Annotated in this window: 57 protein-coding genes (2 of these 57 cut by a window edge); 27 read left to right on the top strand and 30 right to left on the bottom strand. The window is 61.8% G+C overall.

All coding sequences use genetic code 11. The features are described from left to right. Positions 1–2150, bottom strand: the 5' portion of a protein-coding gene (gene recC / locus RA302_RS04125) for an exodeoxyribonuclease V subunit gamma (protein WP_166501834.1). The gene continues 1132 nt to the left of window position 1, outside the view; only the first 2150 of its 3282 coding nucleotides appear in the window; its start codon is at positions 2148–2150; the stop codon falls past the left edge of the window. A gap of 97 nt (positions 2151–2247) precedes the next feature. On the opposite strand from recC, the gene RA302_RS04120 reads away from it, so the two are divergent. From RA302_RS04120 to RA302_RS04105, 4 genes are all read left to right on the top strand, one after another. After that, entirely contained in the window at positions 2248–3081 is an 834-nt protein-coding gene (locus RA302_RS04120) for an ABC transporter ATP-binding protein (RefSeq protein ID WP_020906250.1), read from the top strand. Next, positions 3078–3908: an ABC transporter permease subunit gene (locus RA302_RS04115; RefSeq protein ID WP_003945560.1), complete on the top strand. Its 831-nt coding sequence runs from the start codon at positions 3078–3080 to the stop codon at positions 3906–3908. Before RA302_RS04120 ends, RA302_RS04115 begins: the two co-directional genes overlap by 4 nt. Next, on the top strand, positions 3905–4702 hold the full coding sequence (locus tag RA302_RS04110) for an ABC transporter permease subunit (RefSeq protein ID WP_166501833.1): 798 nt from the start codon (positions 3905–3907) through the stop codon (positions 4700–4702). Before RA302_RS04115 ends, RA302_RS04110 begins: the two co-directional genes overlap by 4 nt. Before the next feature lie 78 nt (positions 4703–4780). Continuing rightward, on the top strand, positions 4781–5863 hold the full coding sequence (locus RA302_RS04105; RefSeq protein ID WP_020968444.1) for an ABC transporter substrate-binding protein: 1083 nt from the start codon (positions 4781–4783) through the stop codon (positions 5861–5863). 12 nt (positions 5864–5875) lie between these two features. On the opposite strand, the gene RA302_RS04100 is transcribed toward RA302_RS04105, so the two are convergent. Next, entirely contained in the window at positions 5876–6475 is a 600-nt protein-coding gene (locus tag RA302_RS04100; protein WP_029254470.1) for a TetR/AcrR family transcriptional regulator, read from the bottom strand. Positions 6476–6593: 118 nt separating this feature from the next. Here RA302_RS04100 and RA302_RS04095 point away from each other — a divergent pair, with 118 nt between their 5' ends. Continuing rightward, positions 6594–7538: an alpha/beta fold hydrolase gene (locus tag RA302_RS04095; protein ID WP_047890337.1), complete on the top strand. Its 945-nt coding sequence runs from the start codon at positions 6594–6596 to the stop codon at positions 7536–7538. Between the two features lie 194 nt (positions 7539–7732). Here RA302_RS04095 and RA302_RS04090 read toward each other — a convergent pair whose 3' ends face one another. After that, on the bottom strand, positions 7733–7912 hold the full coding sequence (locus RA302_RS04090; RefSeq protein WP_225320272.1) for a hypothetical protein: 180 nt from the start codon (positions 7910–7912) through the stop codon (positions 7733–7735). Between the two features lie 125 nt (positions 7913–8037). Between RA302_RS04090 and RA302_RS04085 the strand changes: the two genes are divergently transcribed. Beyond that, entirely contained in the window at positions 8038–8472 is a 435-nt protein-coding gene (locus RA302_RS04085) for a cupin (RefSeq protein WP_003945598.1), read from the top strand. On the opposite strand, the gene RA302_RS04080 is transcribed toward RA302_RS04085, so the two are convergent. Further along, a complete protein-coding gene (locus tag RA302_RS04080; RefSeq protein WP_166501832.1) occupies positions 8461–9666 on the bottom strand; it encodes a cytochrome P450 in 1206 nt (401 codons plus the stop codon). The two genes, RA302_RS04085 and RA302_RS04080, sit on opposite strands and share 12 nt — an antisense overlap. Positions 9667–9805: 139 nt before the next feature. Between RA302_RS04080 and RA302_RS04075 the strand changes: the two genes are divergently transcribed. The 3 genes from RA302_RS04075 to RA302_RS04065 all read left to right on the top strand — a co-directional run bounded on the left by RA302_RS04075 (position 9806) and on the right by RA302_RS04065 (position 13541). Then, positions 9806–10666: an SDR family oxidoreductase gene (locus RA302_RS04075; RefSeq protein WP_030534755.1), complete on the top strand. Its 861-nt coding sequence runs from the start codon at positions 9806–9808 to the stop codon at positions 10664–10666. After that, on the top strand, positions 10663–11391 hold the full coding sequence (locus tag RA302_RS04070) for an acetoacetate decarboxylase family protein (RefSeq protein ID WP_007734116.1): 729 nt from the start codon (positions 10663–10665) through the stop codon (positions 11389–11391). The genes RA302_RS04075 and RA302_RS04070 overlap by 4 nt, the downstream gene beginning before the upstream one ends. A gap of 95 nt (positions 11392–11486) precedes the next feature. Continuing rightward, positions 11487–13541, top strand: a complete 2055-nt coding sequence (locus RA302_RS04065) for a neutral/alkaline ceramidase (protein WP_166501831.1) — start codon at positions 11487–11489, stop codon at positions 13539–13541. Positions 13542–13622: 81 nt separating this feature from the next. Here the strand turns inward: RA302_RS04065 and RA302_RS04060 are convergent, their stop codons facing one another. Then, positions 13623–14819, bottom strand: a complete 1197-nt coding sequence (locus tag RA302_RS04060; protein ID WP_166501830.1) for an MFS transporter — start codon at positions 14817–14819, stop codon at positions 13623–13625. Positions 14820–14962: 143 nt separating this feature from the next. On the opposite strand from RA302_RS04060, the gene RA302_RS04055 reads away from it, so the two are divergent. Then, positions 14963–15409, top strand: coding sequence for a MarR family transcriptional regulator (locus tag RA302_RS04055; protein ID WP_003945852.1), 447 nt, complete (start codon positions 14963–14965; stop codon positions 15407–15409). Here RA302_RS04055 and thrS read toward each other — a convergent pair. Then, the gene (gene thrS, locus RA302_RS04050) at positions 15406–16626 is read right to left on the bottom strand and encodes a threonine--tRNA ligase (RefSeq protein ID WP_166501829.1); all 1221 of its coding nucleotides are present in this window, start codon (positions 16624–16626) and stop codon (positions 15406–15408) included. The genes RA302_RS04055 and thrS overlap by 4 nt on opposite strands. 330 nt (positions 16627–16956) lie before the next feature. On the opposite strand from thrS, the gene RA302_RS04045 reads away from it, so the two are divergent. Both RA302_RS04045 and RA302_RS04040 read left to right on the top strand, forming a co-directional pair. After that, complete coding sequence (locus tag RA302_RS04045; protein WP_019746908.1) at positions 16957–18231, top strand: hypothetical protein; 1275 nt, start codon at positions 16957–16959, stop codon at positions 18229–18231. Between the two features lie 14 nt (positions 18232–18245). Beyond that, positions 18246–19070, top strand: coding sequence for an Abi-alpha family protein (locus RA302_RS04040; RefSeq protein WP_019746907.1), 825 nt, complete (start codon positions 18246–18248; stop codon positions 19068–19070). 63 nt (positions 19071–19133) lie between these two features. Here RA302_RS04040 and hsaB read toward each other — a convergent pair whose 3' ends face one another. The 4 genes from hsaB to hsaA are packed head-to-tail and all read right to left on the bottom strand — an operon-like array spanning position 19134 to position 22681. Next, positions 19134–19718, bottom strand: coding sequence for a 3-hydroxy-9,10-secoandrosta-1,3,5(10)-triene-9,17-dione monooxygenase reductase subunit (gene hsaB / locus RA302_RS04035; RefSeq protein WP_003945677.1), 585 nt, complete (start codon positions 19716–19718; stop codon positions 19134–19136). After that, positions 19715–20617, bottom strand: a complete 903-nt coding sequence (gene hsaC, locus RA302_RS04030; RefSeq protein WP_003945585.1) for an iron-dependent extradiol dioxygenase HsaC — start codon at positions 20615–20617, stop codon at positions 19715–19717. Before hsaC ends, hsaB begins: the two co-directional genes overlap by 4 nt. Then, positions 20617–21495, bottom strand: coding sequence for a 4,5:9,10-diseco-3-hydroxy-5,9,17-trioxoandrosta-1(10),2-diene-4-oate hydrolase (gene hsaD / locus RA302_RS04025; protein ID WP_338479481.1), 879 nt, complete (start codon positions 21493–21495; stop codon positions 20617–20619). The genes hsaC and hsaD overlap by 1 nt, the downstream gene beginning before the upstream one ends. Before the next feature lie 10 nt (positions 21496–21505). Beyond that, positions 21506–22681 (bottom strand): 3-hydroxy-9,10-secoandrosta-1,3,5(10)-triene-9,17-dione monooxygenase oxygenase subunit, encoded by a 1176-nt coding sequence (gene hsaA / locus RA302_RS04020; protein WP_031332838.1) that lies wholly within the window; start codon positions 22679–22681, stop codon positions 21506–21508. A gap of 195 nt (positions 22682–22876) precedes the next feature. Here hsaA and RA302_RS04015 point away from each other — a divergent pair, with 195 nt between their 5' ends. Together RA302_RS04015 and RA302_RS04010 are read left to right on the top strand one after the other, a co-directional pair. After that, positions 22877–24037 (top strand): Rieske 2Fe-2S domain-containing protein, encoded by a 1161-nt coding sequence (locus RA302_RS04015; protein ID WP_003945847.1) that lies wholly within the window; start codon positions 22877–22879, stop codon positions 24035–24037. 2 nt (positions 24038–24039) lie between these two features. Then, positions 24040–24411, top strand: coding sequence for a hypothetical protein (locus RA302_RS04010; protein WP_007734099.1), 372 nt, complete (start codon positions 24040–24042; stop codon positions 24409–24411). A 73-nt stretch (positions 24412–24484) separates the two neighbouring features. On the opposite strand, the gene RA302_RS04005 is transcribed toward RA302_RS04010, so the two are convergent. The 6 genes from RA302_RS04005 to RA302_RS03980 form a co-directional block, all read right to left on the bottom strand. Continuing rightward, on the bottom strand, positions 24485–25318 hold the full coding sequence (locus RA302_RS04005) for a hypothetical protein (protein ID WP_031332836.1): 834 nt from the start codon (positions 25316–25318) through the stop codon (positions 24485–24487). 194 nt (positions 25319–25512) lie between these two features. Beyond that, the gene (locus RA302_RS04000) at positions 25513–26139 is read right to left on the bottom strand and encodes a TetR/AcrR family transcriptional regulator (RefSeq protein ID WP_007734097.1); all 627 of its coding nucleotides are present in this window, start codon (positions 26137–26139) and stop codon (positions 25513–25515) included. Positions 26140–26209: 70 nt separating this feature from the next. Further along, entirely contained in the window at positions 26210–27466 is a 1257-nt protein-coding gene (locus RA302_RS03995; protein ID WP_141487778.1) for an FAD-dependent oxidoreductase, read from the bottom strand. Next, entirely contained in the window at positions 27466–27657 is a 192-nt protein-coding gene (locus RA302_RS03990; RefSeq protein ID WP_060938438.1) for a rubredoxin, read from the bottom strand. The genes RA302_RS03995 and RA302_RS03990 overlap by 1 nt, the downstream gene beginning before the upstream one ends. Positions 27658–27687: 30 nt before the next feature. Beyond that, on the bottom strand, positions 27688–27858 hold the full coding sequence (locus RA302_RS03985) for a rubredoxin (RefSeq protein WP_081098331.1): 171 nt from the start codon (positions 27856–27858) through the stop codon (positions 27688–27690). Then, positions 27855–29030 (bottom strand): alkane 1-monooxygenase, encoded by a 1176-nt coding sequence (locus RA302_RS03980; protein ID WP_019746899.1) that lies wholly within the window; start codon positions 29028–29030, stop codon positions 27855–27857. Before RA302_RS03980 ends, RA302_RS03985 begins: the two co-directional genes overlap by 4 nt. 814 nt (positions 29031–29844) lie before the next feature. Between RA302_RS03980 and RA302_RS03975 the strand changes: the two genes are divergently transcribed. After that, a complete protein-coding gene (locus RA302_RS03975; RefSeq protein ID WP_238054128.1) occupies positions 29845–31452 on the top strand; it encodes an FAD-dependent monooxygenase in 1608 nt (535 codons plus the stop codon). Here RA302_RS03975 and RA302_RS03970 read toward each other — a convergent pair. The 6 genes from RA302_RS03970 to RA302_RS03945 are packed head-to-tail and all read right to left on the bottom strand — an operon-like array spanning position 31439 to position 37018. Further along, positions 31439–31927 (bottom strand): VOC family protein, encoded by a 489-nt coding sequence (locus RA302_RS03970; protein WP_020906146.1) that lies wholly within the window; start codon positions 31925–31927, stop codon positions 31439–31441. The genes RA302_RS03975 and RA302_RS03970 overlap by 14 nt on opposite strands. Then, on the bottom strand, positions 31924–32676 hold the full coding sequence (locus RA302_RS03965) for an SDR family oxidoreductase (RefSeq protein ID WP_166501826.1): 753 nt from the start codon (positions 32674–32676) through the stop codon (positions 31924–31926). Before RA302_RS03965 ends, RA302_RS03970 begins: the two co-directional genes overlap by 4 nt. 3 nt (positions 32677–32679) lie before the next feature. Further along, the gene (gene dmpG / locus RA302_RS03960) at positions 32680–33723 is read right to left on the bottom strand and encodes a 4-hydroxy-2-oxovalerate aldolase (protein WP_020906144.1); all 1044 of its coding nucleotides are present in this window, start codon (positions 33721–33723) and stop codon (positions 32680–32682) included. After that, on the bottom strand, positions 33720–34622 hold the full coding sequence (locus RA302_RS03955; RefSeq protein ID WP_060938441.1) for an acetaldehyde dehydrogenase (acetylating): 903 nt from the start codon (positions 34620–34622) through the stop codon (positions 33720–33722). The genes dmpG and RA302_RS03955 overlap by 4 nt, the downstream gene beginning before the upstream one ends. Before the next feature lie 8 nt (positions 34623–34630). Further along, the gene (locus tag RA302_RS03950; protein WP_003945480.1) at positions 34631–35416 is read right to left on the bottom strand and encodes a 2-keto-4-pentenoate hydratase; all 786 of its coding nucleotides are present in this window, start codon (positions 35414–35416) and stop codon (positions 34631–34633) included. Positions 35417–35419: 3 nt separating this feature from the next. After that, positions 35420–37018: an FAD-binding protein gene (locus RA302_RS03945; RefSeq protein WP_166501825.1), complete on the bottom strand. Its 1599-nt coding sequence runs from the start codon at positions 37016–37018 to the stop codon at positions 35420–35422. A 115-nt stretch (positions 37019–37133) separates the two neighbouring features. Here RA302_RS03945 and kstD point away from each other — a divergent pair, with 115 nt between their 5' ends. From kstD to RA302_RS03930, 3 genes are all read left to right on the top strand, one after another. Then, the gene (gene kstD / locus RA302_RS03940; RefSeq protein ID WP_153213500.1) at positions 37134–38858 is read left to right on the top strand and encodes a 3-oxosteroid 1-dehydrogenase; all 1725 of its coding nucleotides are present in this window, start codon (positions 37134–37136) and stop codon (positions 38856–38858) included. Then, positions 38848–39705, top strand: a complete 858-nt coding sequence (locus tag RA302_RS03935; protein ID WP_338479464.1) for a MaoC/PaaZ C-terminal domain-containing protein — start codon at positions 38848–38850, stop codon at positions 39703–39705. The genes kstD and RA302_RS03935 overlap by 11 nt, the downstream gene beginning before the upstream one ends. Positions 39706–39774: 69 nt before the next feature. Then, positions 39775–41538, top strand: coding sequence for a cholesterol oxidase substrate-binding domain-containing protein (locus tag RA302_RS03930; RefSeq protein WP_020906140.1), 1764 nt, complete (start codon positions 39775–39777; stop codon positions 41536–41538). 135 nt (positions 41539–41673) lie between these two features. On the opposite strand, the gene RA302_RS03925 is transcribed toward RA302_RS03930, so the two are convergent. Continuing rightward, positions 41674–41910: a hypothetical protein gene (locus RA302_RS03925; RefSeq protein ID WP_125461407.1), complete on the bottom strand. Its 237-nt coding sequence runs from the start codon at positions 41908–41910 to the stop codon at positions 41674–41676. Positions 41911–42395: 485 nt separating this feature from the next. Here RA302_RS03925 and RA302_RS03920 point away from each other — a divergent pair, with 485 nt between their 5' ends. The 5 genes from RA302_RS03920 (at position 42396) to RA302_RS03900 (ending at position 47039) form a co-directional block, all read left to right on the top strand. Then, positions 42396–42683, top strand: coding sequence for a MerR family transcriptional regulator (locus tag RA302_RS03920; RefSeq protein ID WP_020906139.1), 288 nt, complete (start codon positions 42396–42398; stop codon positions 42681–42683). 144 nt (positions 42684–42827) lie between these two features. Further along, on the top strand, positions 42828–44015 hold the full coding sequence (locus RA302_RS03915; RefSeq protein ID WP_069146967.1) for a serine hydrolase domain-containing protein: 1188 nt from the start codon (positions 42828–42830) through the stop codon (positions 44013–44015). A 188-nt stretch (positions 44016–44203) separates the two neighbouring features. Next, on the top strand, positions 44204–45013 hold the full coding sequence (locus tag RA302_RS03910) for a PE-PPE domain-containing protein (protein ID WP_020968420.1): 810 nt from the start codon (positions 44204–44206) through the stop codon (positions 45011–45013). Between the two features lie 32 nt (positions 45014–45045). Beyond that, positions 45046–46131, top strand: a complete 1086-nt coding sequence (locus RA302_RS03905; protein ID WP_166501822.1) for a hypothetical protein — start codon at positions 45046–45048, stop codon at positions 46129–46131. Positions 46132–46190: 59 nt separating this feature from the next. After that, on the top strand, positions 46191–47039 hold the full coding sequence (locus RA302_RS03900; RefSeq protein ID WP_019746874.1) for a sterol desaturase family protein: 849 nt from the start codon (positions 46191–46193) through the stop codon (positions 47037–47039). A gap of 18 nt (positions 47040–47057) precedes the next feature. Here RA302_RS03900 and RA302_RS03895 read toward each other — a convergent pair whose 3' ends face one another. Both RA302_RS03895 and RA302_RS03890 read right to left on the bottom strand, forming a co-directional pair. Continuing rightward, a complete protein-coding gene (locus RA302_RS03895) occupies positions 47058–48365 on the bottom strand; it encodes an FtsX-like permease family protein (protein ID WP_070796381.1) in 1308 nt (435 codons plus the stop codon). Continuing rightward, positions 48362–49207: an ABC transporter ATP-binding protein gene (locus RA302_RS03890; protein ID WP_029254452.1), complete on the bottom strand. Its 846-nt coding sequence runs from the start codon at positions 49205–49207 to the stop codon at positions 48362–48364. The genes RA302_RS03895 and RA302_RS03890 overlap by 4 nt, the downstream gene beginning before the upstream one ends. Between RA302_RS03890 and RA302_RS03885 the strand changes: the two genes are divergently transcribed. Then, the gene (locus RA302_RS03885; RefSeq protein ID WP_166501821.1) at positions 49182–49931 is read left to right on the top strand and encodes an AraC family transcriptional regulator; all 750 of its coding nucleotides are present in this window, start codon (positions 49182–49184) and stop codon (positions 49929–49931) included. The genes RA302_RS03890 and RA302_RS03885 overlap by 26 nt on opposite strands. Here RA302_RS03885 and zapE read toward each other — a convergent pair. Next, a complete protein-coding gene (gene zapE / locus RA302_RS03880) occupies positions 49918–50907 on the bottom strand; it encodes a cell division protein ZapE (protein ID WP_166501820.1) in 990 nt (329 codons plus the stop codon). The two genes, RA302_RS03885 and zapE, sit on opposite strands and share 14 nt — an antisense overlap. A 111-nt stretch (positions 50908–51018) precedes the next feature. On the opposite strand from zapE, the gene RA302_RS03875 reads away from it, so the two are divergent. Next, a complete protein-coding gene (locus tag RA302_RS03875) occupies positions 51019–51585 on the top strand; it encodes a TetR family transcriptional regulator (RefSeq protein ID WP_238054127.1) in 567 nt (188 codons plus the stop codon). A 10-nt stretch (positions 51586–51595) separates the two neighbouring features. Here RA302_RS03875 and RA302_RS03870 read toward each other — a convergent pair whose 3' ends face one another. After that, complete coding sequence (locus RA302_RS03870; protein WP_166501819.1) at positions 51596–52756, bottom strand: lipase family protein; 1161 nt, start codon at positions 52754–52756, stop codon at positions 51596–51598. Between the two features lie 207 nt (positions 52757–52963). Here RA302_RS03870 and RA302_RS03865 point away from each other — a divergent pair, with 207 nt between their 5' ends. Next, on the top strand, positions 52964–53758 hold the full coding sequence (locus RA302_RS03865; RefSeq protein WP_166501818.1) for a putative protein N(5)-glutamine methyltransferase: 795 nt from the start codon (positions 52964–52966) through the stop codon (positions 53756–53758). On the opposite strand, the gene RA302_RS03860 is transcribed toward RA302_RS03865, so the two are convergent. The 3 genes from RA302_RS03860 to RA302_RS03850 are packed head-to-tail and all read right to left on the bottom strand — an operon-like array spanning position 53749 to position 56162. Beyond that, positions 53749–54378, bottom strand: a complete 630-nt coding sequence (locus tag RA302_RS03860) for a TetR/AcrR family transcriptional regulator (protein ID WP_166501817.1) — start codon at positions 54376–54378, stop codon at positions 53749–53751. The genes RA302_RS03865 and RA302_RS03860 overlap by 10 nt on opposite strands. Before the next feature lie 30 nt (positions 54379–54408). Further along, the gene (locus RA302_RS03855; protein WP_003945537.1) at positions 54409–55209 is read right to left on the bottom strand and encodes an ABC transporter permease; all 801 of its coding nucleotides are present in this window, start codon (positions 55207–55209) and stop codon (positions 54409–54411) included. Further along, complete coding sequence (locus RA302_RS03850; RefSeq protein ID WP_003945489.1) at positions 55206–56162, bottom strand: daunorubicin resistance protein DrrA family ABC transporter ATP-binding protein; 957 nt, start codon at positions 56160–56162, stop codon at positions 55206–55208. Before RA302_RS03850 ends, RA302_RS03855 begins: the two co-directional genes overlap by 4 nt. 440 nt (positions 56163–56602) lie before the next feature. On the opposite strand from RA302_RS03850, the gene RA302_RS03845 reads away from it, so the two are divergent. Further along, positions 56603–57671, top strand: partial view of a glycoside hydrolase family 71 protein gene (locus tag RA302_RS03845; RefSeq protein WP_084326828.1) — the 5' portion only. Its footprint extends 494 nt past the window's final position; 1069 of the gene's 1563 nt are visible here — the first part of the coding sequence; the start codon lies at positions 56603–56605; its stop codon lies beyond the right edge, outside the window.

Raw genomic sequence — 57671 nt, 5'->3', positions numbered from 1 at the left:
CCACTGAGGGGGATCGCCGGTGGTCTGACGACACCGGTGACCGGATCGGCACCGGTATACAACAGAATCAGATGCTCGCCCGCAGACATCACGGCATCGAGAAGCAGTTGCCGGTCTTCACTGCGCAGATCGCGCTCCCCCACAACGGGATCACGGGACAAGATGTCGTCGCCGTCGACTCCACCGGTTCGAGGGAACACCTCGTCGTCGAGTCCGATCAGAACGACCACGCGATGCGGTACCGAACGCATCGGAACCATCGTGCACACCGTCAGTTCGCCGGTTCGGAAGTTGGCACGCGTAGGTCTGCCCGCGAGGCTGCGCGAGAGCATCGCGCGAACATCGGCCAGACGTAACACCGTCTCTCCGCCGAATTCGACAGCAGCTACAAGTTCGCGGTGGGCCCCCGCGCTCTGCCAGGAATCGGCGGGCGCAGTGTCGGTCAGCAGATCCAGGGCCCGCATCAGCACACGAAGCCATTCGGCCGGCGAATGTGGGCCGGCAAGATCGCGAAGCGAGACTGCCAGGCGATCGACGAACTCTGCGAAACGTCCAGTCAGGTCGATGTCTGTGCCGTCCACGTCATCGAGTGGTAGCGCGAGATCCAGCCAGGCATTTTCCGATTCGTCCGCGCTGACCCCCAACAAGATTCGGTCCATGGCGGTGTTGAAGGTGTTCTGCGGAAATGCATCGAGACCGAACGTGGCACGCTGCCGACTACCGATTCCCCAGCGAGCACCCGCTTCCGTCGTCCATTCCCGCAGTCTTTCCAACTCGTCGTCGCCCCACGAAAAACGTGTGCGGACAGGCTCGGTCGCTGCCAGGTCGAGAACCTCACTGGCTGTAGCCCGGCCGTCGGCCAATTCGAGGAGAGAGCCGAGAACGGCCAGGACAGGATTGGTCTGACGTAATCCGCGGTCTGCCAGCCTTACTCGAAGGAGATGCCCCGGGTGGCCATGGACGCCTTGCCCGAATGCAGCACGAACCAAAGGTGCGTACGTTTCGACGTCCGGGCACATCACGAGTACGTCGCGCGGCTGCAATGTCGGGTCGTCCTCGAACAATCGGAGCAGGCATTCGCGGAGCACCTCGACCTGCCGTGCCGGCCCGTGGCAAGCGTGGACCTGAACTGTCCCATCCGGTTCCGCTGCAACGCTGGGAGCACGATCTGCGATGACATCGGCCTTGACCGTCGCCAGGAGGGATTTCGGGCCGGCTGGTTCGGGAAGATGCACCGACTCGAACTCGGCGGCACCGAGGCTGATCTGAAGTTCACGAACGTCGCGAGCAAGACTCGACAGCAACGGATTGGCGGATATCAGCGCTGACCCGTCTTCCGAACGTCGGATCGTGCTCTCACTTCGAGGCGGTATGCGCGAGCTCATCTTGGTCCACAGCGCGGGGCTGGGATGCGGGAGCCAGATGTGGACGTCCCGATTCGCACTGAGTGCGCTCAAGATCATTCGCTGATCGACCGGCAGCCGAGTCGGCCCGAAGACCGACAGGCGTTCCGGTAGGTCGACCAAGGCCGGGTCCTCGACCAGCGCGCGGCTCACTTGCCCCAGTCGCTCTGCGGGCCCCGGAACGTCGATCTTGTCCGCGACGATGCACCACAGACGTGCCTGCCATTCGAAATCCTCCGACAGCGCCAATCCGTGTCCGTCGGTCAACCGCCCGGCGGCCCAGTCGATCAGCATCTGAGGGCGTTGCGCGGCATAACTGCGGAAGAGTTCGGTGACATGTGTGGCGGAGGCAAACCGTCGACCTTCACGATGGCCTTCGAGATGTTTCGCCAGGACTCCGCACCAGGGCTCGCCGAGGGACTCGTCGATCACGTCGAGAACCGTCCACACCAATCGCGTCGGCGACCATGGGTCGTCGTCAGCCGTGATTCCACTGACCGCGGCCACGGACTCCGCGACCAGGCGCGCGGGTGAAGGAAACGCGATGTTCGCAGAAATTCCGTCCACTGCTGACGGTCCGGACGTGCCTAGCTGGGAGGACAGCCGCTGATTGAGCCAACGCTCGACGCCCTTGGCCGGCACCGCAACAGTTTCCCGGGCGAATGGATCCGACAGCGGTGTACGGAGGAGCGTGGCCAACGCCGAGACCAAGGTGTCCGAACGCTCGGCCCGGTACAACTTCAGCAATCTTCGCTCCCCTCACTCCGTCCAGACGTCCATCTCACCACGGCGCTGTGACAGGAGACGCCGAACCAGCCTCACGCAGCGGTGACGCGCAGGCAACATGACCGCAACCGGACGTTCGTACTGTGCGGGAATGACCAGTCCCGTCACCACACCTCGCCCCGCTGGAACCGGTCTCGACATCTCCGGCCTCGGCAAGACCTTCGAGATGGGTCGTCGGTCGGTGACCGCGCTGACCGACGTGTCCCTTCAAACCAGCGAAGGCTCCTTTCTGTCTCTGCTCGGGCCGTCCGGATGCGGGAAGTCCACCGTTCTCCGCATCCTTGCGGGCCTCGACACTCCGACGTCGGGAACAGCACTTGTCAACGGACAGTCGCCCGCCGAGTTACGCAAGCGCCGCGAACTCGGAATCGCCTTCCAGGATTCGGCTTTGCTGCCGTGGCGGACGGTGACCTCCAACATCAAACTGCCGCTTCAGGTTGCCGGCATCGATCCCGACCCCGACCAGATCGCCGACCTGATCGCTCTCGTCGGCCTCGAAGGATTCGAGAAGGCCAAGCCCGCTCAATTGTCCGGCGGTATGCGTCAGCGTGTGTCGATCGCACGATCGCTCGTGGTCAAGCCGAGTGTCCTGCTACTCGACGAACCCTTCGGCGCACTGGACGACATGACCCGCCAACGGCTCAACATCGAATTGCTCAGGATCTGGACCGAGAAACCGGCGACCACGTTGATGGTGACTCACGGAATCGCCGAAGCCGTGTTCCTCTCCGACGTCGTTGCCGTCATGACGCCGAGGCCCGGACGCGTCCTCGAAGTCGTGCCGATCGACCTGCCGCGCCCGCGTACTCCCGAGATGATGCGTACACCCGAGTTCCACGAGATCCACGACTACCTCTCCGGACTGCTCTTCGGAAAAGCAGGCGTCGCATGACAATTACCGATATCGAGAACGTCGCGACCGCGGCGGCGCAGCCATCTGTACCGCGCCGGATCCGATTGAAGCGTCCAACGTGGTTCGGCGGTGCAGTCGGCATCTGCGGACTGATCGCTCTCTGGTGGATTCTGGCGGCGGCCGGTGTTGCGGGAGGTACGATTCCGACGCCGTGGGTGGTTGTTTCGACGATGTTCGACGACGGTTGGTCGCTGTACGGACCCAATTTCACCGTCACGGCTTCCGGTGCGCTGCAGGGCTTTCTCTGGGGAAATCTGCTGGCGATCACGCTTGCCGTGCTTGTCGTCCTCATTCCGCCCATCGAGGGATTGGCCACACAATTGGCGATCCTGAGCTACTGCACACCGCTGTTGGCGCTTGGCCCAATCATCCTGGTCGTCTTCGGCGGCCGGACCCCCACGATCTTTCTCGCCGCGATGTACTGCTTCTTCACCACGATGGTCGGCACACTCGCTGGCCTGAGATCGGCCGACAAGACGAGTCTCGATCTCGTTGCCGCCTACGGCGGTGGGCGTTGGCAGAAGTTCACCAAAGTTCAACTGGTGAGCGCACTTCCGAGTACCTTTGCCGCCCTCAAGATTGCTGCACCCTCGGCTGTACTCGGTGCCATCCTCGGAGAGTATCTCGGCGGGGTGGACAGCGGGATCGGCGTCGCACTCACGGCCGCTCAGACGTCGTACAACGTCCCGCGAACGTGGGGAATGGCCATCGCCGCCGCCTTGCTCGCCGGCCTGGGATACGCCGTCGTCGCAGCGATCGCCAGGCTCGTCACCCCGTGGACGAGCGCTCCGGGAGCACAGAAATGACTGCAGTACGAGGAACATTGAGATTCCTCGCTCCGATTGCCATCGCCTCGGCACTGCTGCTTGTCATCTGGGTGGTCTTCCTCAACACCTTCCCCCAGGTCGGCCCGCGTGTGGGAAAGACGCCGGCCGACGTCTGGGAGTACCTGTTCTCCGGTCCTAAGTCCGCCGACGCTCGTTCGGGCATCATCGACAACCTGTTCATCACTCTGCGCGACGCCGGTGTCGGCTTTGCCGTCGGAATGACTGCCGCGCTCGTGGTGGCATCGATCTTCGTCGTTTCCCGCACTGTCGAACAGACTTTCATGCCCGTTGCAATGCTTCTACGATCTGTTCCTCTCGTTGCGATGACCCCGATCATCGTCCTGATATTCGGCCGCGGAATCGTGGGTGTGACGGTCATGGTTGCGATAGTGGTGTTCTTCCCGGCCCTGGTCATGATCATGGTCGGTCTGCGCGCCGCTCCAACTCAGGCACAAGACCTCATCGCTGCGTACGGCGGGAGTCGTTGGACCGCATTGCGAATGGTGTCCGTACCGTCCGCACTTCCGGCGGTGTTCGCCGCCGCTAGGGTGTCAGTGCCCGGCGCTTTGATCGGAGCACTGATCGGCGAATGGCTCGGTAGCGGTCAAGGTTTGGGTTCGAGCATGATCAAAGCCATTCCGCGCTACCAGTACAACGAATTGTGGGCATCTATCGTGGTGATCACCGTGGTGTCGATCGTCCTCTACGCCGTCGTCGGGATCTTCGAAAGCATCGCTCTGTCTCGTTTCGGTCCTTCGGCGGGCAAGTCGTGACATCTGTTAACACGACCTCAACAAACTCTCTCTCCCAAGCAAACTGAACGAAACCGACTGGCCCTAGTGTTCCGATTCATGACGCCATTCAAGCCCGTCCGCCAGCTGGACCGCAGGGCCTTCTTCCGCTACTCCGCGCTGACCGGCATTGCAGTCGCCGGTAGTGCGTCATTGCTCGCGTGTAGCAGTGACTCCAGCAGTTCGAGTGGCGGAACCACGGACGACGGTTCCGAATTCGGAACAGTTGCAGTGCAGCTGTCCTGGATCAAGAACATCGAGTTCGCCGGCGAGTACTTCGCTCTCGACAAGGGCTACTACAAGGATGCCGGGTTCGGGAATGTCGACCTGGTGGCAGGCGGCGCAGCCGGCACCGGCGTCGAAGCCGGCTTGGACACCGGCAAGGTGTGGATCGGAATGTCCGCACCGCAGCTCACAGCCCCCGCTGTGCTCGACGGACTGGAGGCAAAGATCGTCGGGGCGACGTTCCAGAAGAATCCGTTTGCGATTGTCAGTTCCGCTGCGGCACCGATCAACTCACCGCAGGACATGATCGGCAAGAAGATCGGCGTCCAGGATTCCAATCAGCTCGTCTTCGGAGCTCTCCTGGCAGCCAACGGCCTGACCGAAAGCCAGATGACGATCGTGCCCGCGCAGTTCGATCCGAGCCCCTTGGCGAACGGCGAGGTGGACGGCTGGGTCTCCTACGTGACCAATGAGCCGATCACACTGGCCGCCAAAGGTTTCCCCAACGCCCACTTCCTCTTCGCGGACTACAACCTGCCGTTGGTCGCCGAATCGTTCACGGTTCTCCAGTCCACCATCGACAACGAGAGGGACAAGCTCAAGGCATTCCTGAAGGCCGAGATCCAGGGTTGGAAGGATGCGGTCGCTGATCCGGCAGAGTCGGCACGGCTTGCCGTCGAGGTCTACGGCAAGGACCAGAACCTGGAACTCGAAGAGCAGATCAAGGAAGCCACCGCACAGAACGATCTTGTGGTGTCGGCAGATACCAAAGCAAACGGGTTGTTCACGATGACACCCCAACTGATCGAACAGAACATCGCGGCACTGTCGAAAGCGGGGCTGGAGATTACGGCGGACCAACTGTTCGACATGTCGATCCTCGAAGAGGTGTACGCCGAGAATCCGGAGTTGATCTGACTGAGCCGAGCGTCAACGAACCTCTCGCGCGAGTACGCCCGAGATGAATAGTTGTACAAGGACCTCGGCCTTGTACCGGGCATCGGACCCAGCACCGATACAAAGGTTCCCGATGCCTTTGAGCACGTTGTACGCATCGACCCGCGAAGCAGTGCCAACAGACTCGAGCGCTGCCTCCAGGAGGGAGCCACATACCGGGACGAGGCGGTCGACGAAGTAGGCGTGCAGAGCGTCGGACCCGGCGCTGTCTCCTTGCAGTGCGCCGGCGAGCCCGTGCTTGGTGACCAGGAACTCCACGAACAAAGCCACCCATGCCCGCAAAGCCGCCTCCGGCGTTGCACTCTCCGCGAGCATCTGTGGGCCCGCGTCCGCACACGCCTCGACTTGGTGTCGGTATACGGCGACCACCAACTCGGGGCGCGTCGGGAAGTGGCGGTAGATCGTCCCCATGCCGACGCCGGCCTTCGCCGCAATCTCCCGCACCGGAGCGTCGACTCCGGACTCTACGAACACTGCTGCCGCCGCGTCGAGCAGCGCCTGCTCGCTTCGACGTGGGCGACCGACTTGCTTGGGAGAGGCGACGCGCGACTGCTCGTCCTGGGCATCAGCCATGTGCACTCCTCGCTGACTCACAACATATGTTTGCATTACGGAACACCGCTCCGTAATGTTGCGGAACGACGCTCCGATAAACAGTATCGCAGGGTGCAGCCTCAGCAAGGAACTTGCCATGACCTCATCAATGATCGACACTCTGAACGGCATCATCGGCGCCGGCACCCCGGTCGTCTCCGTTGCCCCCGTCGAGTTGTTCGCCCCCGATCGACCTGTCCCGCTGGAAGTACGTGTGTCTGCTCCGGCAGCAGGCACGAACCTCCCCGTTGTGGTGTTCTCCCACGGCAACGGCTGGAACCTCGATGGATACTCGCCACTCACGGCATTCTGGGCATCCCACGGATTCGTGGTGATCCAGCCGACACATCTGGACTCGCGCCGGAACGGTTTCGGGTTCGACCACCCGGTTTTCCCGACGATCTGGACCGAGAGGATCGCGGATCTCACACGCATCCTTGATCAGCTCGACACCATCGAAATTGCCGTACCCGGGCTTGCCGGCCGCATCGACCGCAGTCGAGTTGCCGCCACTGGTCACTCCTGGGGCGGGCAAACCGCTCAGTCGCTCCTCGGAGCAAGGGTCTTCGACGAGGCCGGCCAGGTCGGCCAGGACATGTCCGACAGCCGCGTCACCGCGGGAATCCTGTTCGCAGCAACCGGTCTCGGCGGCGAGAACCTGCATCCGTTCGCGCAGGCGAACTTCCCGTTCATGCGCCCCTCGTTCCAGGAACTGACGACGCCGACACTCGTCGTCGCGGGCGACCACGACCAGTCCAAGATGTCCAGCCGCGGACCTGACTGGTTCACCGACGCCTACACGCACAGCCCCGGAGCCACCGACCTCCTGACCTTCTACGGTGCCGAGCACGCACTCGGCGGAATCGTCGGATACGAAGTCGCCGAGACCACTGACGAGAACCCAGAGCGGGTCGCCGCCATCCAACGGATGAGTACTGCCTACCTTCGGACCGCGTTGCGCATCGATGAGACCAGCTGGCCAGCGGCCCGGGCCGCGTTCAGCGACAACGCCGACCCGATCGGCCGAGTCGACACCAAGTAATGCGGCAGTGATCCAACTTACTGGCCGAAGTTGAACCTGAGATTCGCATTTATCAAGGTGTTGAGCCGCTTTCGCATCCGCACGACCTCCGCCTCCGACGGTATCGGATCTTCGAGGAAGAGCGTCCAACGCAGCATCGTGCCGTTTCCGACCGCCTCGATGTCGAATCGGATGACGGCGTCGGGGCGGTCCGGTCAGATCGACGACCAGATCACCAACTCCGGTTCTTCAGCCCTGACGATCTCCGGTGCGATCTCGCTCTCGAGAAGTTCCAGCCAGTGCCGGGCGGGCTGGCGGTACGGATCGATCAACGCCTCGAACATGAAGCGCGCAGGCGGCGGCTGGCTCCGGCGCCTCGTCGCGACTTGCCGCATGGCACGAGCGTAACCGCCTCTCAAGGGCATACCTCTGCCTTCGCAGTGCTGGATCCACGAAAACTGGGATAAACCGGGCATCGACGGAGGACACTCAGGAGCACATCCGTCTGGGAGGGCCGCTCATGCGTAAACGCCATCAGGTTCTGCTTGCAGTGTCCGCAGCGATCGGGCTGTCTCTGACGCCGATCAATGCGTCGGCAACACCGAGCACGGGAGTACACGGTGAAATTCTCGGGCAGGTAACTTTCGACGGCAAGGACTACATCCTGCGTCAGATCACCATCGACCCCGGCGGTTCCACCGGTTGGCACTTCCACGACGGGACGCTCTACGCACTGATCGCGCAGGGCACGTTGAGCCACTACCGATCCGATTGCTCCGTCGACGGGATCTACAGCGCCGGAAATACTTTGATCGAACCGAGCGGTTCAGATCATGTGCACATCGGAAACAACTCGCAGACAACACCATTGGTACTCGAGGTCGTCTACGTCAATCCGGCGGGCAGCCCCCTCTCCGAAGATGCTGCGCCTCCCAACTGCCAACTACCCGGCTGACGGCGCCGAAGCGGTAAACCGCACCGGCATCGATTCGAGACCGGACACGAAGTTGGCGGCACGCCGCTGCAACGGCGCGTCGGTGGCAAGTGCCATTCCCGGCAGCCTGGCGAAGAGTTGCTCGAACATGATCCGTCCCTCGAGCCTGGCCAGCTGATTACCCAGACAGAAATGCGTTCCGAAGCCGAAGGCCACGTGTGGATTCGGTGTGCGGCCGATATCGAACCGTTCGGCGTTCAGGAACACGGACTCGTCGAAATTCGCCGATTCGAAGAGCAGCAGCATCTTCTCACCTGCCTTCAACTGCGCACCGAAGAAATCGGTGTCACGGGTCAGGGTTCGAGCCATGTTCTTGATCGGCGAGGACCACCGCAACATCTCCTCCATTGCCAAGGGAATGGCATCGGGATCGTCGGCCAGCGCTCGATGCTGGTCCGGATGGCGCAGCAGCTGCTCCATGCCGCCGCTCAGGACGTGCCGTGTGGTCTCGTCACCGCCGATGAGTATCAGTAGGGACTCGTTGACGATTTCCTGATCGGAGAGGGCCTCGCCGTCGACCGCACTGTGAATCAATGTGCTCACCAAATCGTCGGCCGGCTCGCTCCTCCGCTCGGCAATGGTTCGCATCATGTACGTGGTGAAGTCGACATACGCAGCCATCATGGCCTGCAGTTGCTCCTGGGAAGCGTTGCTTCCCAATGCCTTCACCAGATCATCCGACCACCGCAGAAACAACGCGCGTTCCTCGGGACGGACACCCAACATGTCGCCGATGACGGCCATGGGAAGTGGTGCGGCCAGGTCTGCGACGAAGTCGGCTTCTCCTTTCTCACAGACGGCGTCGATCAGTTGATCGCAGATCTCCCGGATACGGCCGGCCTTGGCTTCGACCTTCTTACGTGTGAAACCCGCGTTGACCAAGCGTCGACGCGTGAGGTGCTGCGGGTCGTCCATGTCGATCATCTGCGGCAACGGACCCGTTTCGGGGCGGATGCCGCCGGCGTTGGAGAACAGTTCGGGATCCCGCTCGGCTGCGACGACGGCGTCGTAGCTCGCGGCCGCGGTGATTCCGTTGGCGTCGTCTCGGTACACGGGCTCGTGATCACGCATCCAGGCGTATGCGTCGCGCACATTCCCGAGGTCTCCGCTGTAGAAGCGTCCGTCGATCAAATCGAAGGTCGGTCTGGTAGCCATCACTCCACCTCTCGCACAACCCTTGCCACAATAAGTAGAACCTGTTCCTATATAGCGTGGGGCGTTTTCACCGAAGCCGAACCGGAAAACCTCCAGAATCAGCACGCGAGCCCGCCGGAGCAACGACCAGGAGACACGCATGGACGACGACACCGCCTCACCGGGCATACCCACTTTCACCGGCACATCGATACTGGTGACCGGCGGCGGTAGTGGCATCGGTCTGGGCATCGCTCGTTCGCTGGTTGCGTCTGGCGCTCACGTCACGATCTGCGGACGCAACAAGGAGAAACTCGAAGCTGCCGCCGAATCGATCCGGCAGTCGAGTCCGGAAGGATCGGTCAGCGTCTCCCCTACCGACGTCACGATCGAGGCAGACGTCGTCGCCGCTGTTGCCGCGGCGGTCTCCGTCACCGGAAAGCTCGACGGAGTCGTGGCCTGCGCCGGCGGGAACGAAACCATCGCACCGGTCACGCAACTCGACGTCGACGCGTGGCGCCGCACCGTCGACCTCAACGTCACGGGGACCATGCTGACGATCAAGCACGGCGCTCGGGCGCTGGTGGCAGGCGGCGGTGGATCCATCGTCGCGATCTCGTCGATCGCCAGCAGCAACACACATCGCTGGTTCGGCGCGTACGGTGTCTCGAAGTCCGGCGTCGACCACCTGGTGCAGTTGGCAGCAGACGAACTGGGCGCCAGCAACATTCGTGTCAACGCGATCCGCCCGGGGCTGACCCGAACGGATCTGGTCGCGCTCATCACCGACGGTGGCCCCATCCTGGACGACTACCTGGCCAACACGCCGCTCGAACGCGTCGGCGAGGTCGAGGACGTCGCCGGACTCGCTTCCTTCCTCCTCGGACCGCAGTCCACCTGGATCACCGGGCAGATCATCAACGTCGACGGAGGCCAAATGCTGCGCCGCGGACCGGATTTCCGCTCGATGCTCGAACCCGTCTACGGATCCGACGGACTCCGCGGGGTGGTCGCGCCATGAGCTACACGATTCTGGGCAAGAAGGTCGAGATGCCCGTCGAAGTTCGCACCGCGTCAGCCTTCATGGCGTTGTACTCGGTACCCAGCGCAACGGCGCAGTCGATCATCGACTACACCGGCTTGACCGTGCTCCAATACCGTCCCGGCCGGGCGCTGTGCGGCCTGGTTTTTGTCGACTACATCGATGGGGATCTAGGGCCGTACAACGAATTCGGGGTGACGTACATGGTGCGCAGCCACACTGCGCCTCCCGAAACCTCGGTGCTGGGAGATCTACGTTCGCTCGCTGCCGGAACTGCAGGGGCACTCATTCACGAGTTGCCGGTGGACGGAGAGTTCACCAAGGCCGCCGGCCGGGAAATCTGGGGATTCCCGAAGGTGCTCGCCGAGTTCGACACCGAGCACGTCGGCTCGGTCAAGCGCGGATCCGTCTCGCGCGACGGCAAACTCATCACACAGTTGAGTGTGAAGTCCGGCGTCAGCGTGCCTGGCGGCGGAGCCAACATGTCGTTGGCCGCGTACTCGCATCTCGACGGCGCAACCAGGTGCACGTCGTGGGACATGGCGCCGACCGGCGTCAAATCGCGCCCTGGTGGAGCAGAGGTTCAGCTGGGTAGTCACCCGATGGCGGCGGAGCTTCGGAAACTGGGACTCCCCCGCCGGGCCCTGATGACCACGACCATCAAAAACCTGGCGATGACGTTCGGGGAGGCGACAACGATCTGAGTGTCAGCCGACGGCACCCCTTTCGGTCACGTGTGACTCGGGCTACACTCCTGGACGGTTGACCAACTCGCGTCAGACCGCCCGAAAGGACACTCGTGCAGATCACCCGACGCACCGTACTGGCAGGCGCTGCCGCCGCACCTGCGCTCGCCGCTCTGTCGACGAACCAGGCCGTCGCAGCTTCGCCGGCACGCACCGTTTCACCCGCACGTACCGACAAGTCGTCGTCGTTGCAGGTGGGCGTCGGGATCTCCGATGTGACCGGACCGGTCGCCGAGGTCGGCATGATGGGCTACTCGAGCTTCGACCAACGCGCCGAAGGACTGCACCAGCGAATGCGCGCACGCGCCTTCATCTTCGAGTCCGGCGGGTCACGGGTCGCCTACGTGTGCGTCGACAACTGCATGATCTTCCAGTCCGTTCACGACGAGGTCCTACGCCGGCTGGCTGGGAAATTCGGCGACATCTACACCGAACGCAACGTCATGTTGACGGCCATCCATTCACACGCGGCATGTGGTGGGGCCTCGCACAACTACGCGTACAACCTCGCAGTTCTCGGCTTCGAACTGCAGGTGTTCGAAGCCGAGGTCAACGGCATGGTCGAGGCGATCAGCGCTGCCCACGAGAACCTGGCGCCGGGCTCCGTCCGTTTCGGGCGGTCCGATCTCACCGATGCCAGCGTCAACCGATCGCGAGTGGCGTTCGACCTCAATCCCGAAGAGGACAAGGCCTATTACCCCGGTGGCAACGATCACCACATGCGTGTCATGCGGATCAGTCGGGGCAGCAAGGACATCGGGGCGATCAACTGGTTCGCTACCCACTGCGCCTCGCTCACGAACGAGAACCATCTCATCTCCGGGGACAACAAGGGCGCCGCGGCGTACTTCTGGGAGCACGACGACCGGGGTGTGCGTTACCTCGACGGCGACACCAGCTTCATTGCCGCTTTTCCGCAGACCAACAGCGGCGACATGTCACCCAACCTCTTCCTCGAGCCCGGACGCGGACCGACCGAGGACGAATTCGAGAATGCACGCATCATCGGGCTGCGCCAGGTTGCGGCGGCTCGAACTGCCTTCGGCTCGGCCTCCGAAACCGTCACTGGTGGTGTCGACAGTCGGATCATGTACCTGGACATGGCAAATCAGGTGGTGAGCGGAAGATTCACCCCGGACGGGCGCGAGCACCGCACTGCACCGGCAGCGATCGGTGCGGCAATGAGCGCCGGAAGCGTCGAGGACGGGCCTGCAATTCCGATCTTCCCCGAGGGCACCCGAAACCCCATGATCGACGCCTTGGGCGGCATGGATGCTCCTGTGCCTCAATGGCTTCAGGATGCACAGGCCCCCAAGCTCGTAGTCGTTCCGGTCGGCCTGTTGCCACCGGGCGGATGGGTGCCGAACGTACTGAAGATCCAGATCCTGCGGATCGGCCAGTTCTACATCGTCGGTGGCCCTGCGGAATTCACCATCGTCTCCGGATTACGAGTGCGTCGAACCGTCGCCGAGGAGCTTGGAGTTTCGCTCGAGAACGTCATCTTCCAGGGCTACGCGAACTCGTACTCGAGCTACTGCACCACGCCACAGGAATACGATTCGCAGCAGTACGAGGGCGGCTCGACGATGTTCGGCCGTTACACACTGCCGGCCTATCAACAGGGGTACGCCGCTCTCGCAGCCGCGATGCGCGACGGCACCGAACCGCCTCGCGGCCCCGCGCCGGCCGACCTGTCCGGGTTCCAACCCAGCTTCGGACCTGGCGTCGACTTCGACGAGCCCTTGCCGGGAACACAATTCGGCGATGCGACCGTCCAGCCCGGCGACGGCTCACCGGGTGCGCAGGTTGCCGTCGAGTTCGTCACCGGCCACCCCAAGAACGACACTCACCGAAACGGGACCTTCTACGAGATCCAGCGCAATACCGGCGGATCCTGGACACGGGTCGCCGACGACAACGACTGGTCCACCAAACTGCACTGGCGCCGGGTCGGGAGCAACGGTTCCGTCGTTCGCATCACGTGGGATGTTCCGGCCGATACTCCGGCGGGTACGTATCGAGTCCAACACTTCGGTGCGTCGAAGGCTCGGGGTAGCGGCGCGATTTCGCCCTTCTCCGGGGTGACGTCCGAATTCCGCCTCACCTGACCCGCGTGAACGTATCGCTCCCCTTGTTGGACAAGGGGAGCGATACGTTCACGCGATGGGATCAGAGCGCAGTGGTCAGGTTCAGGCGGCGGTCGGGTGCAGCGAGGTGCTCGACGTCGACTGCTCTGACGCTGCCGGGCGGTCGATCTTCGCCGCGACGATCAGGACCAGCAGACCTGCGACGGTGACCGCCGCCCCCATCCAGATCGGGGAGGTGAAGCCGAGTCCCGCGGCGATGGTGATTCCGCCCAGCCATGCCCCGAGTGCGTTGCCGACGTTGAAGGCGGCGATGTTGGCACCCGACGCCATGGTCGGTGCGGCCGACGCGTAGTTCATGATCCGCATCTGCAACCCGGGTACCGTCGCAAAACCGAAGGCGCCCATGAAGAACAGTGAGATCACGGTCATGACCTTGCTCTCGGCGGTGGCGGCGAACACGATCAGAACGACGGTCAGGATCGCGAGAATCCAGACCAGCGACTTCGTCAGCGAGCGGTCGGCCGCCCTGGCGCCGAGGAAGTTACCGACGAACAGGCCCGAGCCGAAGAGGATGAGCAGCCACGGAACGCTGGACGTCGCGAAGCCGGTGACCTCGGTGAGGGTGAAGGCGATGTAGGTGAAGGCTCCGAACATTCCGCCGTAGCCGAGGATGGTGATGACGATCGAGAGCCATACCTGCTTGTTGCGGAATGCCCCCAACTCTCCGCGCAATCCGCCACCGGTCGTGCTGGCGGGCGTCGTCGGGACGAGTGCTGCAATTCCGATGAGCGCGATGACGCCGATGACGGTGATGGCCCAGAACGTCGAGCGCCATCCGAGTTGCTGGCCCAGCAGAGTGCCGAACGGAACGCCGAGAACGTTGGCGATGGTCAGGCCCGCGAACATCATCGCGATGGCGCCGGCACGCTTGTTGGGCGCGACCATGTCGGCGGCAACCACCGAACCGATCCCGAAGAACGCACCGTGGCACAGTGCCGCGACGATGCGTCCGCCCATCATGACCTCGTAGGAGGGCGCGAGCGTGGACATCAGGTTGCCGATGATGAACAGCACCATGAGCGAGAGAAGGACCTTCTTGCGCTCGAAGCGGGTGACGGCAGCGGTCAGGAGGATCGCGCCGATCGCCACCGACAGTGCGTAGCCCGAGATCAGGTAGCCCGCGACGGACTCGGTGACCTCGAAATCAGCCGAGACCTCGGGCAGGAGGCCCATGATGACAAATTCGGTGAGGCCGATCCCGAACCCGCCCATAGCGAGGGCAATGAGACCCAATGGCATCTCGATGTTCCTTTCACAGATTTACGCGTAAGCCGTTAGCGGGCGTGTGCAGTAGTTGCAGGCGCGCTATAAATAGTTGCACGCGCGCGCTACATGCGCAAGCTGGTAACCTGGAGTCGCAGGAAACGGACAAGGAGAATCACATGGGGATCGCCGACGACGCCGTCGAAATCCGTTCGCAAGGGTGGCGCACGCTCGCAGCACTGCACGGCGCCCTCGACACCGAACTGGAACGCGCGCTCCAGCGTGAGCACAAACTGTCCGTCGTCGAATACACCGTGCTCGACGCACTGAGCCGCCAGGACGGCTGGCACATGCGTATGGCCCAGCTGGCTCGCGCTGCCGCACTGAGCAGTAGCGCCACGACGCGCTTGGTCAATCGACTCGAAGATCGAGGACTACTGACGCGCATCCTGTGCGCCGACGACCGTCGAGGCATCTACACCGAACTGACGCCGGCCGGCCGCGAGCTTCTCGAAAGCGCACGGCCGACGCACGACGCCACCCTCGAGGCCGCACTCGACGAGGCGTGCAAAACACCCGAACTCGCGCCACTGGTGCGCGCGCTCCACGAACTACCCGTCGGCTAGAAGTCTGCCGGAAGCAGGGCACGCTCCTCGATTCCCGAGACCACCTGAGCGACAAACACACTCGCATCGACGACCAGCCGCCCACCACGCGCGGGGACCAGAACGTCGACGGTGCCGCCGTGCACCTCGTTGTCCCCGATCACCGCGATGTACGGGTCACGGTGAGTGCGTGCCTCGCGGATGCGACGTCCCAACGATCCGTCAGGCGCGATCGCCACTCGAACATCGCGAGCCTCGAGATCGGCCCGCAAACGCTCGGCCTCAACCTGGTGCCGGTCGCCGACGGGCAGAATCGAGACTTGGTTGGGTGCCAGCCACGGCGGCATCCGCCCTTCGAACCTTTCGATCAAAAGCGCAGTCATGCGTTCCATCGACCCGAGCAAGCCCCGATGGATCATGACGGGGCGAGCCTTGGATCCGTCCTCAGCGGTGTACTCGAGGTCGAACCGCTCCGGTTGATTGAAGTCGAGTTGCACGGTCGAGAGTGTTTCCTCGCGGCCGTGCGCGTCTCGCACCTGGACGTCGATCTTGGGACCGTAGAACGCTGCCTCCCCCTTCGCTTGCACGTACTCGATCGAGCGTGCACTCAGCGCCCCGCGAAGGTGATCCTCGGCGTCCGCCCACTGCTCGTCGGTGCCGAGGTACTGCCCCTCTCCCCCTCTGATCGAGAGTCGGTACCCCCGTTCGGCAATCCCCAGAGTCGAGTAGCAGCGCTCGATCGCATCGAGCGCGACGATCACTTCCGCTTGCACTTGTTCACGACTACAGAAGACATGTGCGTCGTCGAGATTGATCTGTCGGACTCGACTCAATCCGCTGAGAACTCCGGAGAGTTCGCTACGGAACATCGAGCCGAGTTCACGAACGCAGAAAGGTAGCTCGCGATAACTACGACCGCGAGCGGCGAATACCTGAGCGTGATGAGGACAGTTAGCCGGACGAAGGAGAAATGACTCTCCGCCTATCTTCATTTCGGGGAACATGTCTTCCGAGAACTTGGACCAATGACCAGATCTCTCGTACAACTCTTTCTTCGCCATAACGGGGGTATAGACACCCCGACAACCGGAGCGCGCTGCTTGTTCGGCGGCGAACTTTTCGAGTTCGTTCCTGATGACGGCGCCGTCCGGCAACCAGAGTGGAAGGCCGGCTCCGACTATGGGGGTGGTAGCGAAAAACTCCAGTTCGCGCCCGAGTTCGCGGTGGTCAACGCTCATGAGAGCTCTCCAAATCGTTCAAGGGGAGACGCACACGGAGCGACGAAACAGGAAAGCCCCGGGGCGATAACTCCCGGGGCTGAAAGGGTTCGGTCAGCAGTTGCTAAACGATGCGCCGGAAGAGAACCGGCGTCGTCGTGTTGTGCGCAATACTGACCATGTACGTGAGGTTACATCAACTTCCTACCCACCTACAGCCCGAATTGTCGGGCCTCTATGCTGACGCAACTGGGAAGGCGCAGCAGTAGCCAACGAAACACCCACGAAGAGCGAAGTTTCGGCAATCATGTCCGAACGTGAGGTTCTCGGATATGAGGAGGATGTGCGACGGTGCCGGACCACTTGCTCGAACAGTTGATCACCATTCCTTTGTTCACCGGAATCATCGGGTACATCACCAATTGGTCGGGCGTCCTGATGCTGTTTGCGCCGATCAACTTCCACGGGATCAAAGTGCCCGGCCTCAAACTGCTCTTCCCGTTCCTCCCCCGACGCGTCCAGGTGATCCCCGCGATCACCAGCGACGGCAGATTCGGTTGGCAAGGCATCGTCCCCTCGCGGGCGGAGAAGATGGCGTCGATCGCCGTCGACAAATCCCTCGCGAAAGTCGGCAGCATCGCCGATTTCTATCGCGTCCTGGACCCGGACAGCATCGCCGAGCACTTGGTGAACATCTCCCGCAGTGAAGTGCGCGGCGTGGTCACCAGAATCATGACGGCCGAGAATCCTCAGCTGTGGCACAACCTTCCGACGTCGGTGAAGGAAGCCGTCTTCCGCAAGGTGGAGGACGATCTGCCGGCCAGCGTGCGCATGATCACCGACCGCATCGAAGAGGACATCGACGAGTTCATCGACGCGAAGCTGATGGTGATCCGCTACCTCTCCTCGCATCCCAAACTGCTCAACGACATCTTCCGCACGATGGGCAACAAAGAGCTCAGGTTCATGCAGAACTTCGGCTTCTACTTCGGGTTCCCGATGGGCTTCGTGCTCGTCGGAATCCTCCATCTGGTTCCGCAGTGGTGGGTGCTTCCCATCGGTGGTGTGATCATCGGATACATCGTGAACTACCTCGGCATCACGATGATCTTCGAGCCGATCACCCCCAGCCGTTGGGTGCCGTGGCGGCAGGGACTTTTCCTGAAACGCCGCACCGAGATCATCGCCGGGTACGCAAAAACCCTGGCCGATCACGTCGTGACGCTCGAGAACATCGGCACCGAACTCCTCGAAGGTCCGCGCTCGGACCGAACGAGGCGGATGCTCGATCAGGTACTGCGCGAATCCGTCGACGACGCCGCCGGCTGGGCAAAGTCGGTGGTCAAGATGACCGTCGGTTCGCAGAGCTACAAGCGTCTGCCCGGGCTGGCCACCACCGAAGTGCTCGATCTGTACCCAAGGGTCTTCGAGGACGCGGAGTTCGCCGAGAGCCAGTCGGAGAAGATTCGTGTCTTCGTCACCGAACGCATGAGCATCCTTTCACCGGAAGATTTCAGTGAACTACTACGCTCAGCCGTCAAACAGGACGAGTGGCTGTTGTTCGTACACGGGGCCGTGCTGGGCTCGTTTGCCGGTTTCCTGCACCTCGCAATATTCGGAGTATGAGTCGGAGTATGAGTATGAGTGAGCACGACCATCGCCTGATCGTCGAAGCGGAATCGTACGACTGGGCTGCGGACATCGCGCCGGTCGAATCCGTCGAAAAGCGTCTGATCCGCAGCCTTGTCGGGCTGACTGCCACGACGACGCTCACGTCGATCAAGCTGACGGGTTGGGCTTTCGGAACGGCGAAGGAGGCGACGCGGCAGATCGTTCAGGCTGCCGCCGAAGCCGCGGCAGAGGCCGCTGAATCGGCCAATGTTCAATCCGAACGTCGGGCCGAGAACTCCAACGGAGACGGCTCGCGGACCGAGAACCTACGGGCAGCAATGGCAACTCGAACCAATCGCAAACAGAGCGTCGAGGCCACTCTCGCGGCGCTGCGGGCACGCGGCGACAGGTTGCTGGACCGTTCCGCGGACGTGACCGATCGCGACGATCTGCACCCGGCCTACGACCGGATCCTCGACGAAATCGCGCCGGACGAAGCTCGAATTCTTCGGTTACTGGCCACTTCAGGTGCGCAACCGAGCGTGGACGTACGTACGGCGCGGCCGTTCGGCGTCGGCTCGGAGATGATCGACGAGGGTCTGTCGATGATCGGAGAACTGGCGGGATGTCGCCATCTGGACCGCATCAGCGCGTACCTGAACAACCTGCATCGGCTCGGTTTGGTGGCGTTCTCACGCGAGCCCGTCGAGGCCGACCGGTACCAGGTGGTCGAGGTACAGCCGTCGGTGATCGAGGCGGTCAAGCGAGCCGGACGATCCAACAAGATAGTGCGTCGTAGCATCCTGCTGACGCCGTTCGGTGACGACTTCTGTCATACCTGTTTTTCTCTGTAGGGCCTCCGGCCCTGTGCGTGGTTAAGGAGCCCCTGGACTCCTTAACCACGCACGGGGTTGCCACTACAGCCAGGTATCTTCTGTCGTGGTCGTCAGGAACGCTTCCAGATCGTCACGCCAGGTAGCCGGAACAGTCTTGTCCGGCTCGATGCCCGTGTACTGCCCGCGATAGAAGAGCAGCGGGCGTTCGGTCTTGATCTCACTCATCGACGACACACGTCCGAAGACGACGTAGTGATCACCGCCGTCGTGGACGGTTTCCACCGTGCAGTCGATGTGCGCGAGCGACTTGTCGATGATCGGTGACCCCAACGGTGATGGCGTCCAATCGATGCCCGCGAACTTGTCCGGCTCACGCGACCCGAAACGAGCACACACCGCCTGCTGTTCCTCCGCCAACACGTTGACGGCGAACTTCCCGGTCCGCTCGATTGCCGCCCACGACCGAGAACCCTTGGTGGGGCAGAACAACACCAAAGGTGGGTCGAGTGACAGGGCAGCGAAAGACTGACACGCGAACCCGACCGGCTCACCGTCGTCGACTGTCGTGATGATGGTGATACCCGTGCAGAATTGCCCGAGAACCGTGCGGAACTGGCGTGGATCGATAGCCTGCTCCGCACTCACCGACGCGTCGGGCGAACTCACGGCTTCATTCCCACCGTGAAGTCGTGACCCCACAGGCTCACGGCCGTGCTTTCCCTCGCGATCCAGTTTTCGTCCTCGACCTCTAGCCCCTCACAACCGAATTCGATGTCGAACCCGCCTGGAGTCTTCATGTAGAACGAGAGCATCTCGTCGTTGACGTGGCGACCGAGAGTCGCCGACATCTTGACCTTCTTGCGCAGTGCCCGGTCGAGGCACAGTCCGACGTCGTCGGAGTTCTCCACCTCGAGCATCAAATGCACGATGCCCGTCGGGTTGGGCAACGGCAGGAACGCCAAGCTGTGGTGACGCGGGTTGCAGCCGAGGAACCTCAGCCACGCCGGGTCGCCGTCCGCGGGCCGGCCGACCATCTGCGGAGGCAGACGCATCGAGTCGCGAAGCTTGAATCCGAGTACGTCGCGGTAGAACCGCAGCGAAGCATCGTCGTCATCGGTGGTGAGCACGACGTGGCCGAGGCCCTGCTCGCCCGTCACGAACCTGTGCCCGTACGGGCTCACGATCCGGCGGTGTTCGAGAGCAGCTCCGTGGAACACCTCGAGGGAGTTGCCCGAGGTGTCCTCGAACGCGATCATCTCGACGACGCGACGGTCCTTGAGCTGCTCCGCCGTGCCTTCCTTGAACGGAACACCGGCTGCCGACAACCTGTCACGGATATCCTGCAGCTCAGCCGCATTCGCGGTTTCCCAGCCCGAGACGAGCAGACGGTCCGTGTCGTTCGGAACGATGACAAGACGCGCCGGGAAGTCGTCCATACGCAGATACAGCGATTCCGCGTCGACGCCCTTGCCCTCGATCATTCCGAGGATCTTGAGTCCGTATTCGCGCCACGCGGCCATGTCGGTGGCCCCGATGCGCATGTACGCCAGAGATCGAATACCCATCATTTACCTCCGTCGAGCAGGAAGTCGGTTGCGAGCCGGTTGAATTCGTCGAACTTCTCGAGCTGCGCCCAGTGACCGCAACCGCCGAAGACGTGGAGTTGCGCGCGCGGGATCATCTTGAGCGCAACCAGTGCGCCGTCGAGGGGGTTGACCCGATCCTCATGGCCCCAGATCAGCAACACACGCTGTCGAAGCTTGTACGCCTCGCGCCAGAGCATGCCGAGCTCGAAGTCACCGCTGGAGAAGGACTTACCCATCGCCTTGGCCGCAGCCAGCGACTCGGGAGTGCTGGCGGCAGCAAAGCGTTCGTCGACGAGTTCCGGCGTGATCAGCTTCTGATCGAAGACCATGATCCGCAAGAATGCTTCGAGGTTCTCCCGTGTGGGCTGGTAGCTGAACTTTCCGAGGTTCTTGACGCCCTCGGTGGGGTCCGGCGCAAACAGGTTGACACTGAGACCGCCGGGGCCCATCAGAACGAGGCGACCCGCACGGTCCGGGTAGTCGAGCGCAAAGCGAACAGCAGCGCCACCACCGAGCGAATTACCCAGCAGATCAACGCGACCGGTGATCTCGAGCGTATCCAGAAGATCATTGAGCGCCGACGCACTGTGCACGAAGTACTGCGGATGCTCCGTCGGCTTGTCGGACTGCCCGTAACCGGGCTGATCGACGGCGATGACGTGAAAGTTCTTCGCCAACACCGGAATGTTGCGGGCGAAGTTCGACCACGACGACGCGCCTGGGCCACCGCCGTGCAGCAGCACGATGGTCTTGTCGTTTCCGACGCCTGCCTCGTGGAAGTGCAGTTTCAGATCGGGGCGCACTTGCGCGAACCGCGAAGTGGACTCGTAGGTGAGAGCTTCTTCGGTAGTTGTCACTGAGCCTCCTCTAGACCATCGTGTCGGTGATCGGCAGACCGAATTCGCCGGTTCCGAACATGACGTATGCGCGTTCGGGATCGTTCGCGGCGTGGACGCGACCAGCGTGAGCGTCGCGCCAGAAACGCTGAATCGGAGTGCCGTTCTGCAGTGCGGTGGCACCGGAGTTCTCGAAAAGCTTGTCGATCGAGGCGATCGCACGGCCAGTGGCGCGCACCTGGTCACGTCGAGCGCGCAGACGCAATTCCATCGGAACCTCTTCGCCTGCAAGGATCAACGCGTACTCGTCGGCGACGTTGCCGGAGAGCTGACGCCACGCGGCGTCGATGTCACTGGACGCCTCGGCGATACGCACCTTGGCGAACGGATCGTCCTTCGACTTCTCGCCGGCGAACGCAGCACGAACACGCTTGCCTTGATGCTCGACGTGCGCTTCGTAAGCGCCGTAAGCCATTCCGACGATCGGCGCCGAGATCGTGGTGGGGTGAATGGTTCCCCACGGCATCTTGTAGACCGGCGCGGTGTTCTTCTCGAGGCCCGGGGCGGTCAATTCGCTCATCGCCCGGAAGCTCAGCACGCGATGCTTGGGAACAAAAACATCCTTGACCACAACGGTATTGGAGCCGGTTCCACGCAGGCCGACCACATTCCACACGTCGTCGATCTGGTAGTCCTCGCGAGGAATCAGGTAGCTCACGAAATCGACTGCGCGGCCGTCCTTGAACACCGGACCACCGAGAACGGCCCAGCTGGCATGGTCACAACCCGAGGACCACGCCCACGCACCGTTGACCTTGTATCCGCCCTCGACTACTTCACCCATACCCATCGGAGCGTAAGAGGACGAGATGCGCACGTCAGTGTCGTTGCCCCACACGTCTTCCTGCGCCTGCTGAGAGAAGAGGGCGAGGTGCCAGTTGTGTACGCCGATGATCGAGGAGACCCACCCTGTGGAACCGCACGCGCTGGCGATCTTCTTGACCGCGGAGTAGAACAGCACCGGATCGGCTTCGTACCCGCCCCACTGCTTCGGCTGCAGCAAGCGGAAGAAGCCCGTTTCCTGGAGCCCCTTGATGGACTCGTCGGGGATACGACGCAGATCCTCGGTCTCCTGTGCGCGCTCGCGCAGTGCCGGCAGTAGTGCGTCGAGCCTCTGCATCACCTCGTGGCTGTCATGGTTACCCACTTCGACGCTCCCGTCTTCCTCGATCGGTTGGTTCACTTACACTTGAGACTAGAACACGTTCTCTTTTCTGTCGAGACGCTGACAAAGGTCCCGTTTGTGGCCGCAATGCTGTAACAAGTGCCCCCAAAATCTGGCGGAACCGGATCGAGTTCTATAACGTGTTCTACTAACAGCTAGAAGGGATGTGAGGTCACAATGGCGCAGATTCGCGAGATCGACGTCGGAACGGTGCAAACTCGTTTCGCCCGCGGTTGGCACTGCCTGGGTCTACTGAAGACCTTCAAGGACGGCAAACCGCACGCGATCGAGGCTTTCGGTACGAAGCTCGTGGTGTTCGCCGACAGCAAGGGCGACATCAAGGTTCTCGACGGATACTGCCGTCACATGGGTGGTGACCTCACACAAGGCGAGGTCAAGGGTGATTCCATCGCCTGCCCCTTCCACGACTGGCGCTGGGGCGGCAACGGAAAGTGCACCGGCATTCCTTATGCCCGCCGCGTGCCCCCACTCGCACGTACCCGCGCGTGGACGACCCTCGAGCAGAACGGTCAGCTCTTCGTCTGGAACGACCCCGAGGGCAATCCGCCGCCCGAAGAGATCGTGATTCCTCGAATCGAGGGTGCGTACAGCGACGAATGGACCGACTGGACCTGGAACTCCATGGTCATCGAGGGATCCAACTGCCGCGAGATCATCGACAACGTGGTCGACATGGCGCACTTCTACTACATCCACTACGCCTTCCCGACGTACTTCAAGAACGTCTTCGAAGGTGAGATCGCCACTCAGTACCTCAACACCACTGGCCGTCCCGACATCGGAATGGCCTCCCAGTACGGCGGCGACACGCTTCTTCGCTCCGAAGCTGCGTATTACGGACCGTCGTACATGGTCAATCCCCTGTGGAACAGCTACAGCGGATACGAGGTCGAGAGTGTTCTGATCAACTGCCACTACCCGATCAGCCCGGACTCGTTCGTGCTGCAGTGGGGCGTGACGGTCAAGAAGCCGACGGGTGTCTCCGACGAGATGGCCGACAAGTTGGCCGGCAAGTTCACCGAGGGCATCAGCGAGGGCTTCCTGCAGGACGTCGCGATCTGGAAGAACAAGACCAAGATCGAGAATCCCCTTCTCTGTGAAGAAGACGGCCCCGTCTACCAGCTACGACGCTGGTACGAGCAGTTCTACGTGGACAAGGCCGACGTCACCGAGAAGATGACGCAGCGCTTCGAGTTCGAGGTGGACACCACCAAGGCAAACGAAGCCTGGCACGCCGAGGTCGAGGAAAACCTCGCACGCCAGAAGGCCGAGAAGGAAGCTGCAGCAGAAGCGGCAAAGAAGGAAGCAGAGGTCTAATCGTGAGCGCCTCGATCGGAACCGACGCACGGTGGGCTCGCTGGGCCAAGGCACCGGACTTTGCCGGGCAAACGGAACGGCTCGAGGCGATCGCGGCCCAGACGATCGAGGACAAGCACGAATACCTCGACTCGGGTCTGCAGGAAGTCGACTGCAAGGCATGCGGTGCCTGCGTACTGGTTCGCAAGAACACGTACAAGCACACCAGTGTTCAGTGGACTTCCGACCCGGCGCTGCGTTGCCACACCTTCAAAGAGGCAATTGCTTCCGGGCAGTCGACGGCGTTGAAGGACGGTTGCCCGAAACTGCACGACAGCATCGCCGACGCGGTCAGGGACGGCACCATCACGGTGCGTGATCCCGAGGTCAGCTGACCTGATTGTGTAGAACGAGGGCCGACCCACCACGGGTCGGCCCTCGTTCTACGTTCCAGCGACTGCGCGTCCGTCAGGCAGGCGGTCGCACCTTTCGTGCAGCCACCGCGTAGACGTCGCTCGACGTGGTGAGAGAGTTCTTTCCGCTGGCCGCCGGCACTCCCCCGCGTAGATTCACCGCCCAGTTGAGCGCACCGAGCGGTCCACATCCGCTGGCTCCCGGCGCCGCAAACACAGCATCCGAATGTGGGACTGCCGGGAACACTGCACCGGGGAACTCACCGATAGGTTCCGACGGAGGGTTTCCGGTTGTGGTCAGGTGAAGGTTGATCGGATTCGAAACCGAACCGATGTAGCAATCGTCACCGAGCAACGGATTAGACAGTTTCAATCGAACAGGCATGGTGAGTTCCTGCTCGAGAACCTTCAGATCCGGGACTCCCACCGATTCCACCGTCGCGCTGATCTGAGTCAGTCCCAGCGGAGTATCGATCCCGAGAGCACCTCCGGGTACCGAAATCGGATTGGAATAGACCCCGTTGGACCCGTCCTGCTTGGCGACGAACGTCTCGATGAAACTGTTGTCCGGCTGGGTCGCGTATTTCACGCCGCCCGCAACCTTGAGACTTCCGTCCGGGATCGGCACCGAAAGCGCGCCCAATTTCATGGTCCCTCCGCGAACTACGACGCTGGCGCACGTCGTCACCTCGAGATCCTCGATCGGGCACGTGCCCCAACCGTCGAAGGTCAACGGATCAACCTCTGCCGCACCGGAGGAACCGAGCGATCCGCTGCCGGAAGACCCTGACGATGATTCGTCGGCGATTGCCACACCTGCACCGGCCATGACAAATGTTGCAACTAGCGCAACTGTCGACATCACTCGAGACTTATTGCGGCTCTTCATCTTCGAAACCCTCCACCGTTGACGGAATCTGACGAGAGCCGCCCACGGGCTGCACCTCGACGCACGTCCGGCACGCTACCGAGAAGCGGGACTTGGATTCACACATATCGGCGAAACTTCCCACCAAAGAACTACGGCGATCAGTCTCGATCGAACTTCCGTCCTAGCTCGGAAACCGTATCGATCCTGTCGGCTCAGTTCGGTTCGACTGTGCCCGAACCGATGACTTGATCGAGGAACGGCCCGAACATCTCCCCCAGGTTCTCGGCGATCTGATCGGGAGTACCGAAGGACAACGTCACGTGACTGATCGCCAGACGCACTATCGTGCTGCCGAACATCTCGGCATGGATGCGGTCGACGTTCGCCCAACTGGTCATGAAGATCTCGGCCAACCTCGCGCTCGCATGTTCGAGCAGTGGAGTCCCGTCGGTGGTGACCAGGCTCAGCAGGTCATGTTGCGGACGAGGACCGACAATACTGACCACCATCGGATCCCGGGCACCGGCGTCGAAGAATGCACGGAAGGCTGCCGAGACCGCGCCCCGCGGGTCCGAATGATGCAGCGTTACTTCGCGTTCCACTTCTTCGAGAAACTCGTCGACAAACCGGATGAGGTATCCGGACGCCAACCCCTGCCGGGACGTGAACTCCTTGTACAACGTCTGCCGGCTCATACCCGCAGCTTCCGCGATATGCGCCATGGTGATGTCGTTCCACGATTTCTCGGTCAAGAGTTCGCGTGTGGCGTCGAGCGCTGACGCACGGAGGAGTTGACGAGCTGCCTCGTGGTACGGGACACGGGCACGAGCGGTGGACATATCGGGAAGATTTCCATCGCCCGTGCTCGGTGTCAAAACGGTGGACACGCAAGCCACAGAAGTCACGAACTCAGAGCACCGGTGAGGCGACAAGACCCGCCGCAAGTTCGGTCAGATCCCTGTTCGAATCGGCGAGTACGTCGGCGCTGATGTCCGGGGAGCGTTCGATAAGGGTTCGGACGGCGCGAATGTCCTTCGGCCGGCCCACGCTCACAGCACCGACGATATTTCCGTCGCGCATGCAGATCGCAGTGAAGTCATAGGAGTCCAAGTCTCCTCGAACAATCACGGTGTCGTCCGCGCCTGGCCAACCCGCTACTTGAATGTTGCGGCCGAATTGGTTCGACCAACTCCATGGGACGGATTCGAAGGGTTCTTCCTTCCCGACGATGGTCTTGGCAACTGCAACTGCGTGGTCCTGCGCAGTGTTCCAGTGCTCACCACGGTGCATGCCGCCGAGAAAACCGTTGGGCACGTTGGCCACATCGCCGATCGCGTACACATCAATGACGGAGGTCCGGAGGTATCGGTCTACCGAAATCCCGTTGTCCACCGCAATACCCGCAGCAGCAGCCATATCGGTATCGGGCAAGGATCCGATTGCGACGACGGCCAAGTCCGCAGTCCACTCACGCCCGTCACGCGCACGTGCGGTGACACCGTCGACACCTGTCGTCAGCGCCTCGAGGTCGACCCCCGTCTGCAAGGCGACGCCGGCCAAGTTGTGCAGCGCGGCGATCTTCTCCGCTATCGACGGTGGAAGCAGTCTGGACAGGGGCAGCGGTTGCGCTTCGAGAACCTGCACACTGCAACCCAAGTCGCGTGCCGTTGACGCCACCTCCGATCCGATCAAGCCACCGCCGACCACCAATAGCGAGGATCCTTCGATCAGCTGGGATTGCAAGCGTCGCATGTCTGCGATATCCCGAAGATAGTGAACGCGCTCAGAATCTTCCGCGGTCAACCGTCGGGGCCGTCCACCAGTGGCAAGAATCAGAACGTCGTAGTCGATGCTGTCCCCGTCGACTAAACATACTGTGCGGGAATCTGTGTCGATACTCGTGGAAGTCACGCCGATCCGAAGGTCGATACCCTGCTCGGTCCAGAAAGTCGGCGGTCGCAACCGAACCCGATCGATCGACGCTTTCCCGGACAGTAGTTCCTTCGACAGCGCCGGACGTCGGTACGGCTCCTCCGCTTCGGAGCCGATCAGGATGATGCTGCCGCCGAACCCTTCCTTGCGTAGGGCCTGCGCAGCACCGGAACCGGCGATGCCCGTGCCCACGATCACCACGGTCCGGGTGTCGGGTTCACTGACCGCTGTCATCAGCGGTCCACCTCGACCATCTCGAAATCGACTTTGGCAGCACCACAATCAGGGCAGGACCAGTCTTCGGGAATCTCGTCCCAGCGAGTACCCGGCTCGATACCGTCATCGGGCCAGCCGATCGCTTCGTCGTATTCGAACCCGCACTGGAGGCAGCGGAACAATTTGTATGTAGTGGCAGTCTCGGACATCGGTTTTCCCTTCGCCGGTGGGTATTTCGATCAGGATTGTGTGACGAGAGTGAAGTCGATCTTCTCGCGGACGCCGCAGTCGGGACAACACCAATCGTCCGGGATACTCGACCACGGCGTGCCAGGCGGAAAGCCCTCTCGCGCAGCGCCTGTCGATTCGGTGTACGTGTAGTCGCAGATCGGGCAGATATAGGCGTTCATGCATTCACCCCGTAGGCCGCGAGGATCTTGGCGCGCTTCTTCGGCGCGATGTTGACCTGAGTGATGTCACCTCGGTAGTGCTCGAGAACGCGGTGGTCCATCACCTTGCGCCACAGGGGCGGGACTGTTGCGAGCATGATCATGCTGGCGTAGCCGCTCGGGAGCTGAGGGGCCTCTTCCATACTGCGAAGCGCCTGGTAGCGACGTGTCGGATTCGCATGATGATCGCTGTGCCGCTGCAGGTGATAGAGAAAGACGTTGGTGCAGATGCGATCACTGTTCCAGCTGTGTGCCGGCGTGCATCGCTCGTACCGTCCGCTTGCGGTTTTCTGACGCAGGAGTCCGTAGTGCTCGAGGTAGTTGATCGCTTCGAGTAACGAGAACCCGATGAAGGCCTGGATCACGAGGTACGGCGCAATGCCGATCCCGAACACTGCAAGCGCGACACCGAACAGGACTACAGACATGAGCCAGGCATTGAGCACGTCGTTCTTGATGCTCCAGTGTGTGGTGCCCAAACGCTCGAAGCGGGTCTTCTCGAGATGCCAGGCCGACTTCAATCCCCCGCCGACGCTGCGCGGCCAGAAACCGTAGAGGGTCTCACCGAAGCGCGAGGTCGCCGGATCATCCGGAGTCGACACTCGAACATGGTGGCCACGGTTGTGCTCGAGGTAGAAGTGGCCGTAAGCGCTCTGTGCGAGAACGATTTTGGACAACCAGCGCTCGACGCTCTCCTTCTTGTGCCCGAGTTCGTGGGCGGTGTTGATGCCGATTCCGGCCGTCACACCGATCGTCACTGCGAGTCCGATATTGGAGAGAACGCTCAAATCCCAACGCGCCCAGATGTAGCAGGACAGGAAGAAGGCCGTGTACTGCAGCGGCAGATAGGCGTAGGTGCACCACCGGTAGAAGCGGTCGTTCTCGAGTTCGTCGATCACCTCGTCGGGCGGATTCTTCCCGTCCTCACCCGCCAGAATGTCGATGACGGGAATGAGAGCAAACGCAATCAGTGGGCCGGTCCACCAGAAGACATTCCATCCGGTGGCGGTAACAAGCCCCACTGCGATGAAAGTTGCCGATGACGGAATCAGCGCCAACAGCCATAAGTAGCGTTTCCGGTCTCTCCAAGTTGCGAGCCGACCATCTGGCTCGGTGTACACCAACGCCGCCATCGAATTCTCCAGTTCTCGTTCGGATCAGTGAGTGCGTCCTGCGCGGCAACCCGCGACACGAACAACATCTATGTATAGAGAGTGGACAAATTGCGGTCTTTTGTCAATGATTTTGAAGGTAAAAGTTTTACAAACATGCTGATTTGTACACTTTGGTAAACCCTCCGGTCGGGCTGATCGCAAATCTTCCATCACCGCGCCGCACTCGGTACAAAAGTGAAGTGGGGACGTCAACGTGCGCAATATGCGCCAAACACCGAGGAACAGGCCCGCTCGTCAGCCCTCGAATATTCGAGGACGACTTCGTTGTTGTCTCCCATCGGCCCCCTCCACCACACGGACGTTCGGTTCCTGGATATGTGTTCGTCGAGACCCGTCGACACGTGTCCGGGTTGCCCTCACTATCCGAACCTGAAGCACTCGCCGTCGCGCGCGCAGTCTGGCGCGTCTCACGTGTCCTCGACTCGGAATTGACTCCCGAATTCGTGTTCTCCGCGATCGCCGGGCGAAGCGTCCCCCACTTTCATCAGCACGTTTTCGTCAGGCCCTTCGGTGCTCCGAGTTCAGTGAGCTGGAACGACGTCGATTCATGGGACGAGGCGCCACGCGTCGACGAGGCTGAACTCGCGCTCCTATGTAGGCGAATCTCGCTCGGCTTCGAACCCGGGCAATAGCGCAAAACAGTCGGTGCGCGTTCGGACAGTCCAGCGCGAAACACAGTCACTCAATGTCCGATTTGGGTCAATTTCCCCAAAACAAAAGTTCGCTTACCCATACTGAAATGACCGACTGTCCCCGACGTGAGTGGGTCCTCATGGATACCGACGTATTGGTAGCTGGCGCCGGCCCGATCGGTTTGACCACCGCGATCGAGCTGCGCAGACGCGGCATCTCCTGTCGAATAGTCGACCCCCTCGACGAACCGCGGCAATACGCGAAAGCCGTCGGGATTCAGCCACGCACTCTCGAGCTCTTCGAGAACATGGGGGTGCTCCGCCAGGCACTCGACGCCTCGACACTGATGCGCGGTCAGATCATGTACACGAACGGCGTCGAGGTCGCCCGCGTCGACCTCACCCTCCCCGAGGACGTTCCTTACTGGTTCCTCTGCCTCCCCCAGTACTCGACGGAGCGCATCCTCACCGAGCGCCTCGCCGAGCTGGGGACAACCGTCGAACGCGGAGTCGGTCTCACCGCATTCGAACAATCCGACGGCGCCGTCACCTGCACACTCAGCGACGGCAGCACCGTGAATGTCCAGTATCTGGTGGGTTCCGACGGCGCTCACAGCGTGGTCCGCAAAGGGTTGGGACTGAGCTTCGAGGGCGGCGCGTTTGCCGAAAGCTACATGCTCGGCGACGTCGAGGTCGACTGGTCGATACCCAGCGGCTACTCCGTACGCGCCAACCACACCGCCGACGACGGAACCACCGACGACCTACTCGTCTGCATCCCGCTTCCCGGACACAAGCGGTACCGCATGTCGATGCTCGTTCCGGACGAGTTGATGCCGGACGAATCGTCGAACAAAGCCGCTGTACAACACGGTTTTTCAACCGGCAAGACACCTGAACTCCATCACATCCAGGCTGTGCTCGACAGACTGTCCCCAGAACCGACAACCGCCTCGATGCTGCGATGGTCCTCGGTCTTCCGCATCAGCCACCGCATCGTCGACGCTTACGGTCGCGGACGGGTTTTTGTCGCCGGCGACGCCGCGCACATCCATCCCCCGACTGGCGCGCAGGGCATGAACACCGGGATCCAGGACGCCCACAATCTCGCATGGAAGGTAGCGCTCGCCGTCAAAGGCGTTGCAACAACAGATCTTCTCGAGACCTACGACGCCGAAAGACGGCCGGTCGGTGAAGAAGTCGTTGGGATGACCGTCCGAAATGCTCGAGAAGGAATCGGTTCGGGAGAGTCCTCCATCGACACGGCAATGCGGCGCCAGGCTCAATTGTTGATCGACTACTCGGAGAGTCCGCTGAACACCGGGCGTGATTCTTCGAGTCCACACGTTCAACCGGGCGAGCGTGCACCCGATGCCCGCGGGATGCGCCGAGACGGTGTGCAGTATCCAATTCGGTTGTTCGACTTGCTGTCCGGAGTCGACCACACGTTACTGCTGACTTCGGACGGATCCGCAGAGAGCATCAACAGCCTCGAGAAGGTCGCCGACGCCGCCATTCGATCAGCGCACCGCATGTTGGACGTCTACGCGATAGTGCCACCGGGAACCGTGACCGTCGATTCGTTGGTGCCTATCATCGAGGACAACGACTCGCAGCTATGCGCCGCGTATGGGGTGGAAGGTACGGCGGCGCTGGTCATTCGCCCCGACGGCTACCTCGGATTCCGTGGTCACCCGGAGAACGTTTCCGACTACTTCGCAAAAGTGTTTGCCGTCAATCAGGAATGAGCGAAGCGAACATCAACCGGATCTCGGGTGAGAGCTTCATCAACTCGACGTATCCACCCAATGGCCCGGCATCGAGGTAGGAGAACTCCATGCCGGCGCCCTCTACCCGACCTTGTTGCACCACCGACATTCCGCGACGCTCGGCCTCTAGCAACGTCGCCTCGTAATCGTCTGGAACCCAAGCCATGTGATGAACTCCGACGCCGTGAGTCTCCAGGAATTCCGTGTACAGGTTGCGTCCGGATACTGGTTGGATCAGCTCGAGCTGTTGGCTGCCCGCATATCCGATCGATACGTGCACGACATAGTCCGCGGGCTCCCCGCGATACGTTGTGGTCTCGGGGCCAAAGACGATGCCTGGCATACGCAGCCACCGCTCCACTCCCCACTGCCGAGTGAACTCCTGTTCGGCAGCCTCGATGTCCTCGACCACCCAGCAGATCTGGAAGATCGGTCCCGAGACCAACGGGTTCATGCCATTTTTCCGTTGTCGACCGAGTAGACGGCCCCGTGTATCGCCGAGGCGTCGTCGGAGGCCACGAAAGCCACCATCTTCGCAACGTCCTCGGCTTCCATCAAGCCACGCGGCGACGCAACCTTCATGACGAGATCGAAGTCGACTCCGTCGGGGAAGGTGAATCCGGTGACTTGAGGAGTCATCATGCCGCCGGGGCAGATTGCGTTGACACGCAGAGACTTTCCGGTGAACTCCATCGCCATCGCACGGGTCAGTCCGATGAGTCCGTGCTTGGCAGCGCAGTATCCAGCCGAGTACGCCTGCCCTTCCAGCCCCGCGATCGAGGAGACGTTGACGATGTTGCCGCCCCGTTCCAGCAAGTGCGGCAGTGCTGCTCGGGAAAGGAAGAACGGTCCGTTCAGATTGACCGCAAGGTCATGTGCCCATTCGGAATCCGCAATGTCTGCCGTGTGACGAAGCGAGTGCGATCCCGCCACGTTGACGAGGATGTCGATACCACCGAGCGCGTCGACACACGCTTGCACGGCCGCATCACACTGAGCAGAATCCGAGACGTCCGTCGCTGCGTAACGACGCTCACCGTCCGTGCCGACCACCTCGACCATCGACTGCCGCAGCTTTTCCTTGTCACGGGCGATACCGAAAACCTTTGCGCCCCTGCGGTGGAGGATCTCGGTGACGGCGCGCCCCAACCCTGAGGACGCGCCGGTCACCAAGGCCACTTTTCCGGCCAGTACGTCTGCCATGGCCTAGGAAGCCGCTGCTTCGCGCTGGAGTTCCAGCGCGATGTCGATCAACTGATCTTCCTGGCCGCCGACCAACTTGCGCTTGCCTGCGCGCACCAACAGTTCCGCGGACGACACTCCGTACCGCTCGGCCTGACGCTCGGCATGCTTGAGGAAGCTCGAGTACACGCCGGCGTAGCCCATCATCAGCGCTTGACGATCGAGCAGGCATTCCTGCGGCATTGCCGGGCGCACAACATCTTCGGCTGCATCGGCGATGGCGAAGAAGTCGATACCGGTCTTGACGCCGATCTTGTCGCAAACACCGACGAAGGCCTCGACCGGGGCGTTGCCGGCGCCGGCACCGAACCGACGGGTACTACCGTCGATCTGCTTGGCTCCCGCACGAACTGCCGCAATGGAATTGGCGACGCCCAGGCCCAGGTTCTCGTGGCCGTGGAAGCCGACCTGAGCGTCGTTGCCGAGTTCCTGAACCAGCGCCTCGACGCGATCGGATACCTGCTCGAGTACCAGCGCGCCGGCCGAGTCGACCACGTACACACACTGGCAACCCGCGTCGGCCATGATGCGAGCCTGCTTGGCCAGCTTCTCCGGCGGAATCGAGTGAGCCATCATGAGGAATCCGACTGTTTCGAGTCCACGCTCACGCGCGAGACCGAAGTGCTGGATGGATACGTCGGCCTCGGTGCAGTGAGTTGCGATGCGGCAGATGGACGCACCGTTGTCCTGCGCGATGACGATGTCGTCCTTGATGCCCAACCCGGGCAGCATCAGGAAGGCGATCTTCGCGTTGGTCGCCGTCTCGACTGCAGCTTTGATCAGTTCCTGCTCGGGAGTCTTCGAGAAGCCGTAGTTGAAGGAGGACCCGCCGAGGCCGTCGCCGTGAGTGACCTCGATGACCGGCACTCCGGCTCCGTCGAGCGCACCGACGATGGCCCGTACTTCTTCGACGGTGAACTGATGACGCTTGTGGTGGGAGCCGTCGCGCAGCGATGTGTCGGTGACGCGGATGTCCCAGCTCGAATCGAAATGAATCATGTCGCTCATGCCTTCACACTCAGAAGCTTCTGGGCGATTTCCTCGCCCACCTTGGTGGCTGCTGCCGTCATGATGTCGAGGTTGCCCGCGTACGGCGGCAGGAAATCGCCTGCACCTTCGACCTCGACGAACGTGGTGACCGTTGCATAGCCACCGGAAACGACGCTCGGTTTGTCGAACTGCGGTTCGTTGAGCAACCGGTAGCCGGGCACGTACTGCTGGATGTCCTTGACGACGCGGTGAATGGAGTCGGTGATCGCGGCCTGATCGGCGTCTTCGGGGACAGCGCAGAAGATGGTGTCGCGCATGATCATCGGCGGGTCCGCGGGGTTGAGGATGATGATCGCCTTGCCGCGCTGTGCGCCGCCGATGGTCTCGATACCGCGGCTGGTGGTCTTGGTGAACTCGTCGATGTTCGCGCGAGTTCCCGGGCCGGCGGACAACGATGCAACGGAGGCGACGATCTCGGCGTACGCCACATCGACGACTCGCGATACCGCGTAGACGATCGGAATGGTTGCCTGCCCACCGCAGGTGATCATGTTGACGTTGGGTGCGTCCAGGTGCTCACGCAGGTTCGCGGGCGGAACCACAGCCGGGCCGACCGCGGCCGGAGTCAGGTCGATGGCACGGATACCGGCGGCCTCGTAGCGTGGTGCTGCCTCGCGGTGCACGTATGCCGACGTCGCCTCGAAGACCAGGTCCGGTTTCTCCGCCTGGTTCAGCAACCAGTCGACACCCTCGGCGGAGGTCTCGAGTCCCATCTTGCGGGCGCGCGCCAATCCTTCACTCTCGGGATCGATTCCGATCATCCATCGCGGTTCGAGCCACTCGGAACGCTGCAGTTTGTACAACAGATCGGTACTGATGTTTCCCGATCCGACGATCGCCACACTTGCCTTGGTCATGACTACTCCTACGTGAACTGAAGAGAGACGGAACCGAGGCCGCTGAACTCGGCTCGGAAGTTGTCGCCTGGATGAGCGTCGATCGCTCGCGTGCACGAACCCGGCAGAACGATGTCGCCGGCCTTGAGCCGAACTCCGAACGTGTCGACCTTCTGCGCCAACCATGCGACAGCGGTGACCGGGTTCCCGAGAACCGCATCGCTGCGCCCCTCCGCAATCCGCTCGCCGTTGCAGGTCAGAACCGCATCGATCGCCTTGATGTCGATGTCCGACGGGCGAACTCGTTCCTTGCCGAGAATGAACCCGGCGGATGAGGCGTTGTCCGCGATGGTGTCCGAGAGGCCGATCTTCCAGTCCTTGATCCGGCTGTCGATCAACTCGATGGACGGCGCATAGGCGACAGTGGCGTCGATGACGTCTTGTTCGGTGCACCCGGCGCCCGGCAGATCTGCTCCCAGAATGAAGGCGACCTCCACCTCGACGCGTGGGAAGCAGAAGCGCGACGTGTCGACCGGACGGTCCTCGAACTCTTCCATCTCGGCGAGCAGGTGACCGTAATCTGGCTCGTCGACGCCCATCATCTGCTGCATCGCCAGTGACGAGAGTCCGACCTTGTGTCCGACCACCTTTGCGCCACCGGCAACACGACGCCTGATGTTGATGAGCTGGATCTCGTAGGCGTCGACGACGTCGATGTCCGGATACGTGGCGATCAGCGGGCTGATCGGAGCGCGATCCCGTTCCGCCGAATCAAGATGGTCGGCAAGTTCGCCGCGGATCTGCGTCGAGAGCATCGTTCAGGCCTTTCCGACTGTGGAGAATGCGGCTGCATGCTGACCGGCTCGTCGTCCGGAGAACACGCAGTCGGCGAGCGACAAGCCGCTCACATACGAGTTGGAACAGATACCGACGGCGGTACGGCCGGCGGCATACAGGCCAGGGATACCCTCCCCGGCCTCGTTTTTCACCATGCCGGACGATTCGTCGACCACCAATCCACCGAGCGTGAGCATCGGGCACGGATTCATCATGTTGGGCTTGATCGAGACGTCGTACATCGTGAACGGCGCAGACAGTATCGGCCTGACGAAGTCCGACGGTTTGCCCATCGGATCAGGTTGTCCGGCAGCGGCAGCGGAGTTGTGCGCGTCGACGGTGGCTTGAAGGCCGGCGACGCCTATCCCCGCTTTACGGGCGACCTCGGCAATGGTGTTGCCACGCACTGCGGTACGCATCATGCCGGTGGTCTGTACCCGCTGGAACCACATCGACTGGTCACTGATCTGCGATTTCGCTTCGCGAACGAGTTCGGAATCTGCCAGCAGCCAACCGATTCCGTTGCTCTTCTCTGCCATCGCCTGACCGAGAGCGGCACCGTAACGTGACTCGTCGACGATTCGCGCACCGGATTCACCCACCAAAATGGAACCGAGAAATGCACTCGGCGGGACGATGAATCGCCAGGCGGAAACATTGCCGAGCTTGTCGGTGGCTCCCCCGGCTTCGATACCGAGGTTGATGCCTTTGCCGTCGTCCCCGGAGGTGCCGAGCGGGATACCGCCCTTGTAGGCGGGGGCATGGGTGCGCATCATCTCGCGATTGGACACGAAGCCGCCGGCGCTGAGGATCACGCCGCCGCGTGCCTGGATGCGAATCCGCTTGGCGTGCTTCTTCTCGATCTTCGCGATGAGTGCGTCGAGAATCGTGCGCAACTGCGGCGCGTAGACGCCGGGCTTGGAGGACAGAGATCCGAGCGTCGCGTGACGCCGACGAACTCCGGCAGGTGCGTCACGAAGCGTCAGTGCTTCGACGCCGATCACCCGGCCGTCCTCGATGATCAGCCGGTCCGCTCTCGTCTGGCCGAGCAACTGGACGCCCTTGGCCTCCGCGGACTTCGCGAGAGGGGCGTAGAGCATCTTTCCCGACGTGCCACGCCCCTTGGCGCGATGGCCGCGCGGAGCAGGTTTTGCGATGTCACGGAACCCGCCGGCAGATTCGCTACCCGAGAAGTAGAGGTAGTGCTTGTTGCTCGGGTACGACGTCTTGTACGGACAGAGTGAGGCCTCGAACGGCACGCCGTGACTGCGCAGCCAGTCGATCGACGCCGGGCTCTCGTCGACGAACCGGCGCAGAGTCTGCGGCGTCACCGCGTCACCGACCTCGCGGTTCAGGTAGGCGAGCATGGCTTCGGGACTGTCCTCGACACCGGCTTCCTTTTGAATCACGGTGCCGCCGCCGGCGTAGTAGATTCCTCCGGAAATCGTGCTGGCACCACCACCGAGTGCTCGGTCGATCGCCAAAACCGACGAACCGGCCGCTACCGCTTCGAGCGCCGCACTGGCGCCCGCCACACCGAACCCGACCACAAGGACGTCAACCGAAGTATCCCAGGTCACACCGCACCATCCTCAATCCCACTGCAACGTGTTTCGTTATCAATGACAACGTCCGGAAATACTTCCTGGCAGAAAGCATGGACTGACACCCCCATCATTCTATAACGTGTTCTACATGAGCAAGCAGGAATACGACATCGTCGTCGTCGGCAGTGGTGCCGCAGGTATGACAGCGGCCTTGACCGCAGCCCACCAGGGCTTGAGTGTGGTCATCGTGGAGAAAGCCGCCCACTACGGCGGATCGACCGCCCGTTCCGGTGGTGGGGTCTGGATCCCCAACAACGAGGCACTTCAGGCGGACGGTGTCACCGATACCCCGGAGGCCGCACGTTCCTACCTGCACAGCATCATCGGCGACGTCGTCGCTCCCGAACGCATCGACACCTATCTCGAGCGCGGTCCCGAGATGCTCTCGTTCGTGTTGAAGAACAGCCCTCTCGAACTGCAGTGGGTGCCCGGCTACTCCGACTACTACCCGGAAGCTCCCGGCGGACGCCTCGGTGGCCGCAGTGTCGAGCCCACCCCGTTCGACGGCAACAAGTTGGGCGCCGACCGCAAGAACCTCGAGCCCGACTACGTCAAGGCCCCCAAGAACTTCGTCATCACCCAGGCCGACTACAAGTGGCTCAACCTCCTGATGCGCAATCCTCGCGGACCCCTGCGCGCCATGAAGGTCGGCATGCGATTCCTCGCAGCCAAGGCCACAAAGAAGGATCTGCTGGTTCGCGGCCAGGCACTGGTCGCCGGTATTCGACTCGGACTTCAGTCCGCCGGAGTACCCATCCTGCTGAACACCCCGCTGACCTCCCTGTACACCGAAGACGGCGCAGTTCGCGGCGTCAACGTCATCGTCGACGGCGAAGAGCAGGTCATCCGCGCTCGCCACGGAGTTGTGTTGGGATCCGGCGGATTCGAGCACAACAAGGAAATGCGTGAGAAGTACCAACGCGCACCCATCGGCACCGAATGGACCGTCGGTGCGAAGGCAAACACCGGCGACGGTATCCGCGCAGGCCAAGAAGTCGGCGCTGCAGTCGATTTCATGGACGACGCCTGGTGGGGCCCGTCCATTCCGCTGACCGGCGGACCATGGTTCGCTCTCTCCGAGCGCACCCTCCCGGGCTGCATGATGGTCAACATGTCGGGCAAGCGCTTCGGCAACGAGGCTGCTCCGTACGTCGAGGCAACCCATGCGATGTACGGCGGTGAGTACGGTCAGGGCGAAGGCGCCGGCGAGAACATCCCGACGTGGATGATTCTCGATCAGCGCTACCGCAACCGCTACACGTTTGCCGGTATCACTCCCCGCTCCCCCTTCCCCGGCCGCTGGCTCAAGGCCGGCATCGTGGTCAAGGCGGGAACCATCGCCGAATTGGCCGAGAAGACAGGGCTTCCCGTCGCATCGCTGACCGAAACCGTCGACCGGTTCAACGGCTTCGCACGCAACGGCAAGGACGAGGACTTCGGACGCGGTGACAGTGGTTACGACGCGTACTACGGCGATCCCCGACTGAAGAACCCCAGCCTCGCCGAAATCAGCAAGGCTCCGTTCTACGCCATCAAGATGGTTCCGGGTGACCTCGGCACCAAGGGTGGTATCTGCACCGACGTCAACGGCCGAGCACTACGCGAAGACGGAAGCGCCATCGACGGCCTCTACGCCGCTGGCAACGCGAGCGCTCCGGTCATGGGCCACACCTACGCCGGACCAGGCGCGACCATCGGCCCCGCAATGACTTTCGGTTACCTGGCCGTACTCGACATCGTCGAGCGTGCGAAGAAGGCCGAGAGCACCGAGGCACCGGCAGCTGAAAAGACGGCGGTCGACCATGCCAATTGATCCGAAGATCGCACTCGGCGCCGAGCTTGCGCCACACGAGTTCTCATGGACCCCGTCGGACGTGCAGCACTACCACCTGGCACTAGGGGCAGGTGCTCGGCCGCTCGATCCGAACGAGCTTCGATACCTCGACGACGAAAAGCCTCAGGTACTACCCACCTTTGCCACCGTCGCCGCCAACTTCCACGCCACCGAAGCGCCGAAGGTCTCGTTCCCCGGCGTCGAAATCGATCTGGCGAAGGTAGTCCACGGGAGCCAGGAAGTCACTGTCCATCAGCCGATTCCGGCAAGTGGAAGTGGCCGCACCACAACTCGAATCGCCGAGGTCTGGGACAAGTTCAAGGCCGCGGTGATCGTGCAGGAATCCGTCACGGTCGACGCCGAGGGCAACCCGCTGTGGACAGCTCGCTCGTCCATTTTCGCCCGCGGCGAGGGTGGTTTCGGGGGTGAACGTGGTCCGTCGGAGTCGATTACGCTTCCGGATCGCGAAGCAGATGAGACAGTGGTGACGCCTGTGCTTCCACAGCAGGCTTTGCTGTACCGGATGTGTGGTGATCGGAATCCGTTGCACTCGGATCCGCAATTCGCCTCCGCGGCAGGCTTTCCAGCGCCTATCCTGCATGGACTGTGTACTTACGGAATGGTCTGCAAGACCGCAGTGGATACCATGCTCGACGGCGACAGCAGTCGGGTAGCCGGATTTCGGGCCCGCTTTGCCGGGGTCGTATTTCCCGGCGAGAACTTGAGTATCCAGATCTGGAAAGACAATGGGCGACTCCTGATCTCAGCTTCCGTACTGGAGCGCGAAGCTCCTGCCCTGGCTGACGTAGTTCTCACTCTTGTCTGATACCAACCTGTCTGATACCCACCTGTTAGAACTCACCGTAGTTCTCGAACCCGATGGAGTAGCCCGAAGATGACGGCACAAGACGAAAAGTTCCGACTGTCCCGACGAGGTTTCATGGCCGCTGGAGCCGGCGCCGTGGCAGCGACCGCATTCGCCGGCTGGACGCCGGCCTATGCCGTCCCCGCCGGCTCTTCCGGCTCCGCGGGTGGTCCCGTGTCCACCCTCACGCCGCCGCCTGCCTTCCCCGAAGGCATCGCGCTGTACCAGCAGGCATATCAGAACTGGTCCAAGGAGATCATGCTCGACGCGATCTGGACCTGTTCACCCAAGACGCCCGAAGACGTAGTCCGCCTCGCTAACTGGGGTCATGCCAACGGCTACACCATTCGTCCCCGCGGTGCCATGCACGGCTGGACGCCGCTGACCATAGTCAACGGTGCGCCGGTCGACAAGGTCATCCTCGCCGACACCACGGTCCACCTCACCGGAGTCTCCGTCAACGCCGGTGGCAGCCCGGCCACCGTCACCGCAGGACCCGGCGCGACCCTCGACGCCATCACCACCGCACTGCAGGCACAGGGCCTCGGGTTCGCGAACCTGCCGGCGCCGGGTGTGTTGACCATCGCCGGCTGCCTCGCCGTCGACGCTCACGGTGCAGCGCTCCCCGCCGAAGGCGAAGCACACGTTCCCGGACAGACTTTCGGCTCCCTCTCCAACCTCGTCACCTCCCTGACTGCAGTGGTCTGGAACGGCAGTGAGTACGCGCTCGAGACGTACGCGCGTAGCGATGCAGCGATCAAGCCGCTGCTGACTCACCTCGGACGCACCTTCCTCACCTCCGTGACCTTGCAGGCCGCTCCCAACTACCGCATGCGCTGCGTCAGCCACACCGACATCGGTTGGCAGGAACTCTTCGGTGCCCGCGGAGCGTCCGGACGCACCTTCGAGAAGTTCGTCCGCGAAAACGGTCGCGCAGAAGCAATCTGGTACCCCTTCACCGAACGCCCGTGGATGAAGGTGTGGTCACTTGCCCCCACCAAGCCGCCGTTCTCGCGTGAGGTGACCGGGCCCTACAACTACATCTTCTCCGACAACCTCCCGGAGCCGGTCACCGACATGATCGGGCAGATCAACGCCGGAAACCCGGGCATCGCACCGGCATTCGGGCAGATCATGTACGCCACCACCGTTGCCGGACTCGCCGCGACCTTCTCCAACGACCTGTGGGGATGGTCCAAGGACGTCCAGTTCTACATCCGGGCCACCACCCTTCGTCTGACCGAGGGCGGCGGAGCCGTCATCACCTCCCGCGCCAACATCGGCCAGGTCATCCACGACTTCACCCAGTGGTTCAACGGCCGCATGGAGTACTACCGCTCTATCGGACAGTTCCCCCTCAACGGCCCCGTCGAAATCCGTTGCTGCGGCCTCGATCAACCCTCGGACGTCGAGGTCGACTCGGCAGGCGCCCCCACCATCTCGGCCATGCGCCCGCGCCCCGACCATCCGGAATGGGACACCGCCATCTGGCTCAACGTCCTCGGCGTCCCCGGAACCCCCGGCATGTTCGCGTTCTACCGCGAAATGGAACAGTGGATGCGTAATCACTACAACAACAACGACGCCACCTTCCGCCCCGAGTGGTCCAAAGGCTGGGCGTTCGGCCCCGACAAGCCGTACACCGACGCCCCGATCATCACCCAGGGCCTCCCCCAGACCTACCGCGACGGCGTCCCATCGAGCGACAACTGGGACACCGCCAACGCCGCATACAACGCGTTGGATCCGCACAAGGTCTTCAGCAACACCTTCCTGGACCAGTTGCTGCCCTGAGGTCCAAGCACCGGGCACGCACTCTGCCAACTCGACGGTCGTCGCCACTCCCCTACTTTCGGGAGTGCGGCGGCCGTCGTGCGTTGCAGTGAGCGGGATGAAGGAGTCCCCCCGCATCCCGACCAGGTAACTGACTCAATCGCGATCAGGATGGATCGCCTCGTGCATACTTTCCACGGCCCTGGCATGAGTTGAGAGCTCGGACCGAGCCGACCGAATCGTGGCGCTGTCGCTGCGCGCCCCCGGCTCGGACGACGACGAGTCCTCTCCGGGGTTCGACGCGCCACCAGCGGGATGCTCGGAGGAGCCGGTGCGCTCTTCCCTCTCCGCGCGGGCGCGCAACAACGACTCGGACTTCGGGGTATTTCGCATCGGAGCATTGTCCCAGATTCATCTCCCATGACTCACATGGAGCGCTCTCACCCCCGGTGACCAGGCCGTTCCTGAACTCCGATACCTAGAAAGTTCGCAACAAAATATCTATAGCGGTCAGGGTAGACATTCTCACGAGGGTGTTGTATCTTTTTTCTCGTAGCAAGGAACGAGTCAAGAGATGCGGGAGAGATGAACTACCCGCAAGCAGTACCGCAGGGCAGGGACGTGCCGGGGCCGAATTCGTGTGTGAGTGTGTAGTCGGACCCGGCACCCCCCCTTCAAAGCGGCTACCGGATGTCTTGTGCGAGTCCGGAAGTTCGAAAGAATGCAGTTATGTAAGTAAGTTCAACCCCATCCGGCCCCCGGCGCACCTCGCGCCGGGGGCCCCGTCCGTTCAGCGAAAGAAGCGAGCCATTCCGGCAGATACACCACCGGGGGACCCCTCCGGCAGATTCGACGACGAGAACTATCCTGCGTACAGCATGGGACATGCGGCCGAGATCCTCGGTGTCAGGCAAGCTTTCCTTCGTAGCCTCGATGCCGCGAAACTGCTTACCCCACAACGCTCTGAGGGCGGACATCGCCGCTACTCCCGGTACCAGCTGCGCATCGCGGCCCGCGCGCACGAACTCGTAGCCAACGGCACGGCGCTCGACGCGGCTTGCCGCATCATCATCCTCGAAGACCAACTCACCGAGGCTCGTCGCATCAACGCCGAGCTCCAGCAAGCGCAGGACCGACGAGCGGAATCGGACGCAACGCCGGACTGAGGACTGACGTGATCAGGCACTGGGAGTAGCAGTCACCCCTAACCGTCAATCTGTTCCCTCCCCCTTCGGACTGCGCTAAATTCAGTCAATTGGGACATTGCTAGGCGTCGGTTGCTCGATTTCCACATCGAAGGGATCGCAGGCATGAATTCCTCCCACCACCGCAGTCGGGTGCGGCTAGCTGCTCTGTCGATCGCCTTGACCGTTGCCATTGCAACCGCTGCGTGCAGTTCCGACGAGGACTCGGCAACAAACACGAGCAGCGCATCTCCCAGCACCGCGAGCAGTCAGGAATCCACCGAGATCGCGGACCTCGTCCGCCGTCAGGTGGCCGACTTGGGCCTCAGTGCCGCCGTGTTCGGAGTGTGGCGGGGCGACGACGAGATTGCTCTCGGTGCCGTCGGAGAGTCCCCTATCGGAGTTCCGGCGACAACCGACATGCAGTTGCGCGTCGGTCAGCCGATGGAACCGATGCTCTCGACAGTTCTGCTGCAACTCGACGAAGAGGGAACGCTTCCTCTCGATCAACCGATCGCGAAGTGGGAACCGAACTTTCCACGCGCAGACACCATCACTCCACGAATGCTGGCAAACAGCACGTCGGGCATCTCCGACTACGTGACCGATCCACAGTTCCTCAAACTCTTCACGGACAACCCGATGAAGGGCTGGACTTCTGAGGAGATCCTGAATCTTGCCAACTCCCGCCCACCGCTGTTCGAACCCGGCACCAGTTGGGCGTACGCGCACAGCGACCTGACGCTGCTCGGCGACGTCATGGAGAAAGCGACTGGAAAACCGCTGGGCGACCTACTTCAGCAGCGCGTCTTCGATCCGCTCGGGATGGATCACAGCAGCGTTGTGCTCACGTCGCAGATGGACGAGCCGATCCTGCACGGCTACACCAATGAACGCGGAGTATTCGAAGACTCCACTTTCTGGAATCCGACGGCTTTCCTGCACAGCGGAAACATGAACGCGCCTGTCGCCGACGTCGGAAAGTGGGTGCGCGCGCTCGGAACGGGAGAGTTGCTCTCCGACAAGGCTTTCGAGCAGCAGATGGCGCCGACGACTGCGGGCTTGGGAAGTATGACGGCGGACAAGTTCTTTTCCTTCGGGACCGGGCACCTCGACGGTTGGCTGGTGATGAACCCGTCGTACGGCGGCTACAACGGGCTTGCGCTCTATTACCCCGACTCGAAGACGACGATCGTCGTCTACGCCACGCTCGGGCCGACAACCAACGCGGACCTCAACAACGCCGTGCCGATGGGCAAGGCGATCGGAACCCTCCTCGAACCGGATCACCCACCGCAGGTCCCGACGCCGTGACGCGCCACACACGCTGGTAGCAAACAGCGTCGGTCGGCAACTTCCTGTTTACGCACGGATTACCTCCAGGACTTATCGCCCCATCACCATTCTCTTCAGTACCGAACGAAACGCGTCGGACCGCGGGTTGTCTCGCCAGTGAACGAGAACGTAGATAGATGGGGACAGGCCCGATGAGGAAATACGCGATGTCAGTGGCATGCACGGTTGCAGTCACAGCGGGGGTGACTCTTGTGATGTCGGTGCCTGCCGGAGCGGACCCGAATGACAGTGGGTCGTGCCCTGCCGGTGCGGTATTCGCGGTCGGCGGAACGTGGGATCCGACGGGACAAACGACGCAACCCGTCACCGACCGCTACGTGGCCCAGGGTTACGCCTCCAAGCCGGTGACCTACCCCGCCAGCTTCTGGCCGCTCGGCGATCAGACGTACGACCAGAGCGTTGCCGCCGGCGCCCAGACGCTTCGCACTGAAGTCAACGCTTTCCACGCTCAGTGCCCGGGCAGCGAGATCGTCGTCACCGGATACTCACAGGGAGCGCGTATTGCCGGCGACGTTCTCGGTGACATCGCACGCGACGGATCCATTCCGCAGTCGCAAGTCGAAGGCGTCCTCTACGCCGACCCTCGCAACTCGGCCGGGGGCATCGAAACCGTAGTGCCCAATGTCGTTCCGGGAGCGACGATGTCCGGAGCACGCGGCGGATTCGGAGACATTGCAGTGCAGGAAGTCTGCATCGAGGGTGACGGCATCTGCAACATGCCCAAGCCGCGTGATGCGCCCGAGGTGTTCGTGGATTCGGTCTTCGGCTACTTCACGAAGCACAACACCTATACGCCGATGATGTCCGAGCCCGCTCCGCCTGCTCCCCCGGCACTGCCGCAGACGCCGTCGGTGCCACTGCAACCCGCTGACGTTGCCACTGCGATCGTGACGCGGGTCGTCGAGAACATCACTCCGTATCTGAGCGCTGCACTCGCGACCGTACTGACGAAGTAGGTCTGCACGGGCGACTCGGGCATGATCGACGAGTGGCTGCTTCTCGTGTGATTCGTGTACCGCTGTGGACGGTGTCCGCCCTGCTTGTCTCGACGGCCACCGCCTGCTCCAGTGAACAGGTCGGACCGATCAGCGTCGAGTGGCTCGCTGATCCAACTCCCGGTGTACGGACAGCGGTGTACCAGGAGCACCCAACTGCGATAACTCTGGCTGGTGGCGCCGAAGGACGTGACACCGAGGAACTTCGAGCAGTGGTGTACTTCTCGAAGGAAGCCGCCGGAAATGAACACCTCATCTTCCTCCAGCACGGTGGACGTCAGCCGTGCTCAGACCCAGGCGATTCGTGGCCTTGCCGCTCGGAAAATGAACGGACGCCGTCGTTTCTCGGTTTCGGTTACCTCGGTGCGGCATTGGCGGCTCAGGGCAACGTCGTCGTCTCAATTTCAGCCAATTCGACTGTCGCCAGTGCTGATACCGATCATTCCGGAGCCGTGTTCAATCGTCACACCGAGTTGTGGCGCGACTGGAACCGCGAAGACTCGGGCCCTTTCGGTGAGGTTTTCACCGATCAACTCGATCTTGCGTCGATCGGGTTGATCGGCCATTCACGAGGTGGCGACGCCGTCGCGCGGTACGCCTCGGGTGACGCGGGATCGCCGCCACTACTTCCGATTTCCGCGATGCTCCTTTTGGCTCCCGTCCTACCCATCAAAGGTCAGCTGCCGGCACTGCCGGACATTCCCACCGTCATCACCGAAGGCACCTGCGACGGAGACGTGGCCAGGGACCCGAGTGGGTACGTCGAGGGCAGACGCCCCGCACCACAGGGCAACACCGTCCTCATCACCATTGCGGGCGCAAATCACAACTTCTTCAACACCGAATGGTCACCGTCGAACGGACGCGCCGACAGTATCGACGACGCAGACCCCTCGAAGAATCCCCACTCGCCTTGCACAGCAACGACTCCCCGACTCGACGAAAACGATCAACGTACGTTGGCCATCGACATCGCTACAACAACCTTCCGCGCGGTCGAGACCAACTCACGGGTTGCGACGGCGTTGACAGAGGACCTCTCGGACCGCCCGGACATACGAATGGCAGTTTTCGGTTGACTGAAAGTCGACCGATTCGTACAAGTCGAGAGCCACCAGTATCGAGCACCATCGATCACATGCTCACCTTCATCGTCAGATACGGGTACGTCCCGTTCATGCTCTTGGGAATCAACGGAGCCGCAATCGCGCTGGCGGCATCCGGCGCGCCGAAATGGTCACTGGTGGCATTGATTCTCTTCGCAGTGGCCTGCTCTTTCGCGGCCGAACGGGCGCTTCCCTACGAATCTTCGTGGAATGCCCCGGGACCGGACAGGTTTCGCGACGCTGTCCATGCGTTTGTCAACGAATCCCTCATCTTGGTCAGCGTCGCGGTAATCCCGTTGATGGCCGCGGTGATTCCGTTCGACGGGCTGTGGCCGAGCGGTCTTCCGTTTGTCCTTCAGGTCGTCTTCGCAGTGTTGGTTGCCGATTTCGGCATCACCGTGGTGCATTTGATCAGCCACAAGGTTGGATGGTTGTGGCGTTTCCACGCGGTTCATCACAGCCTCGAACGGTTCTACGGTATGAACGGACTGATGAAGCACCCCGTGCATCAGACTTTCGAAACCGCCGGTGGCGTCCTGCCACTGATCCTCCTCGGGATGCCCGTACCGGTTGCCTCGGCGCTCGCGGTTTGTGTCGCTGTCCAACTCCTGCTTCAGCATTCGAATGCCGATTACCGCATCGGCCCCCTGCGTCCGATACTCGCCCTCAACGCCGGCCACCGATTCCATCACCTGAAGTGGGCGGGAATCGGTGACGTCAATTTCGGTTTGTTCACTCTGATCTGGGATCACCTTTTCCGCACTTATTCTTTCGATCCGGAAAAGCGCTTCAGCAGTGACGATCTCGGAATGGCGGCCAAACCCGACTACCCGGACGACTACCTCGGCCAGTTGGCCGAACCGTTCCGGAAACAGAACTGACGGACGATCGGTGGAGATTCAGCCCGCGAGTACCCGTCGCATGACGGGCTTGGCTGCAAACGCACTGGCCAACACCAACGCGATCCCCACAGCCAGGGTGACGCCCAACTGAACCAGCGCCATCGGAGTGGTCAATACGGCTGCCCCTGCCAGCGGGAAGAGGAACAGCAGTGCAGCGCCGGCGCCGGCCAGTGCCATCACCACCACGGGAGTGCGAACGTGCCTCACGCGGGCGCTGTCCATCACCTCGACAGGTGTGCCGGCCAAAGTCAGACTCCGATACAGCTCACGGTTGTCGAGGATCCCGGATACCTGGGTGAGCGCAGACGAGATGGCCGCCAACGTGAATGTTGCTCCGAGAGTGAACAACACCCCGGTTCTCATGTCCGCGAACAGGAACTCCTGCCCTGGCTGCAAATCCTGTCCTTCCCCGTTGCCTATCGCGGCGAGGAGAGATGTGCCTGCGGCAACAAAGCTGGCCATCGTCACACCGCTGACCGTGCGCCACACAGCCTTCGGATTATCCAAGACCCGACGCGCCGCAATCAGCGAAGCACCGTCTTTGGCGCATTTGAGCATGATCCGTCCAAGCAGCGAAATGACGAACGGACCGACCAACGCAACAACGCCGAAGCAGAGACCAAGGCCCACCAGGATTGCCGCGATGCTTGCCGCGGAGCCCCCGAATGCACTCCATCCCACAAGGACCCCCACCCCAGCCACAGCGAAGATCATCTTCGGTGCGGCGCTGGGATTGCCCGCCGTGACGCCCAACGGGCTCACGAACACCTGGCGCATCCCGAGCATCGACGTCAAAGCAGCCAGGATGGTCATTCCGAATACGATGCCCACCAGCGGAAGTGCGCCTACCCAAAGCTCACTCCACTCGAATGTCCGACCTTGAAATCTCAAGAGAGCTACGAGCGGCAACGCGAGGAGGTATCCCACCACACCGATCAACGCACCGGCCAAGCCCTGGATACCCGATTCCGCAGCGCACAGCGCAACGATCTGGCGAGGGGTGGATCCGATGAGTCGCAGCGAGGCGAGTCGTTCGTCGCGACGGCGCGCGCCCAAGCGGGCCGCCGCCAGACCGAGAGTGACGGCTGGAACGATCATCAACACCGAAGCAACCCCTGCGAGCGCTAGGTACGCCTCGGCTTCGGGTTCGCTCGATCTGCCCGCGAATGCACCGTAGCCGCCGAGCACCGTCAGCAACAACGTCGTCGAGGCGGCAAATGCGGACACTGGGAGCGCGAAGGTACTCAAGGCCTTTCGCCCTTCACCGCGCACCGTCATCAATGCAACGCGCGCTGTGGCCTTCATGCCGCCACCTGTGTCCCGACGAGCGAACCGGCCTGCATCATCATCGTGCGATCACACCACCGAGCGACTTCGGCATCGTGAGTGACGACGACCAACGCAGAACCGATCTGTTGAGCCGAATCACGCAACACCCTCATCACTTCCCAACTCGTCTGCGCGTCGAGGGCACCGGTCGGCTCGTCCGCGAAGAGAACGGCGGGTTTGGTCACCAACGCTCGCGCAATCGCGACACGTTGCGACTGCCCACCCGACATCTGACCCGGGCGACGATCCTGCAGCCCATCCAGCCCCAAGGGCGCGAAGAAGCCGTGCGCCGTCCGCTTGGCTTCTGCGATGGACAACCCGTTGAGTACGAGAGGCAGCGCGACATTCTCGATCGCCGGAAGCTCCGGCAACAGTTGGCCCGATTGAAAAACGAACCCGTACGACTCCCGTCGGAGCCGGCTGCGGTCGTTCTCACCGAGGTTCTCGATATGCCTGCCGCTCAGCAAGATTGCTCCCGAGTCGGGCTTGACGATTCCTGACATGCAATGCAGCAGTGTCGACTTCCCCGATCCTGAAGGACCCATGATGGCCGTGGCAGTACCGGCGCGCACTTCCAGCGATACACCTCGGAGCACCGGAACGTCGCCGTACGACTTGCCCAGCGCATGGACCGACAGGACTGCGGGTGCTTGTGCGTTGTTCATGATTCCACCTTCTCGTGAACCCCTCGCGAACACATCGGCCCAGCGCACGATCTTCGGACTGAGCTCGGTCCTACCGGAGGATGACCGGACCCCGAGCTCTGTCAGGGTCGTCACTATGATTTCCGACATGACCTGGTCCGGCGCCGTCCACATGCAGCCCGGAATTCTCATGTTCACCGGCGCAGTGGGATCCGCGCACATGCATTCGCACGCCGCTGTTCAGATCATGATCATCGACGACGGGGACGTCACGGTCACGGACGGGGACGGCCACAGTGAAGTCGTGCGGTCCGTGGTCATTCCATCCGGGGCGGTCCACGCGTTGTCCGCCTCCGAGGGTGCGCGGGGACGGGCGATCTACGTTGACTCCACCACCGGGATGGGTCTGCGCATCAGGCCACCGGAGCCGGGCCGCGGTGGTGTGGCCGACTGGTCGGACCGTGGGCAGACCGCAGTAGCGATGACGGACCGCGGCGCTGATTCGGATCTGGAATACGCAGCGAGGCTGATCGATTCACTATCCGAACACGAAAAGGCGTCGAACTTAGGCGTTCTTCACCCGGCCCTCGAGCATGCCCTGACGCTACTTCCCGAGAGAATCTCGGGGCAGGTCACACTGACGGACATCGCCGCCCTGGTCTCCATCTCGCCCGGACGGCTGGGAAGAATCTTCAACGATCAACTGCAGATGAGCTTTTCGACCTACATCCGCTGGTTACGGTTACGACGTGCCATGGAAGTGATGAGCAGTGGCGCAACTCTGACAACCAGTGCACACGAGGCCGGTTTCACCGACAGCGCCCATCTCAACCGTATCTGCCACAGTATGTTCGGGCTCACGCCCAGCGCCGCGACCGGCGGCCTCACCTGGAATTGACGCTACTCCTCAACTGACGCTGTCCGTCCCCGTTGACGCTGTCCATCTCCGTCCTCGCGAGCAACGACAGACGACTGTAGAGGCGCGCCAATCCGGGAACGTCCCGAAGACTGCCCGCAACGTCCTCCACACCGGCAGCGGCATACACCGTCAGTCGCGCATCGACGTCGTAGAGAACATCGACGACATTTCCGAAACGGCGAAGGGCAAATTCCGAAGCTTCGGCGAGCACCGGTACTCCGAAGATCACCCAGTCGTCGAAGCGGGAGGCAAGCTCGAGATAGTCGGCAGCCGAGGTCGAACCAGCGCACAGCACCTCGAAGTCGAACCAGACAACACCGTCTCGAATCGCCGAGCACTCCAATGTGCGTGTGCCTATCGTCAATTCGACACTTTCGCCCGAAGGCCACGTGATTCCCGAGCCGACGAGGAATTCCCCTGTCGCAAAACGGTAGTCTCCGGCACCTGGCTGACCCGCCGTCCGATAGTCGACGGAGCCACCCAATTCGATCACCTCGAGAGTCCGCTCGATCAACTCGATCGACGGAACGAACTGCTCGTGAAAAAGCGGATTCGGAAGAAGATCGGTCGGCGGGACATTGGACGTGACAACAACAGTCACACCTTTCGCGACGATTGTGTCGAGAACCCTTGCCATGAACATGGCGTCGGCGACGTCGTCGATGTGGAACTCGTCGAAACAGAGCACGCGGATTCCGTCGACGACGTGGTCCAGTGCCGCGCCCATCGACCCGAGTTCGTGCGCCCGAGAGTGCAGATCTGCAAAGAACCGATGAAAGTGAATGCGCTGCTTGCCGACTCGGATGCTCTCGTAGAACTCGTCCATGAGCATCGTCTTACCGCGGCCGACGCTACCCCAGAGGTAGATCCCTCCGCCGACCTCACCGCCCGAGATTCGGGCCCGCAGTGCATCGAGGGCTTCATGTGCCGCCAACTGCTCTTCGTCCAGTAACATGAGGCTCCTCTACATCTGTAGAGTCGAGGCTAGTGACCGAAGGCAAATCGAGTCAATGTGACCCTCACGACGCACCATCTGCAGCATGCAACATCGAAAGCAAGGAACGACATGAATCCCGATCGCAGAGCCCTCATTGCGGCATCCGCCGTCACGATCATCGCCGAGCAGGGCCCGCGTGCACTCACCCATCGGGCGGTTGATCAGTTCCTGGAACTTCCTGCCGGTTCGACGTCGTACTATTTCCGCACTCGCGAGGCACTTCTCGAAGCAACCGCATTGCACATCGTGCACCGGTCACGTTCGACTTTCGACGAACTCCGCGAGAGGCCCAGCGATCCTGCTGCCCTGACGGCCGAGTATCTCGACGATCTTCTCTCGCACCGCAGACACGAATTGATCGCGCGCTATGCACTGCTCCTGGAAACTCCCCGAGATTCGGCATTGCACCAACTCCTCGAAGGCAGTCTGTTTTCGTTGGAGAAGGCAAGACCCGTCTTCGAAACCGTTGGCGTTGACAACCCTGATGTCTCTGCCGCAAATTTCCTGAGCCTACTGGAGGGCTTGATCTTCGACTATTGTCTCGGATCACGTAGCCGGGACCCTCACTCCAGCGAAACCGTTCGGCAACTTCGGATCCCGATCGACATCTACCTTCACGGAGTGGGGGTCCTCTGAAAAACCTTGGTCAGCAGAGGCTTCCGGTACAGGGTTGTCGACCAGAGAACAGCGCCGCGACAAAGGGAGTGCTGTCTGGAACCGAAGCCGGGACGGTCCCCAGATGATCAGTGGGATAGGTATGGAATGCAAAGTCCACACCGTTGGCAGCGAGGTCAGCCGCGAACTTCAGTGTCAGCGGTGCCGGAACATCGATGTCCGACAACCCCTGACCGATGAAGAACGGGCGGTCGTATCCTGCGGTCGGCACAGTGAGCAGTTCACGCGCAGCCTCCATGAATACTGGGTTGTCCAGCGACTTCGTCAGCACCTGCCCGAGTGTGACGGTTCCGTACTTCGTGCGCGCCTCGGTGTAGCACATGTTGTTCTCGACGTCGTCGAGGATGGTCTTGCCGAGCGGGGTCAGATACGAGTCGATGTCGATGTCCGGCCGCGAAGCACGCAGTCCGTCAAGAACGTTCGCGATGTAGACCGTCGTACCCTTGAGCGGAAGCGCCGGGAAAGCCGGACCACCGAGCGGTAGAAGATTTTCGATGTTCGAGGGGACACCAGTGGCGACAGCGCCGCGGTAGTCCAACTCCGGCGCGTAATCAGTGGCAAGCGAAGCGGTGAACATAGTCGCCTGCCCGCCCTGCGACTGTCCCATCGCAACCCATTCGCTCGACAGGTCGTCGTCGACCGCACGAGCGGCGCGCACCATGTCCACAACGCTGTGTGCAGCGGAACGACCGTCGAGATACGGGTGAACACCAGGTGTTCCGAGCCCCACGTAGTCGGTCGTCACCACCGCGTATCCCTGCTCCAGCCAGTGACCCAGATGCGTCGCGGTCCGTTCGAGCGGATCACTGCTGCTCGGCGCACACTGATCCGCGACACCCACCGTTCCGTGCGCATAGGAGATGACCGGCCAACCACCCTCGGGCGGAGCCCCCTCTGGGCGATACACCACACCGGTACTCGTCATCGGCGCATCCTTCGGGCCCGTCGACCAGTACGTCACCTTTGTCGCGCTCACGGCACCCGGGATCACCCGATCGGGACCGAGTAACTCCCGACTCACGACAGCACCCGGAGCATCATTCGGTTCCGCTCCGGCCGGCGCCGCAACTGTCAACGCCACCAAAGCACTCGCACTCAGCCCGACGAGCGCCCTACCCAGTCGCTTACTCACGTACTTCTCCTACGATTGCGGTGACGGTGCATCTGTGGTGATCGGCCCCACATCAGCCGATCGAGTTCAGACCATAGAACAGCCTTACCAATTGGTCAACCTAGATTCCCGCTCCGCATCTACCGTCGTGACACGCCTGCTCGGGTAGGGTGGCGGTGTTCGATACGTGCAGGTCCCAGCGAGATCAGGAGGCCGAAAGGCTCTCTCATGTCAGCACCTGATCTCCCGACCTTCCCTGCTTCGCAGCAGAAGTCGGTGGCTGCGACTCTCCGAGCAGCAGGTTGCGTATTCGCCGAAGACGAGGCTCGCCTACTTCTTCACACCGCACGCTCTCTCGATGAACTCGACGCGATGGTCGACCGACGAGTTGCCGGCGAACCACTCGAACCTGTCCTCGGATGGGTCGAGTTCTGCGGCTTGCGCATTCACATCGACTCTGGAGTCTTCGTCCCACGCCGGCGCACCGAGTTCCTCGCCCGGCAGGCCTGCTCACTCGTCGTCTCGGGAAGCGTCGTCGTCGACATGTGTTGTGGCTCAGGAGCTGTCGGTACTGTCCTGCAGTCGACGCTCGATGCCGTCGATTTGTACGCGGTAGATGTGGAACCAGCCGCGGTGCGGTGCGCTCGCCGAAACATCACACCGCCCGAGCGCGTACTCGAAGGCGATCTGTTCGAACCACTGCCGACGGAATTACTCGGTCGCGTGGATGTCGTCGTTGCCAATGCACCTTACGTCCCCACCGATTCGATCAGGCTGATGCCGCCCGAAGCCCGTCTTCACGAACCGCTGGTCTCGTTGGACGGCGGCACCGACGGACTGGACCTGCAGCGACGCATCATCGCGGACGCTGCGCCGTGGCTACGACCGGGTGGCTGTCTTCTCGTCGAGACGAGTACGGAGCAGGTCGAAATGACTGTTGAAACATTCACTCGGGGAGGGTTTCTCACTCGAGTGGCAACCTACAGTGAGACCGCCTCGACCGTGGTGATCGGTCAGTGTTGAAGGCGATCGGATCCTGGCGTGGACCACTCCTGAGCGCGGGCGGCAAAGCCGTCGACAAAAAGCCCGAACGCACGATCGACGCGGGCCCGGTCCCCAGTGGCCAGAAGATCCATCGACAGACCCCGCATTTGCGAGAGCAACAGAGTAGCGACAGAGGCAACATCGTCCTCGGGGCAACCCGCTTGTCGTAGACCGGCTTCCAGTGCCTCGATCCAATCGCCTACAAAACGGTCCAGGAACCGTCCGTAGCGTTCGCGGTCGCCGAGCGCGAGGGCGTAAATCTCGACCATCACTCGGAACCGCGGCAGGACCTCCGGCGTCGTACGTTCGGTCCACCACGCGGTCAGCACTGCCGCCGGATCGACCCCCGGTTTCATCGGAACCGCAATCGGAATGGACTCACCACGCATGTTCTCGATGACCTCGGAGAGCAGGTTCTCCTTGCTCTCGAAATGGTTGAGCAACGACGCATGCGACACACCTACGGCCTTGGCGAGCTGCCTCACCGTCAGTTCCCCGACACCGTTGTCGATGACGTAGCGGGTCAGCGCGTCGAGCAACTCCTCACGTCGCCCGGCGTATCTCAGGCTGCGTTTGTCGATGCGTTCGGGCTCCGGCACATACCCACCCTACCGGCCGGAATCACCAGGTCAGCGGCTGACTGCCTTCTGATACCGACGAATAGCGAACGGCACGAAGACGATCAGCAAACCGAAAGTCCACAACAGCGACGCGATGACCGGATTCTGCAGTGGCCACGCATCCGGAACCGTCATCGCAGGATTGGTATTGCCGAACAGTTCACGCACCGCCTGAGTCACCGCCGACACCGGATTCCATTCGGCGATCACTTTGAGCGGGCCGGGAAGATTGGTGGTCTCGACAAAAGTGTTCGCGATGAACGACAGCGGAAAGATGACGATGAAACTCGCGTTGTTGAACACTTCCGGCGTGCGGATCCAAAGCCCGACGACAGCCATGACCCATGACAATGCGTACGCGAAGAACAGAAGCAGCGCATACCCGGCCACCGCCTCGAGGAAGCTGGAATGGATGCGCCACCCCACCAGAAGACCGGTCAACGACATGACCACCAAGCTGATGACGTTGATCAACACGTCACTCGATGTTCGGCCGGTCAGCACGGCAGACGGAGCCATGGGCAGCGATCGAAATCTGTCGATGATTCCTTTCTGAATATCTTCGACCATCCCCAAACCAGTCCAGGTAGCACCGAATATGACCGTCTGCGTGAAGATCCCGGCGATCAGGAACTCTCGATACGACGTGCCCGGGACGGAGATCGCGCTGCCGAACACGTATGCGAACAAGAGCACGAACATGATCGGCGACAAAGTGGTGAACACCAGCAGATCCGGAACGCGTTTGATCTTGATCAAGTTTCGCCTGGCGATGGTCAAACCGTCTTCGAGCGCCATCTGCACGGTCATTTCTGATCCTCCAGTTCAGCCTGGTGCCCGGTCAGTGTGAGAAAGACATCGTCGAGAGTGGGCCGGCGCAGACCGACGTCGAACACCCGAATGCCTCGTGCCGACAGGAGATTCAGCGCTGCGACCAACGCATCGGTGCCGTCGTCGACAGGAACGGTGACGCGACGGACATTCTCTTGAACCTGAATGTCCCCCACGGCAAGCGAGCGCAATTCCTCGCGGACGATGTCGAGATGTTCGACCTCGTGCACACTCAGTTCGATGCGCTCACCCCCGACCCGAGCCTTCAACTGATCTGCAGTACCGCGCGCGATGACCGAGCCGCGGTCGATGACCGCGATCTGGTCGGCCAACCTCTCGGCTTCCTCCATGTATTGCGTCGTGAGCAACAGTGTTGTCCCCTGCGCCACCAACCCTTCGATGACATCCCAGAGACCGAGTCGCGCACGAGGATCGAGGCCGGTGGTCGGCTCGTCCAGAAACAGCACCTGCGGCCGAGCAACCAATGCGCCGGCCAGATCGAGACGTCGCCGCATTCCGCCGGAATAGCCCTTGACCGGCCGATCTCCAGCCTCGACGAGATCGAACTGCTCGAGCAATTCACGCGCTCGTGCCTTACTGCTTCGGGCGCCGAGGTGATACAGCCTCCCGACCATGTCCAAGTTCTCATAGCCCGTCAGGTACTCGTCGACCGCGGCATACTGACCCGAAGCACCGATCTTGGACCGCAACGCCCGCGCATCCTCGACCACGTCCAGCCCGGCAACCTTGGCGCGTCCACCGTCCGGAATGAGCAGCGTCGTGAATATCCTTACCGCAGTGGTTTTTCCGGCGCCGTTGGGACCCAATAGAGCCATCACCGAACCCTCGCGCACTTCCAGGTCGATGCCGTCCAATGCCGTGACGTCGCCGTACTTCTTGACCAGCCCCTCGGCCACAATCGCTTCGGTCATGAGCCCTCCCGCATCGGTAATCCGTCGGTAGTCCGTTCCCCAGTGTGACCCAGGCGGCCGACACATTCCAGGATTTTTCGTCAGTTGCCCGGCTGCAATCACCTCCCTGGTTTCGCCGGTGCCTTTCGGCCACGAGGTACGGAACAGACCACACGTCCCAGTCCTGTCCAATACAGCCGATAAATTTCACCGACCTTTCGACGGATATATACCGGAAAGAAAAACCCGAAATTCTTGAACAAAGACCGCTTTCAGGTATTCATGATGAACGCGGCAGCGTTACACTCGTACAGCAAGTGACACTCGGGCCGGTGACGGTTGACTTATGGTGTCGAATCTCGAATTACAAATCAGACAGAGGCCGAAAAGAATTGAATCACCGATTCAGTGCACGCGGGGAAGACTCATACTTCGGGGGATCGAGAAAGGCTGACTGTGCCATGAGTATCAGAACTCGATACATCCGAACTCCGTGGATCCGAAAAACGGCGAAATATTCCTTCGAGACCATCTGCTTCACCCTGGCCGTGATTGTCGCGGCCGCACTGATCGCCGCGTACAACACACAACCGCGCTCCGCGCCGACGTACACGCTTACCTCGTTCTCGGCGAATCCTGAATCTGCAGCGCTGCCATTCGACATTCCACCCAAGTCAGCACTGAACGGAAAGTTGGTTTTCGCTCACTACTTCCCGCCCTATCCGGTTTCGATCGACAATGCGAATCCGTCTGGCGATTACTATGCGACACAATATCTTACGGTCAACGGCGAGAACAACAAACACGTTCGCTACGGGGGATTCCTCCGCGATCGGCCGACACCGCGGCAACCCATCGCCGATACGCAGTGGCGCCAACGCGACCTCGAAAACGAAGTTCGTTCGGCAATCGCCGCGGGCATCGACGGATTCTCCGTCGACATCATCGCCAAGGCAACCGACACCAGTTGGTGGGGTTCCACCGTGCCCACCGCCCTGATCAAAGCGGCCGCAGCAGTCGATCCGAATTTCAAGATCATGCTCATGCCTGATATGAACGGCGCGTTCAAAAACATGACCGCAGCTCAAATGGCAGCAGAGATGAGACCGTATTCGACCATGGCATCATCGTTCAAATTGAACGACGGACGGCTCGTGATATCTCCATTCCTTGCCGAAAACAAGACAGCGGGCTGGTGGTCGGAGTTCATCACTCTTATGAAGAATTCTTACGGCATAAATGTGGCATTTGTTCCGGTTTTCCTCGACGCTGCAGCCAACCGGAATTCTTTTGCATCGATCAGCTACGGGATGTCGAATTGGGGTAATCGAAATCCGGCAGGAAATCCGCTCTCGGGATCGAACCCGAACTCTCCGATGGGACTTGCCGCTGCCGCTCACTCCTTGGGAAAGATATGGATGCAACCAGTCGCCTTCCAAGATGTTCGTCCAAGTCAGTCGATCTACGACGAGGCACAGAATTCACAGAATCTGCAGAACATGTGGCAGATTGCGATTGCGTCCAACAGCG

It is taken from the genome of Rhodococcus sp. DN22, from assembly GCF_036669995.1.
Classification (GTDB): domain Bacteria; phylum Actinomycetota; class Actinomycetes; order Mycobacteriales; family Mycobacteriaceae; genus Rhodococcus_F; species Rhodococcus_F erythropolis.
This window is presented reverse-complemented; position numbering and strand designations above follow the sequence as displayed.

Coding starts and splice junctions, on each gene's coding strand:
- RA302_RS03855 (WP_003945537.1), bottom strand. CDS start 55,209: ATGACCGTGCAGATGGCGCTCGAAGACGGTTTGACCATCGCCAGGCGA.
- RA302_RS03935 (WP_338479464.1), top strand. CDS start 38,848: ATGCCAATTGATCCGAAGATCGCACTCGGCGCCGAGCTTGCGCCACAC.
- RA302_RS04120 (WP_020906250.1), top strand. CDS start 2,248: ATGACCGCAACCGGACGTTCGTACTGTGCGGGAATGACCAGTCCCGTC.
- RA302_RS04005 (WP_031332836.1), bottom strand. CDS start 25,318: ATGAAGAGCCGCAATAAGTCTCGAGTGATGTCGACAGTTGCGCTAGTT.
- RA302_RS03955 (WP_060938441.1), bottom strand. CDS start 34,622: ATGACCAAGGCAAGTGTGGCGATCGTCGGATCGGGAAACATCAGTACC.
- RA302_RS03915 (WP_069146967.1), top strand. CDS start 42,828: ATGAATTCCTCCCACCACCGCAGTCGGGTGCGGCTAGCTGCTCTGTCG.
- RA302_RS03920 (WP_020906139.1), top strand. CDS start 42,396: ATGGGACATGCGGCCGAGATCCTCGGTGTCAGGCAAGCTTTCCTTCGT.
- zapE (WP_166501820.1), bottom strand. CDS start 50,907: ATGTTACTGGACGAAGAGCAGTTGGCGGCACATGAAGCCCTCGATGCA.
- RA302_RS03900 (WP_019746874.1), top strand. CDS start 46,191: ATGCTCACCTTCATCGTCAGATACGGGTACGTCCCGTTCATGCTCTTG.
- RA302_RS03875 (WP_238054127.1), top strand. CDS start 51,019: ATGAATCCCGATCGCAGAGCCCTCATTGCGGCATCCGCCGTCACGATC.
- RA302_RS04080 (WP_166501832.1), bottom strand. CDS start 9,666: ATGGCTACCAGACCGACCTTCGATTTGATCGACGGACGCTTCTACAGC.
- RA302_RS04015 (WP_003945847.1), top strand. CDS start 22,877: ATGGCGCAGATTCGCGAGATCGACGTCGGAACGGTGCAAACTCGTTTC.
- RA302_RS04055 (WP_003945852.1), top strand. CDS start 14,963: ATGGGGATCGCCGACGACGCCGTCGAAATCCGTTCGCAAGGGTGGCGC.
- RA302_RS04090 (WP_225320272.1), bottom strand. CDS start 7,912: ATGCGGCAAGTCGCGACGAGGCGCCGGAGCCAGCCGCCGCCTGCGCGC.
- RA302_RS03910 (WP_020968420.1), top strand. CDS start 44,204: ATGTCAGTGGCATGCACGGTTGCAGTCACAGCGGGGGTGACTCTTGTG.
- RA302_RS04040 (WP_019746907.1), top strand. CDS start 18,246: ATGAGTGAGCACGACCATCGCCTGATCGTCGAAGCGGAATCGTACGAC.
- RA302_RS03885 (WP_166501821.1), top strand. CDS start 49,182: ATGACCTGGTCCGGCGCCGTCCACATGCAGCCCGGAATTCTCATGTTC.
- RA302_RS04070 (WP_007734116.1), top strand. CDS start 10,663: ATGAGCTACACGATTCTGGGCAAGAAGGTCGAGATGCCCGTCGAAGTT.
- RA302_RS03890 (WP_029254452.1), bottom strand. CDS start 49,207: ATGTGGACGGCGCCGGACCAGGTCATGTCGGAAATCATAGTGACGACC.
- RA302_RS04000 (WP_007734097.1), bottom strand. CDS start 26,139: ATGTCCACCGCTCGTGCCCGTGTCCCGTACCACGAGGCAGCTCGTCAA.
- hsaC (WP_003945585.1), bottom strand. CDS start 20,617: ATGGGTATTCGATCTCTGGCGTACATGCGCATCGGGGCCACCGACATG.
- RA302_RS04085 (WP_003945598.1), top strand. CDS start 8,038: ATGCGTAAACGCCATCAGGTTCTGCTTGCAGTGTCCGCAGCGATCGGG.
- RA302_RS03970 (WP_020906146.1), bottom strand. CDS start 31,927: ATGAACCCGTTGGTCTCGGGACCGATCTTCCAGATCTGCTGGGTGGTC.
- RA302_RS03980 (WP_019746899.1), bottom strand. CDS start 29,030: ATGGCGGCGTTGGTGTACACCGAGCCAGATGGTCGGCTCGCAACTTGG.
- RA302_RS03850 (WP_003945489.1), bottom strand. CDS start 56,162: ATGACCGAAGCGATTGTGGCCGAGGGGCTGGTCAAGAAGTACGGCGAC.
- RA302_RS03895 (WP_070796381.1), bottom strand. CDS start 48,365: ATGAAGGCCACAGCGCGCGTTGCATTGATGACGGTGCGCGGTGAAGGG.
- RA302_RS04105 (WP_020968444.1), top strand. CDS start 4,781: ATGACGCCATTCAAGCCCGTCCGCCAGCTGGACCGCAGGGCCTTCTTC.
- RA302_RS03930 (WP_020906140.1), top strand. CDS start 39,775: ATGACGGCACAAGACGAAAAGTTCCGACTGTCCCGACGAGGTTTCATG.
- RA302_RS03965 (WP_166501826.1), bottom strand. CDS start 32,676: ATGGCAGACGTACTGGCCGGAAAAGTGGCCTTGGTGACCGGCGCGTCC.
- RA302_RS04100 (WP_029254470.1), bottom strand. CDS start 6,475: ATGGCTGATGCCCAGGACGAGCAGTCGCGCGTCGCCTCTCCCAAGCAA.
- RA302_RS03990 (WP_060938438.1), bottom strand. CDS start 27,657: ATGTCCGAGACTGCCACTACATACAAATTGTTCCGCTGCCTCCAGTGC.
- RA302_RS03975 (WP_238054128.1), top strand. CDS start 29,845: ATGGATACCGACGTATTGGTAGCTGGCGCCGGCCCGATCGGTTTGACC.
- thrS (WP_166501829.1), bottom strand. CDS start 16,626: ATGAGCGTTGACCACCGCGAACTCGGGCGCGAACTGGAGTTTTTCGCT.
- RA302_RS03985 (WP_081098331.1), bottom strand. CDS start 27,858: ATGAACGCCTATATCTGCCCGATCTGCGACTACACGTACACCGAATCG.
- kstD (WP_153213500.1), top strand. CDS start 37,134: ATGAGCAAGCAGGAATACGACATCGTCGTCGTCGGCAGTGGTGCCGCA.
- RA302_RS04115 (WP_003945560.1), top strand. CDS start 3,078: ATGACAATTACCGATATCGAGAACGTCGCGACCGCGGCGGCGCAGCCA.
- RA302_RS03925 (WP_125461407.1), bottom strand. CDS start 41,910: ATGCGAAATACCCCGAAGTCCGAGTCGTTGTTGCGCGCCCGCGCGGAG.
- dmpG (WP_020906144.1), bottom strand. CDS start 33,723: ATGAGCGACATGATTCATTTCGATTCGAGCTGGGACATCCGCGTCACC.
- RA302_RS03865 (WP_166501818.1), top strand. CDS start 52,964: ATGTCAGCACCTGATCTCCCGACCTTCCCTGCTTCGCAGCAGAAGTCG.
- RA302_RS04095 (WP_047890337.1), top strand. CDS start 6,594: ATGACCTCATCAATGATCGACACTCTGAACGGCATCATCGGCGCCGGC.
- RA302_RS03995 (WP_141487778.1), bottom strand. CDS start 27,466: ATGACAGCGGTCAGTGAACCCGACACCCGGACCGTGGTGATCGTGGGC.
- RA302_RS04075 (WP_030534755.1), top strand. CDS start 9,806: ATGGACGACGACACCGCCTCACCGGGCATACCCACTTTCACCGGCACA.
- RA302_RS04060 (WP_166501830.1), bottom strand. CDS start 14,819: ATGCCATTGGGTCTCATTGCCCTCGCTATGGGCGGGTTCGGGATCGGC.
- RA302_RS04110 (WP_166501833.1), top strand. CDS start 3,905: ATGACTGCAGTACGAGGAACATTGAGATTCCTCGCTCCGATTGCCATC.
- RA302_RS03950 (WP_003945480.1), bottom strand. CDS start 35,416: ATGCTCTCGACGCAGATCCGCGGCGAACTTGCCGACCATCTTGATTCG.